General features: G+C 41.3%; 61 protein-coding genes and 4 pseudogenes (2 of these 65 running past the window's edge). 41 read left to right on the top strand and 24 right to left on the bottom strand.

The genetic code is table 11. The features are described 5' to 3' along the window. Positions 1–65, bottom strand: the start of a protein-coding gene (gene dnaA, locus V6D42_RS14865) for a chromosomal replication initiator protein DnaA (RefSeq protein WP_010332673.1). 1276 nt of this gene lie to the left of the window's left edge; the window shows 65 of its 1341 coding nt (coding positions 1–65); the start codon lies at positions 63–65; the stop codon falls past the left edge of the window. Between the two features lie 640 nt (positions 66–705). On the opposite strand from dnaA, the gene rpmH reads away from it, so the two are divergent. The 8 genes from rpmH to noc all read left to right on the top strand — a co-directional run bounded on the left by rpmH (position 706) and on the right by noc (position 8199). Then, on the top strand, positions 706–840 hold the full coding sequence (gene rpmH, locus V6D42_RS14860) for a 50S ribosomal protein L34 (RefSeq protein WP_003178075.1): 135 nt from the start codon (positions 706–708) through the stop codon (positions 838–840). A 147-nt stretch (positions 841–987) separates the two neighbouring features. Continuing rightward, complete coding sequence (gene rnpA / locus V6D42_RS14855; RefSeq protein WP_333513715.1) at positions 988–1341, top strand: ribonuclease P protein component; 354 nt, start codon at positions 988–990, stop codon at positions 1339–1341. A 141-nt stretch (positions 1342–1482) separates the two neighbouring features. Next, positions 1483–2268 carry a YidC family membrane integrase SpoIIIJ gene (spoIIIJ, locus tag V6D42_RS14850; protein ID WP_081638392.1) on the top strand — a complete coding sequence of 262 codons (786 nt, stop codon included), beginning with the start codon at positions 1483–1485 and terminating at the stop codon, positions 2266–2268. Continuing rightward, positions 2265–2891 (top strand): RNA-binding cell elongation regulator Jag/EloR, encoded by a 627-nt coding sequence (jag, locus tag V6D42_RS14845; protein ID WP_010332670.1) that lies wholly within the window; start codon positions 2265–2267, stop codon positions 2889–2891. The genes spoIIIJ and jag overlap by 4 nt, the downstream gene beginning before the upstream one ends. 315 nt (positions 2892–3206) lie before the next feature. Further along, a complete protein-coding gene (gene mnmE / locus V6D42_RS14840; RefSeq protein ID WP_026014643.1) occupies positions 3207–4586 on the top strand; it encodes a tRNA uridine-5-carboxymethylaminomethyl(34) synthesis GTPase MnmE in 1380 nt (459 codons plus the stop codon). A 20-nt stretch (positions 4587–4606) separates the two neighbouring features. After that, the gene (mnmG, locus tag V6D42_RS14835; protein WP_010332668.1) at positions 4607–6493 is read left to right on the top strand and encodes a tRNA uridine-5-carboxymethylaminomethyl(34) synthesis enzyme MnmG; all 1887 of its coding nucleotides are present in this window, start codon (positions 4607–4609) and stop codon (positions 6491–6493) included. Positions 6494–6506: 13 nt separating this feature from the next. Then, positions 6507–7226 carry a 16S rRNA (guanine(527)-N(7))-methyltransferase RsmG gene (gene rsmG / locus V6D42_RS14830; protein WP_010332667.1) on the top strand — a complete coding sequence of 240 codons (720 nt, stop codon included), beginning with the start codon at positions 6507–6509 and terminating at the stop codon, positions 7224–7226. Between the two features lie 121 nt (positions 7227–7347). Beyond that, a complete protein-coding gene (gene noc, locus V6D42_RS14825; RefSeq protein ID WP_003219249.1) occupies positions 7348–8199 on the top strand; it encodes a nucleoid occlusion protein in 852 nt (283 codons plus the stop codon). 43 nt (positions 8200–8242) lie between these two features. On the opposite strand, the gene V6D42_RS14820 is transcribed toward noc, so the two are convergent. Further along, positions 8243–8683: a PH domain-containing protein gene (locus tag V6D42_RS14820; protein WP_333513714.1), complete on the bottom strand. Its 441-nt coding sequence runs from the start codon at positions 8681–8683 to the stop codon at positions 8243–8245. A gap of 248 nt (positions 8684–8931) precedes the next feature. On the opposite strand from V6D42_RS14820, the gene soj reads away from it, so the two are divergent. Both soj and spo0J read left to right on the top strand, forming a co-directional pair. After that, complete coding sequence (soj, locus tag V6D42_RS14815) at positions 8932–9693, top strand: sporulation initiation inhibitor protein Soj (protein ID WP_010332665.1); 762 nt, start codon at positions 8932–8934, stop codon at positions 9691–9693. Continuing rightward, positions 9686–10534, top strand: a complete 849-nt coding sequence (spo0J, locus tag V6D42_RS14810; protein WP_333513713.1) for a stage 0 sporulation protein Spo0J — start codon at positions 9686–9688, stop codon at positions 10532–10534. The genes soj and spo0J overlap by 8 nt, the downstream gene beginning before the upstream one ends. 38 nt (positions 10535–10572) lie before the next feature. Here spo0J and yyaC read toward each other — a convergent pair whose 3' ends face one another. Beyond that, a complete protein-coding gene (gene yyaC / locus V6D42_RS14805) occupies positions 10573–11190 on the bottom strand; it encodes a spore protease YyaC (RefSeq protein WP_333513712.1) in 618 nt (205 codons plus the stop codon). A 560-nt stretch (positions 11191–11750) separates the two neighbouring features. Here yyaC and V6D42_RS14800 point away from each other — a divergent pair. The 11 genes from V6D42_RS14800 to V6D42_RS14750 all read left to right on the top strand — a co-directional run bounded on the left by V6D42_RS14800 (position 11751) and on the right by V6D42_RS14750 (position 20411). Then, on the top strand, positions 11751–12767 hold the full coding sequence (locus V6D42_RS14800) for a YkvI family membrane protein (protein ID WP_032731139.1): 1017 nt from the start codon (positions 11751–11753) through the stop codon (positions 12765–12767). A 93-nt stretch (positions 12768–12860) separates the two neighbouring features. Then, positions 12861–13067 (top strand): DUF951 domain-containing protein, encoded by a 207-nt coding sequence (locus V6D42_RS14795; RefSeq protein WP_010332661.1) that lies wholly within the window; start codon positions 12861–12863, stop codon positions 13065–13067. A 50-nt stretch (positions 13068–13117) separates the two neighbouring features. After that, positions 13118–15121, top strand: a complete 2004-nt coding sequence (locus V6D42_RS14790) for a molybdopterin-dependent oxidoreductase (RefSeq protein ID WP_333513711.1) — start codon at positions 13118–13120, stop codon at positions 15119–15121. Positions 15122–15247: 126 nt separating this feature from the next. Then, complete coding sequence (gene ychF, locus V6D42_RS14785) at positions 15248–16348, top strand: redox-regulated ATPase YchF (RefSeq protein ID WP_010332659.1); 1101 nt, start codon at positions 15248–15250, stop codon at positions 16346–16348. 110 nt (positions 16349–16458) lie between these two features. Next, positions 16459–16746, top strand: a complete 288-nt coding sequence (gene rpsF, locus V6D42_RS14780) for a 30S ribosomal protein S6 (RefSeq protein WP_010332658.1) — start codon at positions 16459–16461, stop codon at positions 16744–16746. Positions 16747–16786: 40 nt separating this feature from the next. Further along, positions 16787–17305, top strand: a complete 519-nt coding sequence (gene ssbA / locus V6D42_RS14775; RefSeq protein ID WP_003219228.1) for a single-stranded DNA-binding protein SsbA — start codon at positions 16787–16789, stop codon at positions 17303–17305. A gap of 42 nt (positions 17306–17347) precedes the next feature. Beyond that, positions 17348–17587 carry a 30S ribosomal protein S18 gene (rpsR, locus tag V6D42_RS14770; RefSeq protein WP_003219224.1) on the top strand — a complete coding sequence of 80 codons (240 nt, stop codon included), beginning with the start codon at positions 17348–17350 and terminating at the stop codon, positions 17585–17587. Between the two features lie 60 nt (positions 17588–17647). Beyond that, positions 17648–18406, top strand: a complete 759-nt coding sequence (gene xth, locus V6D42_RS14765; RefSeq protein ID WP_333513710.1) for an exodeoxyribonuclease III — start codon at positions 17648–17650, stop codon at positions 18404–18406. 58 nt (positions 18407–18464) lie between these two features. Beyond that, positions 18465–19406 (top strand): LacI family DNA-binding transcriptional regulator, encoded by a 942-nt coding sequence (locus V6D42_RS14760; protein WP_333513709.1) that lies wholly within the window; start codon positions 18465–18467, stop codon positions 19404–19406. Between the two features lie 51 nt (positions 19407–19457). Continuing rightward, positions 19458–19838, top strand: a complete 381-nt coding sequence (locus V6D42_RS14755) for a VOC family protein (protein ID WP_333513708.1) — start codon at positions 19458–19460, stop codon at positions 19836–19838. An 18-nt stretch (positions 19839–19856) separates the two neighbouring features. After that, positions 19857–20411, top strand: a complete 555-nt coding sequence (locus V6D42_RS14750; RefSeq protein ID WP_333513707.1) for a maltose acetyltransferase domain-containing protein — start codon at positions 19857–19859, stop codon at positions 20409–20411. 31 nt (positions 20412–20442) lie between these two features. On the opposite strand, the gene V6D42_RS14745 is transcribed toward V6D42_RS14750, so the two are convergent. After that, positions 20443–21795 (bottom strand): MFS transporter, encoded by a 1353-nt coding sequence (locus tag V6D42_RS14745; RefSeq protein WP_333513706.1) that lies wholly within the window; start codon positions 21793–21795, stop codon positions 20443–20445. 228 nt (positions 21796–22023) lie between these two features. On the opposite strand from V6D42_RS14745, the gene V6D42_RS14740 reads away from it, so the two are divergent. Further along, positions 22024–22923: a CPBP family intramembrane glutamic endopeptidase gene (locus V6D42_RS14740; protein WP_333513705.1), complete on the top strand. Its 900-nt coding sequence runs from the start codon at positions 22024–22026 to the stop codon at positions 22921–22923. On the opposite strand, the gene V6D42_RS14735 is transcribed toward V6D42_RS14740, so the two are convergent. Together V6D42_RS14735 and V6D42_RS14730 are read right to left on the bottom strand one after the other, a co-directional pair. After that, a complete protein-coding gene (locus tag V6D42_RS14735; RefSeq protein WP_333513704.1) occupies positions 22920–24989 on the bottom strand; it encodes a thioredoxin domain-containing protein in 2070 nt (689 codons plus the stop codon). The two genes, V6D42_RS14740 and V6D42_RS14735, sit on opposite strands and share 4 nt — an antisense overlap. A 127-nt stretch (positions 24990–25116) precedes the next feature. After that, positions 25117–25725: a transglutaminase-like domain-containing protein gene (locus V6D42_RS14730; protein WP_333513703.1), complete on the bottom strand. Its 609-nt coding sequence runs from the start codon at positions 25723–25725 to the stop codon at positions 25117–25119. 278 nt (positions 25726–26003) lie between these two features. Between V6D42_RS14730 and V6D42_RS14725 the strand changes: the two genes are divergently transcribed. Together V6D42_RS14725 and V6D42_RS14720 are read left to right on the top strand one after the other, a co-directional pair. Then, positions 26004–26204 carry a hypothetical protein gene (locus V6D42_RS14725; protein ID WP_326222447.1) on the top strand — a complete coding sequence of 67 codons (201 nt, stop codon included), beginning with the start codon at positions 26004–26006 and terminating at the stop codon, positions 26202–26204. Positions 26205–26371: 167 nt separating this feature from the next. Next, positions 26372–26926: an adenylate kinase gene (locus V6D42_RS14720; RefSeq protein WP_333513702.1), complete on the top strand. Its 555-nt coding sequence runs from the start codon at positions 26372–26374 to the stop codon at positions 26924–26926. Positions 26927–26991: 65 nt separating this feature from the next. Here V6D42_RS14720 and V6D42_RS14715 read toward each other — a convergent pair. The 5 genes and pseudogenes from V6D42_RS14715 to V6D42_RS14695 form a co-directional block, all read right to left on the bottom strand. Beyond that, positions 26992–27102: pseudogene (locus V6D42_RS14715) on the bottom strand (DUF255 domain-containing protein); the annotation flags it as partial. A 211-nt stretch (positions 27103–27313) separates the two neighbouring features. Further along, positions 27314–27880, bottom strand: coding sequence for a dihydrofolate reductase family protein (locus V6D42_RS14710; RefSeq protein ID WP_333513701.1), 567 nt, complete (start codon positions 27878–27880; stop codon positions 27314–27316). A gap of 159 nt (positions 27881–28039) precedes the next feature. Further along, positions 28040–28396 carry an MmcQ/YjbR family DNA-binding protein gene (locus V6D42_RS14705; protein ID WP_333513700.1) on the bottom strand — a complete coding sequence of 119 codons (357 nt, stop codon included), beginning with the start codon at positions 28394–28396 and terminating at the stop codon, positions 28040–28042. A gap of 117 nt (positions 28397–28513) precedes the next feature. After that, a pseudogene (locus tag V6D42_RS14700) lies at positions 28514–28621 on the bottom strand (DUF255 domain-containing protein); the annotation flags it as partial. 160 nt (positions 28622–28781) lie between these two features. Beyond that, positions 28782–28952 carry a hypothetical protein gene (locus V6D42_RS14695; protein WP_333513699.1) on the bottom strand — a complete coding sequence of 57 codons (171 nt, stop codon included), beginning with the start codon at positions 28950–28952 and terminating at the stop codon, positions 28782–28784. Positions 28953–29334: 382 nt separating this feature from the next. On the opposite strand from V6D42_RS14695, the gene V6D42_RS14690 reads away from it, so the two are divergent. The 6 genes from V6D42_RS14690 to V6D42_RS14665 all read left to right on the top strand — a co-directional run bounded on the left by V6D42_RS14690 (position 29335) and on the right by V6D42_RS14665 (position 36715). Then, on the top strand, positions 29335–30555 hold the full coding sequence (locus V6D42_RS14690) for a sensor histidine kinase (RefSeq protein ID WP_333513698.1): 1221 nt from the start codon (positions 29335–29337) through the stop codon (positions 30553–30555). Further along, entirely contained in the window at positions 30548–31189 is a 642-nt protein-coding gene (locus tag V6D42_RS14685) for a response regulator transcription factor (protein ID WP_333513697.1), read from the top strand. Before V6D42_RS14690 ends, V6D42_RS14685 begins: the two co-directional genes overlap by 8 nt. Before the next feature lie 115 nt (positions 31190–31304). After that, on the top strand, positions 31305–33479 hold the full coding sequence (locus V6D42_RS14680) for an MMPL family transporter (protein WP_333513696.1): 2175 nt from the start codon (positions 31305–31307) through the stop codon (positions 33477–33479). 574 nt (positions 33480–34053) lie between these two features. Continuing rightward, positions 34054–34629 carry a TetR/AcrR family transcriptional regulator gene (locus tag V6D42_RS14675; RefSeq protein WP_024123547.1) on the top strand — a complete coding sequence of 192 codons (576 nt, stop codon included), beginning with the start codon at positions 34054–34056 and terminating at the stop codon, positions 34627–34629. A gap of 58 nt (positions 34630–34687) precedes the next feature. Next, positions 34688–35437 (top strand): SDR family NAD(P)-dependent oxidoreductase, encoded by a 750-nt coding sequence (locus tag V6D42_RS14670; protein ID WP_333513695.1) that lies wholly within the window; start codon positions 34688–34690, stop codon positions 35435–35437. A gap of 264 nt (positions 35438–35701) precedes the next feature. After that, on the top strand, positions 35702–36715 hold the full coding sequence (locus V6D42_RS14665; RefSeq protein ID WP_333513694.1) for an NADP-dependent oxidoreductase: 1014 nt from the start codon (positions 35702–35704) through the stop codon (positions 36713–36715). Positions 36716–37189: 474 nt separating this feature from the next. Here the strand turns inward: V6D42_RS14665 and V6D42_RS14660 are convergent, their stop codons facing one another. Continuing rightward, entirely contained in the window at positions 37190–37600 is a 411-nt protein-coding gene (locus V6D42_RS14660) for a hypothetical protein (RefSeq protein WP_333513693.1), read from the bottom strand. A 102-nt stretch (positions 37601–37702) separates the two neighbouring features. Beyond that, positions 37703–38326, bottom strand: a complete 624-nt coding sequence (locus tag V6D42_RS14655) for a flavin reductase family protein (RefSeq protein ID WP_333513692.1) — start codon at positions 38324–38326, stop codon at positions 37703–37705. Between the two features lie 88 nt (positions 38327–38414). Between V6D42_RS14655 and V6D42_RS14650 the strand changes: the two genes are divergently transcribed. Continuing rightward, on the top strand, positions 38415–39095 hold the full coding sequence (locus V6D42_RS14650; RefSeq protein WP_333513691.1) for an ArsR/SmtB family transcription factor: 681 nt from the start codon (positions 38415–38417) through the stop codon (positions 39093–39095). Between the two features lie 147 nt (positions 39096–39242). Here the strand turns inward: V6D42_RS14650 and V6D42_RS14645 are convergent, their stop codons facing one another. Together V6D42_RS14645 and V6D42_RS14640 are read right to left on the bottom strand one after the other, a co-directional pair. Then, entirely contained in the window at positions 39243–39635 is a 393-nt protein-coding gene (locus V6D42_RS14645; RefSeq protein WP_333513690.1) for a VOC family protein, read from the bottom strand. An 82-nt stretch (positions 39636–39717) separates the two neighbouring features. Continuing rightward, complete coding sequence (locus tag V6D42_RS14640) at positions 39718–40296, bottom strand: LysE family translocator (protein ID WP_333513689.1); 579 nt, start codon at positions 40294–40296, stop codon at positions 39718–39720. A 120-nt stretch (positions 40297–40416) separates the two neighbouring features. On the opposite strand from V6D42_RS14640, the gene V6D42_RS14635 reads away from it, so the two are divergent. Further along, positions 40417–41304: a LysR family transcriptional regulator gene (locus V6D42_RS14635; protein WP_333513688.1), complete on the top strand. Its 888-nt coding sequence runs from the start codon at positions 40417–40419 to the stop codon at positions 41302–41304. 47 nt (positions 41305–41351) lie between these two features. Here the strand turns inward: V6D42_RS14635 and V6D42_RS14630 are convergent, their stop codons facing one another. The 3 genes from V6D42_RS14630 to V6D42_RS14620 form a co-directional block, all read right to left on the bottom strand. Then, positions 41352–41831 (bottom strand): DUF2798 domain-containing protein, encoded by a 480-nt coding sequence (locus V6D42_RS14630; RefSeq protein ID WP_333513687.1) that lies wholly within the window; start codon positions 41829–41831, stop codon positions 41352–41354. An 82-nt stretch (positions 41832–41913) separates the two neighbouring features. Beyond that, positions 41914–42357 (bottom strand): GNAT family N-acetyltransferase, encoded by a 444-nt coding sequence (locus V6D42_RS14625; protein WP_333513686.1) that lies wholly within the window; start codon positions 42355–42357, stop codon positions 41914–41916. Next, positions 42354–43250, bottom strand: coding sequence for a LysR family transcriptional regulator (locus tag V6D42_RS14620; protein ID WP_333513685.1), 897 nt, complete (start codon positions 43248–43250; stop codon positions 42354–42356). Before V6D42_RS14620 ends, V6D42_RS14625 begins: the two co-directional genes overlap by 4 nt. 188 nt (positions 43251–43438) lie before the next feature. Between V6D42_RS14620 and V6D42_RS14615 the strand changes: the two genes are divergently transcribed. After that, positions 43439–44638: an MFS transporter gene (locus V6D42_RS14615; RefSeq protein ID WP_333513684.1), complete on the top strand. Its 1200-nt coding sequence runs from the start codon at positions 43439–43441 to the stop codon at positions 44636–44638. 79 nt (positions 44639–44717) lie between these two features. Here V6D42_RS14615 and V6D42_RS14610 read toward each other — a convergent pair. Continuing rightward, positions 44718–44912: pseudogene (locus V6D42_RS14610) on the bottom strand (pentapeptide repeat-containing protein); the annotation flags it as partial. A 227-nt stretch (positions 44913–45139) separates the two neighbouring features. On the opposite strand from V6D42_RS14610, the gene V6D42_RS14605 reads away from it, so the two are divergent. Further along, positions 45140–45523 (top strand): YybH family protein, encoded by a 384-nt coding sequence (locus tag V6D42_RS14605; protein WP_333513683.1) that lies wholly within the window; start codon positions 45140–45142, stop codon positions 45521–45523. A 107-nt stretch (positions 45524–45630) separates the two neighbouring features. Then, positions 45631–46425, top strand: coding sequence for a hypothetical protein (locus V6D42_RS14600; RefSeq protein WP_333513682.1), 795 nt, complete (start codon positions 45631–45633; stop codon positions 46423–46425). 33 nt (positions 46426–46458) lie between these two features. Here V6D42_RS14600 and V6D42_RS14595 read toward each other — a convergent pair. Both V6D42_RS14595 and V6D42_RS14590 read right to left on the bottom strand, forming a co-directional pair. Further along, positions 46459–46686, bottom strand: a pseudogene (locus V6D42_RS14595) (MerR family transcriptional regulator); the annotation flags it as partial. 48 nt (positions 46687–46734) lie between these two features. After that, positions 46735–48045: an MFS transporter gene (locus V6D42_RS14590; RefSeq protein ID WP_333513737.1), complete on the bottom strand. Its 1311-nt coding sequence runs from the start codon at positions 48043–48045 to the stop codon at positions 46735–46737. 435 nt (positions 48046–48480) lie between these two features. Here V6D42_RS14590 and V6D42_RS14585 point away from each other — a divergent pair, with 435 nt between their 5' ends. Continuing rightward, positions 48481–48930: a DUF6376 family protein gene (locus V6D42_RS14585; protein ID WP_010332615.1), complete on the top strand. Its 450-nt coding sequence runs from the start codon at positions 48481–48483 to the stop codon at positions 48928–48930. A gap of 32 nt (positions 48931–48962) precedes the next feature. Here the strand turns inward: V6D42_RS14585 and V6D42_RS14580 are convergent, their stop codons facing one another. Beyond that, a complete protein-coding gene (locus V6D42_RS14580; protein WP_333513681.1) occupies positions 48963–49892 on the bottom strand; it encodes a manganese-dependent inorganic pyrophosphatase in 930 nt (309 codons plus the stop codon). A gap of 209 nt (positions 49893–50101) precedes the next feature. On the opposite strand from V6D42_RS14580, the gene V6D42_RS14575 reads away from it, so the two are divergent. Beyond that, the gene (locus tag V6D42_RS14575) at positions 50102–50479 is read left to right on the top strand and encodes a winged helix-turn-helix transcriptional regulator (protein WP_010332613.1); all 378 of its coding nucleotides are present in this window, start codon (positions 50102–50104) and stop codon (positions 50477–50479) included. Between the two features lie 29 nt (positions 50480–50508). Here the strand turns inward: V6D42_RS14575 and V6D42_RS14570 are convergent, their stop codons facing one another. After that, a complete protein-coding gene (locus tag V6D42_RS14570; RefSeq protein WP_333513680.1) occupies positions 50509–50994 on the bottom strand; it encodes a spore coat protein in 486 nt (161 codons plus the stop codon). 144 nt (positions 50995–51138) lie between these two features. Between V6D42_RS14570 and V6D42_RS14565 the strand changes: the two genes are divergently transcribed. The 4 genes from V6D42_RS14565 (at position 51139) to rplI (ending at position 54904) form a co-directional block, all read left to right on the top strand. Continuing rightward, positions 51139–51288 (top strand): hypothetical protein, encoded by a 150-nt coding sequence (locus V6D42_RS14565; protein WP_010332611.1) that lies wholly within the window; start codon positions 51139–51141, stop codon positions 51286–51288. Between the two features lie 224 nt (positions 51289–51512). Then, positions 51513–52442 carry a YybS family protein gene (locus V6D42_RS14560; protein WP_010332610.1) on the top strand — a complete coding sequence of 310 codons (930 nt, stop codon included), beginning with the start codon at positions 51513–51515 and terminating at the stop codon, positions 52440–52442. 36 nt (positions 52443–52478) lie between these two features. Next, positions 52479–54458: a cyclic-di-AMP phosphodiesterase GdpP gene (gene gdpP / locus V6D42_RS14555; protein WP_333513679.1), complete on the top strand. Its 1980-nt coding sequence runs from the start codon at positions 52479–52481 to the stop codon at positions 54456–54458. Next, the gene (rplI, locus tag V6D42_RS14550; RefSeq protein ID WP_010332608.1) at positions 54455–54904 is read left to right on the top strand and encodes a 50S ribosomal protein L9; all 450 of its coding nucleotides are present in this window, start codon (positions 54455–54457) and stop codon (positions 54902–54904) included. The genes gdpP and rplI overlap by 4 nt, the downstream gene beginning before the upstream one ends. 36 nt (positions 54905–54940) lie before the next feature. Here rplI and V6D42_RS14545 read toward each other — a convergent pair whose 3' ends face one another. Then, positions 54941–56511 carry the 3' portion of an ArnT family glycosyltransferase gene (locus V6D42_RS14545; protein ID WP_333513678.1) on the bottom strand. The gene runs 532 nt beyond the window's last position, so only the last 1571 of its 2103 coding nucleotides appear in the window; its start codon lies beyond the right edge, outside the window; the stop codon is at positions 54941–54943.

Genomic DNA, 56511 nt, shown 5'->3' with positions numbered 1-56511 from the left:
GGTTTGCTCAATTTTTTTTCGATTTGAGCAAGGGCTTGGTTCCACAGGTCTAATATATTTTCCATCTTCCGGCACGTCCCTCCTTTTCTAAAAAAATAACGTCTTGTAACGTCTTTTTCTGTTATAGAACACAAAAAAAGAGCAAATGGCGGTAACCATTCGTACACATTAAATGTTGAAAACATATAATATAGTAGATAAATAGCTTTTCGACAAATTTCACAAGTTGTGGACAACTTTCTACACATGCTGTGTGAAATCAATCCACATCTTATCCACAGTTTGTGGATAAAGAGTAAAAGCAAGATTAGTAATCAAGAGTTAAAACACAAATATAATACCAAATTAAACGAGAGCTTGCAATGGCTGTCACAATCTTATCCACAAAGCAGACAACCTGTTGAAAAAAATTTGTCCACAGGAGTTAGCAGTGTGAAAATGTTGTCGATAACCTTTGTGGATAGTAAAAAAAGGGGAAAAAGATATCCACATCACGAATTTTCAGCTCAGAATGTCATTTGAATTTGACTTTTTTTCGTTAAATTCAGGAATCTGAAAAAATAAGGTTTCGAAAGTCGAGAAGGTATGGTATCCTATTATGGTTGCAAGAAACAAAAGCACTAGTGAAGTTGACAATGAATAGGTAACGCAAATATAATAAGTAAGACTGTCTTTAACAGCTATTCCTCGAGGGAGGTGTCATAAATGAAAAGAACATTCCAACCGAATAACCGTAAACGCAGTAAAGTTCATGGCTTCAGAAGCCGTATGAGTTCAAAAAACGGTCGTCTAGTTTTAGCGCGCCGTCGCCGCAAAGGCAGAAAAGTATTATCAGCTTAGGCCACTGAATAATGTCAGTGGTCTTTTTTCACTTTAAGGGAAAAGATATATGTGATGTGTATGAGCGGGGGGATGTCCCTGTCTCTGCACATCTCATTTTCTAATAAAATTAAAAGTTTCTGCCAGCCAGTATCGGAGTGAGTCAATTTGAAGAAGCGAAATCGTTTAAAGAAAAATGAAGATTTTCAAAAAGTGTTTAAGCATGGGACATCAGTAGCGAATCGCCAGTTTGTCTTATATACGCTTGATCAGCCTGAAAACGATGAGCTGCGCGTTGGTCTTTCCGTCAGCAAAAAAATTGGCAATGCAGTAATGCGAAACCGGATAAAACGTTTAATCCGGCAAGCTTTTCTAGAAGAGAGAGACAGGCTGAAGGAAAAGGATTATATTATTATTGCCAGAAAACCAGCAAGTCAGCTGACATTTGAGGAAACGAAAAAAAGTATGCAGCATTTATTCAGGAAGGCCTCATTATATAAGAAAACTTCGTCAAAAAAGTAGGTGCCACTGCTTTCTTACAACTTTTAAAAGCGCTTCCTTTCTGGTTGAACAGAAAAAGACACCATTTAAAACTGAAAGATGCTAAAATACATACAAGTATGTTTTGTAATAAGAGAGTGTAAAGAATGATTATAGGAGGAAATGTTGTTGAAAAGGAGAATATGGTTGCTATTAAGTATGGTCGGCGTATTCATGCTTTTGGCTGGATGCTCGAGTGTCAAAGAGCCGATCACTGCAGATAGTCCGCATTTTTGGGACAAGTACGTAGTATTTCCATTGTCTGAGCTCATTACGTATGTTGCGAAATTGACGGGAGACAACTATGGACTTTCAATTATTATTGTTACAATTTTAATCCGTTTATTAATTTTGCCGCTGATGATCAAGCAGCTGAGAAGCTCGAAAGCGATGCAGGCTTTACAGCCGGAAATGCAAAAGCTTAAAGAAAAATACAGCTCAAAGGATCAAAAAACGCAGCAGAAACTTCAGCAGGAAACAATGGCTTTATTTCAAAAGCATGGCGTCAACCCATTGGCAGGATGTTTCCCGATTTTAATTCAAATGCCGATTTTAATCGGATTCTATCATGCGATCATGAGAACACAGGCGATTTCAGAGCACAGTTTCTTATGGTTTGACTTAGGGGAAAAAGATCCTTTCTATATTCTTCCGATTGTTGCCGGGGTTGCTACTTTCGTACAGCAAAAATTAATGATGGCGGGCAACGCGCAGCAAAATCCGCAAATGGCAATGATGCTTTGGATTATGCCGATTATGATCATTGTGTTTGCGATCAACTTCCCAGCGGCGCTTTCTCTTTATTGGGTAGTCGGTAACTTGTTTATGATTGCGCAAACTTTCCTCATTAAAGGGCCTGATATTAAAAAAGATCCTCAGCCGCAAAAAGCCGGAGGAAAGAAAAAGTGAGGAATGTGACTGCTGCAGGGCGAGATGTCGATGAAGCAGTACAGTCCGGATTACGTGAGCTGCAATTAACGAGAGATGAAGTTGACATTACCGTTATTGAGGAAGGAAACAAAGGGTTTCTCGGTATATTCGGCAAAAAGCCGGCAATCGTAAAGCTGGCTGAAAAATTTGATCCGATTCAGGAAACAAGGATTTATCTTAAAAGAATTGCCGAATCCATTGCCGGAAAGTCTGATGTGACTGTAAAAGAAAGCAAAAAGGCAGTATGTTTCCATATAACGGGTGAAAAAGCGGCATTGTTGATTGGGAAAAGAGGACAAACCTTAAATGCCCTTCAAACTTTGACCCAGCTTGTCCTTAATCGTTATTCAGATCAGTATAAAAATGTGACGGTAGATGCAGAAAACTACCGTTCAAAAAGGAAAGATACGCTGAGTCAGCTGGCTGTGAGACTGGCAGACCAGGTTTTGAAAACGAAAAAAGACGTTCATTTAGAACCGATGCCGTCCAGTGAAAGAAAAATCATTCATGATGCTCTTTCCAAATATGCAAATCAGCAGATCAATACGTATTCAATGGGTGAAGGCGACAATCGCCACCTCGTTATTTCCCAGAAAAGATAACATAAAACCGAAGCCCGGTAAAAATCGGAGCTTCGGTTTTTTTGTATAGAAAAATCTATTTTCCCTTGTAATATCAAGCTTTTTCCGTTTTAGTTTTTCTTTTTTAGGTGTATCCTGTTGATAAAAAGGAAGTTCAGGAAATAAAATTAATTGTTATTCACATGTGGATAAGTTAAAGTAATAAGGGATGAATTTCTAAGTCTGTGGATAACACATCTTCCACTTCGAACCAAACTATGTTATCTTTTAGTTTTGGCATAATAAAATATTTTTTTATATAGATGAATGAGAGTATAGAAAAGAGAGGTGAACAACATGGATACAATTGCGGCCATTTCTACACCGATGGGTGAGGGTGCGATTGCTATTGTACGGCTGAGCGGACCGGAAGCAATCCAGATTGCCGACAGGATTTATAAAGGGCCGAAAGGGAAAACGATCAGTTCGGTCGAATCACACACGATTCATTACGGCCATATCGTAGACAAACGTACCGATCGGGTCGTGGAGGAAGTAATGGTATCGGTGTTAAAAGCACCGAGAACTTTTACACGTGAAGATGTCATAGAAATAAACTGCCACGGGGGAATTGTGACAGTAAACCAAGTGCTCCAGCTCGCCTTAAGAGAGGGAGCGAGACTGGCGGAGCCTGGTGAATTTACGAAACGCGCATTTTTAAATGGCCGAATCGACCTTTCACAGGCGGAAGCGGTAATGGACTTAATTAGAGCGAAAACCGATCGGGCAATGAACGTCGCTTTGAATCAAATGGAAGGGCGTCTCTCTGCTTTGGTGCGCCGTTTGCGCGATGATATTTTAGAAACGCTGGCCCATGTTGAGGTAAATATAGATTATCCGGAGTATGATGATGTAGAAGAAATGACACATCAGCTTTTAGTTGAAAAGGCAAGCTCCGTTAAAAAAGAAATTGAGGCGCTGCTTAGAACATCTGAGCAAGGCAAAATTTTACGGGAAGGTCTTTCTACTGTCATTATCGGCCGTCCGAATGTCGGGAAGTCTTCTCTTCTGAACAGCCTGGTTCACGAGGCAAAAGCCATTGTTACCGATATTCCGGGTACGACACGGGATGTGATTGAGGAATACGTGAATGTGAGAGGTGTTCCGCTTCGTCTTGTTGATACTGCAGGTATTCGTGAAACAGAGGATATTGTTGAACGAATAGGTGTTGAACGCTCTCGTCAGGTTTTGAAGGAAGCAGACCTGATTTTACTCGTACTCAATTATAGTGAAGAGCTTTCTGAAGAAGACGTGAAGCTTTTTGAAGCCGTTAAGGGAATGGACGTCATCGTTATTATGAATAAGACTGACCTCGAGGCGAAAATTGACATAGAACGTGTACGTGAGCTGGCCAACGGACGTCCTGTTGTAACGACATCTCTTCTAAAAGAAGAAGGCGTTAATGATTTGGAGGAAGCGATTCAATCGCTGTTCTTTACAGGTGCTATTGAAAGCGGAGATTTAACGTATGTCAGCAACACACGCCATATATCAATTTTACAGGAAGCAAAACGCGCCATTGAAGACGCGCTTAGCGGCATCGAACAGGATGTCCCGATCGACATGGTGCAGATTGATCTAACAAGATGCTGGGAGCTTCTGGGCGAAATTATTGGAGACGCTGTCCACGAAAGCTTAATTGATCAGCTCTTTTCACAGTTCTGTTTAGGAAAATAATAAAAGGAGGAATTAAAATCATGGGGTATGAAGCAGGCCAATACGATGTGATTGTGATTGGCGCCGGGCATGCCGGTGTTGAGGCTGCCCTCGCATCAGCACGCCAAGGCGCCAAAACGCTTGTCTTGACCATCAACTTAGATATGGTTGCGTTTATGCCATGTAATCCGTCTGTCGGCGGCCCTGCAAAAGGGATTGTCGTCCGCGAAATTGACGCGCTTGGCGGAGAAATGGGCAGAAACATTGATAAAACGCATATTCAAATGAGAATGCTGAATACTGGAAAAGGTCCTGCGGTCCGTGCATTGCGTGCCCAAGCAGACAAATTCCAATATCAGCACGAAATGAAAAATACGCTTGAAAAAGAACCAAACTTAACGCTGCTGCAAGGAATTGTGGAGCGGCTGATCGTTGAAGACGGCGAGTGCCGCGGTGTCATTACACAAACCGGTGCGCATTACCGCGCGAAAGCTGTTGTCATGACGACTGGAACATATTTGAGAGGGCGTATCATTCTCGGTGATCTTTCTTACTCAAGCGGTCCGAACAACCAGCAGCCTTCTATTAAGCTTTCTGAGCATTTGGAAGAACTGGGCTTCGATCTTGTTCGTTTTAAAACAGGTACGCCGCCTCGCGTCAAAAGCGACACGATTGATTACAGCAAAACGGAAATTCAGCCTGGTGACGAAGTGCCTCGCGCTTTCTCATATGAAACGGTTGAATACATCACTGATCAGCTTCCTTGCTGGCTGACATATACGAGTCCTGAGACACATGAAATTATCGACAGCAACCTGCACCGTTCACCGATGTATTCCGGTATGATCAAAGGTACAGGTCCGAGATACTGCCCGTCAATTGAAGATAAAGTTGTTCGTTTTAATGATAAACCGCGTCATCAAATTTTCCTTGAGCCAGAAGGCAGAAATACGCAGGAAGTTTATGTTCAAGGTTTGTCTACTAGTCTTCCAGAGGACGTGCAGCAAAGAATGCTTGCAACGATTCCGGGTCTGGAAAACGTTCAAATGATGAGAGCCGGCTATGCGATTGAGTACGACGCGATTGTACCGACTCAGCTATGGCCGACGCTTGAAACGAAAAAAATTACAAATCTCTACACTGCCGGCCAAATTAATGGAACCTCCGGTTATGAAGAAGCCGCGGGACAAGGCATTATGGCGGGAATCAATGCAGGACGAAAAGCGCTTGGAAAAGAAGAAGTGATTCTAAGCCGTTCTGACGCCTACATTGGTGTTCTCATTGATGACCTTGTGACAAAAGGAACAAATGAGCCATACCGTCTTTTGACATCTCGTGCTGAATACAGATTGCTTCTTCGCCATGACAATGCAGATCTGCGTCTGACAGAAATCGGCCACCGTATCGGATTAATTTCTGATGAGCGATTTGCGGCTTTTGAAAAGAAGAAAGCGGCCATCGAAGCGGAGAAAAAACGTCTGCATTCTGTGATTATCAAGCCGTCTCCAGAAAATCAAGAATATATCCGTTCTCTTGGCGGAAGCGAATTGAAAGATGGAGTACGCGGCACAGACTTGATGAAACGTCCTGAAATGAACTATGAAACTGTGACAAAACTGGCGCCGCCAGAAGTACCGGTTCCGCAAGAAGTGGCAGAACAAGTAGAAATTCAAGTGAAATATGAAGGGTATATTGAAAAATCCCTTCAGCAAGTGGAAAAACTGAAGAAGATGGAAAACAAAAAAATCCCTGATCGAATTGATTATGACGCAATTAAGGGGATTGCAACTGAGGCTCGTCAAAAGCTGAAAAACGTACGGCCTTTGTCTGTTGCCCAAGCTTCCCGTATTTCCGGTGTGAACCCGGCAGACATTTCAATTCTATTGGTATATTTAGAGCAGGGCCGCATTGCGAAGATAGCCGAGTAGAAAGGATGACGGCATGAATATTGAAGAATTCACCTCTGGACTGGCGGAAAAAGGGATCTCCCTTTCTCCTCGTCAGCTGGAGCAATTTGAGCTGTATTACGATATGCTGGTTGAGTGGAATGAAAAAATCAATCTGACTTCGATTACAGAGAAAAAAGAAGTGTATCTGAAGCATTTTTATGATTCCATTACAGCTGCATTTTATGTCGACTTCAATCAGGTGAATACGATTTGTGATGTCGGAGCGGGAGCGGGTTTTCCGAGTCTGCCGATTAAAATATGTTTTCCGCACCTTCATGTCACAATCGTAGATTCATTAAACAAACGAATAACATTCTTAGAAAAGCTGTCTGAAGCTTTACAATTGGAGAATACGACATTTTGCCATGATAGAGCTGAAACATTCGGGCAACGGAAGGACATAAGGGAAAGCTATGATATCGTGACAGCGCGAGCGGTTGCGAGACTATCTGTTTTAAGCGAGCTTTGTCTGCCTCTGGTGAAGAAAAACGGTTTATTTGTTGCTTTAAAAGCCGCATCTGCTGAAGAAGAATTAAATGCGGGGAAAAAAGCAATCACAACGCTTGGAGGAGAACTGGAGAATACCTATTCCTTTAAGCTGCCTATTGAAGAAAGCGATCGTAACATTATGGTGATACGCAAGATTAAAAATACACCTAAGAAGTATCCAAGAAAACCGGGAACTCCTAATAAATCGCCAATTGAAGGGTAATTTAGACAGCCTGATATGACAATACCATCATATTTTCTTCAAAATTAATGACGGTACAGCAGGAAAAACCATGAGAAAATAGAATTATAAAAATGGCAGTTTTTAAAGGTGGTGTAGGTACATGAAGCATTCATTCTCTCGTTTCTTCGGGCTTGGTGAGAAGGAACAGGAACCGGAGATTGCTGAACATGAGACAAACAAAGAAGAGATTCTTGAAATACCGGTAAATGCTATCGTTCCCAACCGTTTTCAGCCACGCACCATTTTCTCAGATGAAAAAATCAAAGAGTTAGCAATGACCATTCATACACACGGCATTATTCAGCCGATTGTTGTCAGGCATACAGAAGAAGAAGGCCAATACGAACTCATTGCAGGTGAAAGACGCTGGAGAGCGGTGCAATCGCTCGAGTGGGAGAAGATTCCGGCCATTATTAAGGATTTTTCCGACACGGAAACCGCTTCTGTGGCGTTAATTGAAAATTTGCAGAGGGAGGAATTGTCTTCGATTGAGGAAGCGCATGCCTACGCAAGGCTCCTTGAGCTTCATGATTTAACACAGGAAGCACTGGCGCAGCGTTTAGGAAAAGGACAGTCAACGATTGCGAATAAGCTGCGGCTATTAAAGCTGCCTCAGCCGGTTCAAGACGCAATTATGGAGAAGAAAATCACTGAGCGTCATGCCAGAGCGCTGATTCCCCTGAAACAGCCTGAGCTCCAAGTCACACTGCTCACAGAGATAATTGAGAAAAGCTTAAATGTAAAGCAGACAGAAGACCGCGTGGTTAAAATGCTGGAGCAAGGCCAGAGAAAACCAAAGCCTAGACGCAAAGCGTTCAGCAGGGATACTAGAATTGCAATGAACACGATTCGCCAGTCACTGTCAATGGTTGAAGACAGCGGTGTAAAATTGAATACGGAAGAAGAAGAATTTGAAGAATATATTCAACTGACGATTCGCATACCAAAATAAAAGCTCTCCTGCTGTCCAGGAGAGCTTTTTCGCTAAAAGGAAATTAATTACTTTTAGTTGCGATTGTTATATTAGAATTCTTTTCTTTGAGCTGCTGGATAAATTCTTCTGTGTTTTTTGGAGAAATGACTGCATGTCCCCAGCCTCCCCGATAATAAATTGTAATCGCATGTCGTGAGCCAATAAGCCGAAAACCTGACCACAGCTTCTTTTGTTGAATCACTTTGTCGATTTTTTCATAAGGAATTTGATGTGTGATCAATCCGGCTTTAATGATCAAACGGTGCTCCTTCAATACATATTTCAGATCAATGAAACTCCAAATGATGAGCACATTTAAAAGAGTCAGAAGAACAAAAATGATCAAGCCGGATATCCTCATATTTCCCAGCACAAAAGGAACTATGGCATCTGCTTGTATCAGTAAAATGAGAAACACAATCATAAGAGTAACGGGTGCATCTCTTTTTGTTTTGTAAACCATATGATCACCGTCCTGTTTGTACTTTCTGTATTGTAACTTCTTCTTTTTTTCTATTTAAAATCCCTTTTTTAAGTCAAAAAAACATATAAGGATTAGAATTTATAAGAGAAAGCAATATATCGCTGATTGAATTTTCAAATATTCCCTTCTGATAAAAAACAAAATGATGAAAAAAGTGAAACGCTTTAATCTTTTTTTGATAAAATAGAAACATGACAGTACATGTTCATGTGAAAGTAGGTGACATCGTGGGAAAAATCATAGCAATTACGAACCAAAAAGGCGGAGTCGGAAAAACAACGACGTCTGTCAACCTTGGAGCATGCTTAGCTTACATAGGGAAAAGGGTTCTGCTGGTAGATATTGATCCGCAAGGGAATGCAACGAGCGGATTGGGGATTGAAAAAGCCGATGTAGATCAGTGTGTGTACGATATTTTAGTAGATGATGCAGATGTAATAGATATTATTAAAGCAACTTCAGTAGAGAATTTGGATGTGATTCCTGCGACGATACAGCTTGCAGGAGCTGAGATCGAGCTGGTTCCGACAATTTCAAGAGAAGTAAGACTTAAGAGAGCGCTTGAAGCAGTGAAGCAGAATTATGATTATATTATTATTGATTGTCCCCCGTCATTGGGATTGCTGACAATTAACGCGTTGACTGCTTCAGATTCAGTTGTCATACCTGTACAGTGCGAATACTATGCCTTAGAGGGACTGAGCCAATTATTAAATACAGTACGTCTAGTGCAAAAGCATTTGAATACTGATCTAATGATTGAAGGCGTATTGCTGACGATGCTTGATGCCCGGACAAATCTTGGCATTCAAGTGATTGAAGAGGTGAAAAAATACTTTAGAGATAAAGTATATCAGACTGTTATTCCGCGTAATGTCCGTTTGAGCGAGGCACCGAGTCACGGTAAACCCATCATTTTATACGATCCGCGATCAAGAGGAGCGGAAGTATATTTAGATTTAGCAAAGGAAGTGGCTGCGAATGGCTAAAGGCCTTGGAAAAGGGATTAATGCGTTGTTTAATCAGGTTGATTTGACTGAAGAGACAGTTGAGGAAATCAAAGTTACCGATTTACGCCCTAATCCTTATCAGCCAAGAAAACACTTTGACAACGAAGCGCTAGCCGAGCTAAAGGAATCTGTGCTGCAGCATGGCATTCTCCAGCCGCTTATCGTCAGAAAATCTTTAAAAGGCTATGATATCGTTGCGGGTGAACGGCGCTTTCGGGCGGCAAAGCTTGCAGGATTAGAAACTGTTCCAGCGATTGTTCGTGAATTATCAGAGGCATTAATGAGAGAAATTGCTTTACTGGAAAACCTTCAGCGTGAGGATTTATCACCGCTGGAAGAGGCTCAGGCTTATGACTCATTGCTTAAGCACTTAGATGTTACGCAAGAGCAGCTTGCAAAACGTCTAGGAAAAAGCAGGCCGCATATTGCCAACCATTTAAGATTGCTGACACTGCCTGAGAACATTCAGCAGCTGATCGCGGAAGGCACGCTCTCTATGGGGCATGGCCGCACACTTCTTGGTTTGAAAAATAAAAACAAGCTTGAACCGCTTGTGCAAAAAGTGATTGCAGAACAGCTTAACGTTCGTCAGCTTGAGCAGCTGATTCAGCAATTAAATGAGAATGTTCCACGTGAAACAAAGAAAAAAGAGCCTGTGAAGGATGCGATTATTAAAGAACGGGAATCGTATCTCCAAAATTATTTTGGTACAACAGTAAATATTAAGAGACAAAAGAAAAAAGGCAAGATCGAAATTGAGTTTTTCTCCAATGAGGATCTTGAACGGATCTTAGAGCTTTTATCAGAACGAGAGTCGTAATGAAAGAAAACCATCTCTATTGAAGATGGTTTTTTGTTTTATAATCGTCCTGTGAGTCTTTGCAGCGGACTAAGCCGTTCCTGCCTCCACTCTGTTCGATCTGTTAAACTCAGTCCTTCAGCAAGAACATGTGCCATACTCATGACCAAGTGAAGCCTTGTATTTTGTAAAACAAAGTACTCCATGAAACCGCTCACATTTACAATTCCGTTCACATGGAGATCTCCAACCTCAGGAAGATCCTTCTGTACACCGGCCCCAGGCTTTAAAGGACCCTCTCCGATTTGGAATGAACCTACGCTTTTCACACGCCCTAAGCATGCATCCACCGCTATAATAAATGGGTTTTTATGTAATTTATGAATGTCCATTAATTTGTCCTTCATGTTTACAGCATGCACGGGATCAGACAGGGTGCCGTAGACGTTGAATCTGGTGAGCTGCATCTGTTTGAGTTTCATTCCTACGAGCGGGCCTAATGAGTCACCAGTTGATCGGTCTGTTCCGATACAAACCACAACAATTGGTCTTCCGGCAGCTTTACGTAAGGATGAAGAAAGAATCGTTTGTATTTGTTTTGCTGCAGCTGTATCTGTATGTGAAACATATTGCTTTACTCGTTCCTGAGAAGAAAAAAGCCCGCCTTTTCGATTCATAGGTTTCACTTCCTTGTTAGATATCGGAATTGCTAGGGATGTGTTTTTTTGGTATGTAAGGTTGTTTACATTATATCCAGCAGTTAGGTTTTTTATGCTTTGTGTCTGTTTACGGATTTTTGAATACAGAGAGGAGTTGATAGAGGTTATTTACAAGTATTGTGTCGCAGCGCTTCAGATGACGCAAGATTTGGTTTGCTGTCTAATTTGTTTATGGTTCTAATAATGAAGCAATCATGTGAATACGGAATGCCTAATGAGGTTTACAATGATCGAAGGATTGAAATTGACTTCTAATACCGGAATTTTTGAATTTTTGGCATTGAGCCAATCGAACATTTATTTTAGGAAGTCAGGATAGCTTGTTGAAGAAAGTGGAGGATGGAATTCTGTGTTTTGACTGCCTGTTTAGGCGGTCTTTTTTTTATGTGTATTTTGTATGATATTTTTACTCCATTCATTATTTTTTGTTTTTCTATGAAAATAGGCATTTTTGTTATTAGCGTTTTATATAGTAACAATAACGGAAACAATCTGAACTCTGTACCTATGAGGTGATAATGTTGTGGAGAGCCGGAATGAGGTGGATGCTCCTTATATTGGGCAGTCTGATCGGCGCCGGATATGCAAGCGGTCAGGAGATATGGCAGTTTTTTGGCGCGGAAAGCGGACTGGCTATTGTGCTGTTTACAGTAATGTTCATTTTCTCGTCTTATATTGTGATGAAAATCAGTTTTAAGGTTCAATCCACTCACTTTCTGCCGGTTCTTGAACATTTAATGGGACCGTGGCTGGCGAAAATTTATGATATTCTCATTGTCTTTTATTTATTTTCTACAACCATGGTGATGATCGCAGGAGGCGGAGTGACGCTGCAGATGTACAAGCTCCCTTTTTGGTGGGGGATTGCGCTGCTTTGCATCGTGACGGTTTGTTTGTTTTTTTGGGATGTGAATGGGATTTTATCTGTGAATGCCATTTTAATTCCTATTTTAGTAGCGGGTCTGCTGTACGCGTTATTTTCATTTCAGAGCACTCATCACCATACGTGGACGATAGATTTGAGCCGGCAGTATAACTGGCCTGCCAGCATTACGTTTACTTCCTTAAATATTCTTTCGGTGGTCGCGATTTTATCGTCTGTCGGGAAAGAAATGAAAGGGCTGGGGGAAGCAAAAATCGCCAGTGTGGCCAGCGGTCTTATTTTTGGCGTAATCTCTTTTGTTTATAATGAAACGTTAGTGGAGCTGGCGGGCTCCCTTTCTCAATTTGAAATTCCACTGTTTGCTGTTCTGGAAGGCGCCCCTTATTTTCTTTTTTTATGTATGACTGCGGTGCTGTGCCTTGCGATATATACGACGACAGTGGCTGGTTTATTCGGATTGTCCAGCCGGCTCATGGCATTTCTTCACATGCCGAGATGGATGATTGTATTGATTCTGTTAGTGTTGATGGTGCCTTTTACTTCTTTCGGTTTTTCCGATTTAATCGCTTTTCTGTATCCCATTTATGGCATGCTGAATCTTTATCTATTAGTTTGTTTGCTGTTATATCCTATTTTAAGTAAATGGAAATAAGAGGATGTTCTTCTTTTTGGGTATGATGATTGCTCTAATGATCAGTTTTTTTGTACAATAGATTCAGCAGTTTATGAAGAGAGGTGAAGGGTCTTGGCGGATAAAGACTTTGGCCTGAAAGATATTGTAGAAATGAAGAAACCGCACCCATGCGGAGCAAACAGATGGAAAATCATACGTATGGGAATGGATATTCGGATTAAGTGTGAGGGTTGCTCTCACAGTGTGATGATTCCGAGAAAAGAATTTGAAAGAAAAGTAAAAAAAGTACTGGTCAAGCATGAGGAGCCTACTTCATAAAAAGGCTGACACTCATGCTTTTTCATATAGAAGGTAAGGAGAAGACGGCGATGAGCAAAGTGCATCAGTCAGCATGCCCTCTGAATTGCTGGGACAGCTGCGGTTTTGTGGTGACTGTTGATGACGGAAAGGTAACAAAAGTGGACGGAGATCCAACCCATCCGATTACAGAAGGAAAAATCTGCGGCCGCGGCAGAATGCTAGAGACGAAAACAAACTCGCCTGATCGGCTTCGCTATCCGATGAAGAAACAAAATGGTGAGTTTGTGCGGATTTCCTGGAAGCAGGCTCTTGATGAAATTGCCGATAAACTTCGGGACATTAAGGAGACGTCAGAAACAACAGCAGTTTTGCACAGCCATGATTACGCCAATAACGGTTTGTTAAAAGCGCTAGATCAGCGTTTTTTTAATGCGTATGGCGGTGTAACTGAGGTTGTTGGAAGCATTTGCTGGGGCTCCGGTATAGAGGCGCAAAGCTGGGATTTCGGTCGGTCGTATGGGCACGGGCCGCTTGATATTTACAATAGCAAACACGTCGTTGTGTGGGGCAGAAATGTATCAAGGACAAACATGCACCTTTATCACCATTTGCAGCAGGTAAAGAAAAAGGGCGCAACACTGACGGTGATTGATCCGATTTTTAATCCGACTGCAAAACTGGCCGACCGTTATATTTCTGTAAAGCCAGGAATGGATGGCTGGCTTGCCGCGGCTGTTTTGAAGGTTCTGATCGAGACGGGAAGAACGGATGAGGATTTTATTTCTCAGCATTCTGTCGGGTTTGATGATGTGAAAGAGCTTTTGAGTACCGTTTCTTTAGAAGAATTTACTGAGAAAACAGAGACAACGATGGAAGAGCTGGAGTTTCTTGCTGGTCTGTATGCCGATGGCCCTGTGTCTACTTTTATGGGGCTTGGTATGCAGCGGTACAAAAATGGCGGCGGGACGATTCGCTGGATTGATGCGCTTGTTGCGGCAAGCGGAAACGTTGGTATTAAAGGCGGCGGCGCAAATTTTGGCAATGTCCAGGTTGGTGAAAGCTTTGCAAAAACGAAGCTGACACTTCCGGAATTAAAAAAGAAATCACGCTCTTTTTCAATGATGACACAGGCTGAAGAGGTTTTAACCGCTGCTGATCCTGCGATCGAGATGATTATCGTGACATGCGGGAACCCGCTGACTCAGGTGCCAAACACAAATAAAGTAAGAAAAGCATTTGAAAAGGTTCCGGTGACCGTAGCGATTGATTCCATCATGACCGATACGGCAATGCTGTGCGACTATGTTTTGCCGACTGCCACTGTTTTTGAAGAAGAGGATATTTACTATTCTAGTATGTACCATCATTATGTTCAGTATGGGAAGAAGCTGGTGGAACCGCAGGGCGAAGCGAAGCCGGACAGATGGATATGGGCAGAGCTTGCAAAACGCCTTGGGTTTGGAGAGCTTTTTGAACACAGTACTGAAGCATTTTTGGAGATGGGGCTTTCTTCATTGGAGGCTGACGGTGTAACGCTTGAGCGCTTGAAAGAAAAAGGCCACCTCCCGCTTCCGGTCAAACAGGTGCCGTGGGATGACTTTACGTTTCTGACGCCAAGCGGTAAATTTGAGTTTACTTCGTCTTTAGGTGAAGAAAAAGGATTTAGCGGTGTGCTTCAATTAGATGTGCCTGAGGAGTCTGTTTACCATAACGAAGAACTTGCCGAAAAATACCCTTACACGCTTTTGTCCATTCATCCGCAGCGCTCTAATCATTCACAGCATATTCCGTTCATCGAGAAGCTTCAGCACATACAGGTTGATATTTCTTCAGACATAGCGGCTGAGCAGAATCTTCAGGATGGAGACGAGGTTGTCATTTTCAATGATCGGGGCCGTTTGAATGGAAAAGTGAAAGTGATGAAACAGGCTCATCCGAAGACGATAAATATAGATGAAGGCATGTGGGCGGCTTTTGGCGGCTCCGTCAATACGCTGACAAATGATACAAATTCTGATAATGGAATGGGAAGTACGCTTTTTGACTGTTTAGTGGGCTTGAAAAAAGCATAATGAGAGGGTTCAGCAGGCTGAAAATGCTTTTTTGTCAGCTTGTCTTTTCCAGTGAACCTCCTTATAATTGCTCTAGGTTCAAAATACGTTAATGCAATGACGGTTTTATATAGAGGAGATGAAAGAATGGCTTTAACAGCTGGAATTGTCGGTTTGCCGAACGTCGGGAAATCAACATTATTTAACGCAATTACACAGGCCGGTGCCGAATCAGCCAACTACCCGTTCTGTACAATTGATCCGAACGTGGGAATTGTAGAAGTACCGGACGATCGTCTGCAAAAGCTGACTGAGCTTGTCCAACCAAAGAAGACTGTGCCGACTGCTTTTGAATTCACTGATATTGCAGGAATCGTAAAAGGTGCGTCAAAAGGAGAAGGTCTCGGTAACAAATTCCTTTCTCATATTCGCCAAGTTGACGCGATCTGCCACGTTGTCCGTGCTTTTTCTGATGATAATATTACACACGTTTCCGGTAAAGTTGATCCGATTGATGATATCGAAACGATCAATCTTGAGCTGATTCTCGCTGATATGGAAACAGTTGAAAAGCGGATTACACGTGTCAGCAAGCTTGCAAAGCAAAAAGATAAAGAGGCTGTGTTTGAGTTTGACATTTTGTCTAAACTGAAAGAAGCGTTTGAGAATGAAAAGCCTGCTCGTTCTGTTGAGTTTACTGAAGAGCAGCAAAAGCTTGTAAAGCAGCTTCATTTGCTGACGTCAAAGCCTATTTTGTATGTTGCGAACGTAAGTGAAGATGAAGTGGCTGATCCGTCTGGCAATGAATATGTTGCGAAGATTCGTGAATACGCTGCCGGCGAAAACGCAGAAGTTATCGTCGTTTGTGCGAAGATTGAATCCGAAATCGCTGAGCTTGAAGGCGATGAAAAGCAAATGTTCCTTGAAGAGCTGGGTATTGAAGAGTCAGGTCTTGATCAGCTGATTAAAGCATCTTACTCCCTGCTTGGGCTGGCAACCTATTTCACAGCTGGTGAACAGGAAGTCAGAGCTTGGACATTCAAAAAAGGCATGAAGGCCCCTGAATGCGCTGGAATTATTCATAGTGACTTTGAGCGTGGCTTCATTCGCGCTGAAACGGTTGCTTATGAGGATCTTCTTGCGGGCGGCGGCATGGCAGGAGCGAAGGAAGCCGGAAAAGTCCGTCTTGAAGGAAAAGACTACGTGGTAAAAGACGGAGATGTAATTCATTTCCGATTTAATGTATAGGATGCAGTTGTAAAGGGACAAGAGCTTTGGTATAATATAAAATTGTGAGTAATAGAATTATTGCTCCTTGCCCATTACGGGCCGCTTAGTCCAAAAGGAGGTGCAAACAGATGAGAAAGTACGAAGTTATGTACATTATCCGCCCAAACATTGACGATGAGTCTAAAAAAGCAGTTATCGAGCGTTTCAGCAACGTTCTGACTTCTAACGGTGCGGAGATCACTGGAACAAAGGATTGGGGTAAACGTCGTCTTGCTTACGAAATCAACGATTTCCGCGACGGTTTCTACCAAATCGTAAACGTTCAAGCTGATGCTGCGGCAGTTCAAGAATTTGACCGTCTAGCTAAGATCAGTGACGATATCATTCGCCACATTGTTGTTAAAGAAGAAGAATAAGCAATTTTGAAATATATAATGGTAAAAGGTGGTCTTTCTTATGCTTAACCGAGTTGTATTAGTCGGAAGACTGACAAAAGACCCAGAGCTTCGTTATACGCCAAACGGTGCGGCTGTTGCCACGTTTACTCTTGCTGTGAATCGTACATTTACGAACCAGTCTGGAGAACGTGAGGCCGATTTCATTAATTGTGTCACTTGGAGAAGACAAGCCGAAAACGTTGCAAACTTCCTGAAAAAAGGAAGCCTTGCGGGCGTAGATGGCCGTTTACAAACAAGAAACTATGAAAATCAGCAAGGGCAGCGTGTCTTTGTGACCGAGGTCCAAGCTGAAAGTGTTCAATTTCTTGAGCCGAAAAACGGCGGCGGTTCTGGTTCAGGTGGATACAACGAAGGAAACAGCGGCGGAGGCCAGTACTTTGGCGGAGGCCAAAATGATAATCCATTCGGAGGAAATCAAAACAACCAGAGACGCAATCAGGGGAACAGCTTTAATGATGACCCATTTGCCAACGACGGCAAGCCGATTGACATCTCGGATGATGATCTTCCATTCTAATGAGAATATCGCTAAATTGACAAAGAAAGGAGGGAAATGACAATGGCAGGAGGACGCAGAGGCGGTCGTGCGAAGCGCCGTAAAGTGTGTTATTTCACTTCTAACGGCATTACGCACATCGACTACAAAGATGTAGATCTTCTTAAAAAGTTTGTTTCTGAGCGCGGTAAAATTTTACCACGTCGTGTAACTGGAACAAACGCTAAATACCAACGTAAATTGACTGCAGCGATCAAACGCGCACGTCAAATGGCTTTACTTCCATACGTAAGCGGTGAGTAAGCATATACGTAAAGAGCAAGGACCTTCGGGTTCTTGCTCTTTTTTATAGGGGGAGATTAAATGAAGCTCATTTCTTGGAATGTGAATGGCCTGCGGGCTGTCATGAGAAAAATGGATTTCCTCTCTTACTTGAAAGATGAGGATGCCGATATTGTATGTCTGCAGGAGACAAAGATTCAGGACGGCCAAGTGGATCTTGAGCCAGAAGGCTACCACGTATATTGGAACTATGCGGAGAAAAAAGGATATTCCGGCACGGCTGTTTTTTCAAAACAAAAGCCGCAGAACGTCATGTATGGAATCGGAATAGAAGAGCATGATCAAGAGGGCAGAGTGATTACGCTGGAATTTGAAAACGTATATGTGATGACCGTTTACACGCCTAATGCAAAAAGAGGGCTGGAACGCATCGATTACCGTTTACAATGGGAAGAGGCTTTATTAGCGTTTATTCTTGAATTGGACAAGACAAAACCTGTTATCCTCTGCGGTGATTTAAATGTGGCTCATCAGGAAATTGATTTGAAGAATCCAAAAGCAAACCGGAATAACGCGGGTTTTTCTGATCAAGAAAGAGGAGCATTCACTCGCTTCTTGGAAGCCGGCTTTATCGACTCATTCCGTTATTTATATCCTGATCTGGAAGGCGCTTATTCCTGGTGGTCGTATCGTGCGGGGGCCCGGGACAGAAATATCGGCTGGCGTCTGGATTACTTTGTTGTTTCTGAGCGGCTTAAGGGGCAGATTGAAGATGCCAAGATATCAGCACAAGTCTTAGGCTCCGACCATTGTCCTGTTGAACTTAGGATCAATATATGATGTGATAGCAGTAAGGATTGATCCTTACTGCTTTTTTATGATGAAAAAGGAGAAAGAGATGGCAAACATAAAAGAGATTGCGAGATTGGCGAATGTATCTGTTTCGACTGTGTCACGCGTGCTGAATCATCATCCGTACGTGTCTGAAGAAAAAAGGAAGCTGGTGCATCAAGTCATGGAGGAATTAGACTACACACCGAATCGAACTGCGATCGATCTCATTCGCGGCAAGACTCAAACGATCGGTGTAATCCTGCCTTACAGCGATCACCCTTGCTTTGATAAAATCGTAAACGGCATCACAAAGGCGGCATTTAGACATGAATATGCAACAACCCTCCTCCCTACCAACTATAACCCCGACATTGAAATCAAATATTTAGAGCTGTTAAGAATGAAAAAAATAGATGGCCTCATTATTACATCACGAGCCAATCACTGGGACAGTATAATAGCCTATCAAGAATATGGACCGATTATCGCTTGTGAAGACACTAGAGACATGGATATTCCTTGTGCTTACAATGACAGAAAAGCAGCCTACATAGAAAGCTTTCGATATCTAAAGAATCGCGGACATGAGAATATCGCTTTTACTTGCGTGAGAAGCGCCGACAAGAGCCCGAGTACGGCGGATAAAGCAGCGGCTTATCAGGCCGTCTATGGCAGCCTGGAGGACCGCCATATGCTGACCGGCTGCAATCATATGGACGATGGAGAGCAGGCGGGTGCGTATTTCTATACAAGCGGCCGGGCTCCAACGGCTATTTATGCAAACAGTGATGAAGTGGCAGCGGGAATTTATGTATTTGCCAAAAAGAAAGGCTGGAATGTTGAGATCATTGGAGAAGGACATTCCTCTATCAGCCGTGCCCTCTGTTTCCCATCGCTTGACCTGAATCTTGAGCAGCTCGGCACCGCAGCATTTTTGTTATTTTTGCAGGAACATCCCGTAAATATAAAAATTCAGCATCAATTCATGAAAAAAAGCTTGAACTGAAATGCATTTCATCCCTTATAACTTCATTGAAAGACAAAGGAGGAGGAAGATATGCATATTGAGCACACGGCCATCTGGGTCAGAGATTTAGAGCGAATGAGGGCTTTTTATGAAACGTATTTTAATGGCAAAGCCAATTCTCTTTATCATAATGAGAAGAAAGATTTTAAGTCGTATTTTATCACATTTGATTCCGGAGCAAGACTGGAAATCATGAAGAAAGGAGATGTGACTGATCAGCCGTCACAAACGATGACAGGCTGGGCGCATATCGCTTTTTCCACTGGAAGCAAAGAGAATGTTGATGAACTGACAGAAAGGTTAAAGCAGGACGGATTCGCTGTAGCAAGCGGTCCAAGGACGACAGGGGACGGCTACTATGAAAGTGTAATTGAAGATGAGGAAGGAAATCTAATAGAGATTACAATTTAACATCTTGGAGTGAATTGAATGCCGACAGAAAAAGAAAAAATGGCAGCCGGAGAATTATACAACTCGGAAGACCGTGAATTATCACTAGAGCGAAAACATGCGAGAAATCTGATTAAACAATATAACGAATCACCAGAAGACGAGTCCGTGCGAACGCAGCTTTTGAAGAATCTGCTTGGTTCGATCGGTGATCATGTCACCATTTTGCCGACATTCCGCTGTGATTACGGCTATCACATTCATATGGGGGATCGTACATTTGTTAATTTTGACTGTGTCATTCTTGATGTGTGTGAAGTTCGTATAGGATGTGATTGTTTGATTGCTCCGGGGGTGCATATCTACACGGCTGGTCACCCTCTCGACCCGCTTGTTAGGAAGTCGGGGAAGGAATTCGGTAAGCCTGTTACAATTGGAGACAATGTTTGGATTGGGGGGCGGGCAGTGATAAACCCGGGAGTGACAATCGGCGATAATGCGGTGATTGCTTCGGGTTCCGTAGTGACAAAGGATGTGCCTGCGAATACGGTTGTAGGGGGAAACCCTGCGAGAAAGCTTAAGGAATTGAATTGAAATCAGTGCGGTTAAACGCCGCACTGACTTTTTATATCTGCTTGGCATTCGTATTGGGGCCGAAGCAGATTAACAAAATGGAGCATGCGAGCCAGCAGCCGCCTATAAAGAAAAAGACGCTGACATAACCGAGCTGAACGGCGATAAAACCGACGAGCAATGATCCGAAGATGTTCGAAAACCGCCCGAGCCCATAGGCTAAACCACTGCCTGACGAGCGATACTCTGTTGGAAAAGGCTCAGATGTATAGGCATATAAGTTTGATGTGAAAACCCGTTCCGTAATATTGACGATGAAACCAAACACGATAATCATGATGGGAATGAAGGTCATGCCATATAAAAGACCTGCGATGGCAGTCAGAAACGCACTGGCGGCCAAGATCCATTTTCTCTGGAATTTTTCAGAAATCATTGAACCCAGCAACGCGCCGAGCGGAGCGCCGACCGAGTGCAATACGTTATACCATAATGTATTTTCCATTGTGACCCCGTTGCTTTTTAGCAAGCTAGGGACCCAAGAGGCAAAGCCGTAGAATCCAAAGGTTTCAAAAATCCATACCGCGGATAACACAATGGTTATTCTAAGGTTTCTCCCCTTTAATAATCCCGCGTAACCTGCATGTTGAACTTGTCCGCTTGCGGTTTGCGGCGCCGGAGAAGAAAGCGGGCCTTTTTCTTTTTCAACGCTTGCTTCAATCCTTTTCAGGATGGCATCGGCCTTTTCATATTCACCGCGATTTTCATGCCAGCGGGGTGATTCCTCCAGCCGCCGAATAAAGAAAAAATAAATAAGACCAACAGCGCCCCATACAAAGACAAGTCTCCATCCCCAAGAGCCGAGCGGAATGACAAAGGCTGATACGATATTGGTGATCGGAACGCCAATCAATCCGATCATGGCACAGAAAGAAATATATTTTCCGCGAACACTGGATGGGAAAAATTCTGCTAAATAGCTATTGGTGATGACCATGGCAGCTGCGACGCCAAACCCAGTGAGGAAACGAAACGCCATTAAGGATGGGATGTCCCAAGCCGCGGCGTTACATAACGATGCGATTGAAAAAACGAAGACAAATAGGTTCAAGGCTTTTTTTCGGCCGATTCGATCTGAAAGCCGTCCCCCAAGTGATGCTCCCAAAAACATGCCCAAAAACGAAGCAGCCGTTACATTGGCAATGGTTGAAAGCTGGATGCCCCAATGCTCGATCAGTGCCGGTGCTACATTGCTGAGGGTAAATAAATCCGCAAGATCAAAGAAGTAAACAATGCCGAGAGCGGTTAATACTTGGAAGTGGACACGTGAAATCGGGAGGCGGTCTAAACGGTTTGCCGCGTTTGAAAAAGGATGTGTATGTTTCTGTTTGACGCCCGTATTCATAAAAAACCCCCTTTTTTAATAGCGGGAGAAAGACTGAACATTCCCCTCTTGGCATTATTATAAGTATCTTGATTCATTGGGGACAGAGTTCAAATCACTAGATGGAAGAACTAAATTCACACTTTTCGCCTTAATTTTGCTTAAAAGATTTCCAAAACAGTAGATTAATAGACCAAATTATGCAAATATATAGTAATATTCTCATGGAAAGGAAGAGTCATCGAAGGAATGAATTCATTTATCCGTCCTCTAGAAGGAAACAATACATTGTGGAGATATTTTTTCTCCTTTTTGGTGATGGTTGGCTTATTCTTGTTTGGAAGCATTGTTTATGTCTTTATGATGTTATTGACTGCACTTTTAAGTCCAAATATCGCGTTTGATGTGGATACAGGTATGTTAACCGATTCTTTGGCTGATCTGTTTTTAACTCATATCGTTTATGTATTTGCGATCCCAGGGGTTTGGCTGGCGGTGCGCTTTATCCTGAAACGTCCGTTTCGGTCAGTCATTACACCGCATGCAAAAATCAGCTGGCGCAGCATTTTCTTTGGCTTTATCGCTTATTTCTTGCTGATGGCAGTGGTTCAAGGGATTGATTATGCGATTCATCCGGCGAAATACACTTTTCAGGATTTTGACGCCTCTCGTTTTCTGTGGCTGCTTGTGGCATCTCTGTTATTGGTGCCGCTCCAGACTTCTGCGGAAGAACTGTTTTTCAGGGGATTTTTATTGCAGGCTTTTGGAAAAGTAATAAAGAACCCTTTTGTATTGACGCTGATTGTCGGCAGTCTATTTGGGGCTGTACACTTTGGCAATCCTGAAATGAATAATAGCGCTTTTTGGGCAGGCATTGAGTATGTAACGATTGGGATTCTTTTAACGTATTATACGGTTAAAACAGGCAGCCTTGAAATTTCACTTGGTGTGCATGCCGCGAATAATATGTTTTTATGTCTTTTTATTACTGAAAAAAACAGTGTATATGGAGATATTCCTTCATTATTCGCCATCACACGGGGAAATCCGATGTGGGAGACTTTCTTTACGGTTGTCATTAATCTTTTATTTGCATTTATCGTTGTACAATACCATAAGAGATCAAAAAGAAAGCAGCAAGGTGTTTAATCCCTGCTGCTTTTTAATGTTTCTAAGGCTTCTTCGATGTCTGTTGTCGGCTGCTGGCAGGCGAAATTTTCACAAATATACACGGTTGTTTGATCGTCTATGATGCGATAGTCAGCCGCGAATGGCGCAATGCCTTTGCACTGGTCGGGATGTTCTGCCACCAGGATGGAATCGTTTGGAATAAAGGCCTTTTGAAGCGCACTTGTGATTTGTTTTCTGTCTGGATCGTCCGGGCGCCCAAAAATCACAATTTCCTTTTTAGGCGTCATCTGTTTTAACACACTTTGCATAAAGAAAGAGTGGCCGCTCGGGTATGCCTCGATTTCAGGCTTGAACACGGAAAACATCGTTTCGGCTTTTTCAATCAGCGACAAATCGCCTGTGACTTGCCCGAGGCGCAGGAGCTGAACGGCTGCCACGCTGTTTCCTGAAGGCACGGCGCCATCGTACACTTCTTTTTCTCTGACAATTAATGCTTCTGCATCGTGTCCGGTAAAGAAGAACCCCCCATGCTCCTCATCCCAAAACAAATCGATCATATCGTTTGACAGCTTCTTCGCTTTTTCTAAATATGATAGATCAAAAGAGGCTTCATAGAGATCGAGATAAGCCCATAGGAGAAAGGCATAATCGTCGATAAATCCTTTGTTTTTCACTTCGCCGTCGCGATACCGAACCATCACCCGGCCGTCGATGATTACATTGTTTTCAATAAAGGTGATAGCGTCTTCAGCCAAGCTGAGGTATTGGGGTTCCTGGAATACCTTTGCCGCTTTAGCGAGACCCGCAATCATCAGTGCGTTCCATGACGTCAGCACCTTATCATCAACATGCGGATATGTTCTTTCTTCACGCGTCTTTAACAGCTTCAGTCTTGCATCTTCAAGCTTGCGGCTGAGTTCTTCTTCGGTTAAGCCGCTATCCGCTTTGATTTGTTCACGCTTGGTGTGAATGAGATTGGGAATGTTTTTGCCCTCAAAGTTGCCTTTTTCTGTGATGTCATACACGCTGCAATAGAGCGTGCCGAGATCCTCTCCGAGCGTCTTCAAGATCTCTTCTTTTGACCACACGTAGTATTTTCCTTCTTCGCCTTCTGTATCCGCGTCTAAAGCGGAGAAAAAGCTTCCGTCTTCATGGGTCATTTCCCGTTGAATGAACGTAATGATCTGCTCACAAATGTCTTTGTACCGGCTGTTTTGCGTGACTTGATAAGCTTCAGTATAAGCTGTCAGCAGCAACGCATTGTCATACAGCATTTTTTCAAAGTGAGGGACGAGCCACTCATCATCGGTCGAATAGCGGGCAAACCCATAGCCAATATGGTCATAAATGCCTCCATTTGCCATGCTGTCCAGTGTTTTCGTGACGTTGTACAAAGCGTTTTCCTGCCCCGTCGTGTGATAATAACGAAGAAAATACATGAGCATATGAGGCATAGGAAATTTCGGCGCCTGCCCGAAGCCGCCGTAGATTGTATCGAAACCATTGGCAAGCTGCTGGAATGTCCGGTGGATCGCTGATTCGCTCAACCCCTCGCTTGTTTTAGCTGCTGTTTTTGTCTGTAAATGGTTAGCGGCGTTTTCTGCAATATCCTCGACATGCTCACGATCATTCGCAAACGTTTCAGAAAGATGCTCAAGCACATCAACAAAACCGGGACGATTGAATTTGCTCGTCTTTGGAAAATATGTACCCGCGTAAAACGGCTTCTGATCAGGCGTGATAAACACATTCAGCGGCCAGCCGCCTTGCCCGGTCATCAGCTGGCAGATTCTCATATAAACAGAATCGACATCAGGGCGCTCTTCCCGATCCACTTTAATCGCAACAAAACGTTCGTTAAGAAGGCGCGCAATTTCCTCGTCCTCAAAGCTTTCATGAGCCATAACGTGGCACCAATGACAAGTCGAATAACCGATGCTGACCAGAACCGGCTTGTTTTCGTGTTTCGCTTTTTCGAAGGCTTCTTCTCCCCACGGGAACCAGTCCACAGGGTTGTGGGCGTGTTGGAGTAAATATGGAGACTTCTCAGCGATTAATCTATTGGGTTTATTGTTAGTGGGCATGGGATCACCTTCTTTCATAAAACAAAAGATCATTTCGAATTTATTTTTCCATAATATAATGGATTTTATTCTTTTATGATTTTGTGAGAGGCTTCATTAAGTATATAAGAGGAATTCTTATAAACAATTATATCCTTTCGGGTAAATGATGTTTATACATCTCGATTGCATTTTTATGTTCTTTTAAAACTGCAATTGTTTTTGGATGTGGTCTTACATAAATCAAAGGATAGTCGATTTCATCAAATTCTTGTCGAATAGGGAAAGCTAATCTCTCTTTATCAAGTGAAAATTGAGCGTCAATACCTACTTTATTGCCGCGAGAATCTAATCGAATCCATTTATTAAGAGAATGAAAAAATACAGCATTTAATGCGTGAATACAATATCCTTTATCTGGCGTATTAAACAACATTAAACGCTGATAACAAAAGCCTGCTGGTATTCCTTGTGAGCGCAATAGGGCAGCTAATAGGTTCGACTTTGCATAGCAAATTCCCTCTTTAAAGGTTAATACTTCTGAAGCATTACAAGTAACTCGTTTTGATTGAACATCCCAAGTATGGGAAATTTCATCTCGAACAAATTCATAAGCTATTTTTACTTTTTCTATTTCTGTCTGCAAAGGATTGAAAAGTTCATTTGATTTTGCTCGAATAATAGGATTAGAATAATCAATCTCAGCTAGTTCACATAGATAATCATCCAATTTTTTGGATTTGCAAGTCAAATTCATTACGGTCACTCCCTCCCCTCTATATTTTAACGAATGATAATACTTAAGAAAGGTAACAACTAAGATTGTAATACGCATATTGGTAGAGTGTATAGAAAAGATGTATCAAAAATTATGATTAGTTTTCTGTCTAAAAAATATGTAGTGGCACCAAACGAAAGTCATAATTTACATATTTTCTTGAGGGACTTTATTATTTCGAAACCTTTTGTCAATTGATAACGTAGACTTCTAATAAAACATAAAGTTTTGTTATTGATTATGAAAGGAATGTTAAAATGGAATACATCTATAAGGAAAAGAAAAATGGAAATCGTATAATATCAATCAGAGATAAATGGGAGAATGCACTTATTGAGTTTGAGCAAAAAGGTAATCAAATTGATATAGTGATCAATTATCGTAACGAGAAAACAACTAAGTTTTCGTTGCCAATCGAGACTTTTGAGAGAGTGTATCATGATATTAAAAATAAGTAGGAGAGACAGATAATAATTCAATTTGAAAGATTAAATTGTTTGTAAAAATATAGATAGTATGGAGTCATTAAAGGATCAATACTGGCTATTTTAACAGACATGGCACCAAATACAGGTTATTTCAGAGATCGCTTTTTGAAATTATTTTCATTTAGGAGAGATGAAGTATGCTATATCTTATTGGTGGTTCTTCAAGGAGTGGGAAGACAACTACAGCAAAAAGAATGTTAGCAGAGTCAGGAATTCCTTATTTCTCATTAGACTATTTAATGATGGGGGCCGCGAATGGGGTACCAGAAATGGGAATTAACCCGACTAATGGTGATTTCAATAATGGACAACGGCTTTGGAAAATAATTAATCCTTTGATGACAGCTATGGTTGAGAACAAAGTAGATTACATAATAGAAGGTGTACAGTTAATACCTAGTTACATATCAAAGTTTGAGCAACGCTATTCAGGGAATGTTAAAACCTGTTTTATAGGAATAGCAGAAATAGATATAGAAAATAGTGTGGAAGAGATGAAATTTCACTCCAGTATGACCGAAAATGACGGACTGAGAAATCTAGATCACCTTCAGATCAAATCAGAATTAGAAAGGATAAAAACAGATAGTATTCGAATAAAAGAGGAATGCCAAAAATATAATCTTCAATACTTCGAAAGCTCCTTAAATTTTAATAAAACTATAGAAACAATAATCTCTTTTCTCATTTAACGATGAATGTAGCAAAGTAAGTTGGCTGCATGTGGAAACACTAGCAGGTTATGTGTAGCTATACGAACTTGACACCAATGGCAAGTCGCATAACCGATGCTGACCAGAACCGGCTTGTTTTCGCGTTTTGCTTTTTCGAAGGCTTCTTCTCCCCAAGGGTACCAGTCAACGGGGTTTTTTAATTATGTTAATGAAGGAAGACACCGTCCTTTTCAGTTTTCTTTTCTTTTATTACAGGAGAATGGATATTTTTAGCTCTGTTAAATTTGATGTTGATAATTCCATAGTATTAAGGGGAACCCATTATTTATGGACGGCCCTTTAGTTCAATAAGAAAAATTACTGTCGAGTGTTACCTAACAATATATACTTTGGACTGAAAGGTTTTTAGCCATTCCAATGATAAACGATTTGCACAACGCCAGAGGAAAATGTTCTTGTATTCAGCATTTTTAAATTTATCCTCTGTTTTAAATCAATAAACAACGGTTTTCCTTCTCCCAAAACAACAGGGTGAATAGATAATCTAAATTCATCAACAAGCCCCAAATTTATAAAAGTTGTAATGAGACTCGCTCCACCATATAGCCAGATGTCTTTACCAGGCTTTTTCTTTAATTTATTTACTTCTTCAAGAATATTATCATTTATAAATATTGCTTGATTATCAATCTCATGTTGTGTTCTGGAAAAAACATATTTCTTTTTACTATGAACCAATTTCCAAATTTCCTTTTCCGTATCAGGGTCTTCTTTTTTGGGGATATACTGTCCCCATAAATCGTAGCTTTTTCTACCATATAAAATAGTATCAATTTGATTTAAGAAATCAGTAAACCCCATATCAGGGTCCATAATACACCAATCAACTTCTCCATTTTTCCCTTCAATAAAACCATCTAGAGTAACTGCTAAATCTAAAATTATTCTTCTCTGGTTTAAGTTATTTGTCATAACTATTCATCCTTTTACATAAGAAGTTGGTAGAAATTCTTCTTCCATTCACACACCAGATGGATTAAGTTGCGTTTGTGGACAGAGTGAAGAACAATATCCTAAAATGAAAGTGCCCACTACTCTTTGCAGCTCGATTAGCAGGAACACTCTTTATCTTCACTTGGTTAAATGAAAGCTCTGTTCGATTAAGTTATAGATTTCGCTTTCTGGATCTGTCCGTTCTAAAACAATTGAAATCCAATGTTCCTTATCCATATGATATCCGGGTAAGATATTTTCCCCATTTCTTAAGCCATCACTTATGTCAGGGGGGCATTTTAAATTCAGAATATCTATTTCGCCATGTCCTTCCAAGCCTAATTTTTCTGGGAGAACATTCATGATAAGACCGTACCATTTTTTGTTTGATGTATGTCTCAAAGAAGCATAGTTTGGGTATTTCTTCCACGGGTAATCAGGCGATGTACCGTATGTTTCTTTGACGTGTTTAAAGATATCTTCTCTTGTTAACATACTTCAATTATCCCTCCATCTACTTACGGTTAATTTCTTCTCTCTAATGTCACTTTTGAAAAAATCACGGGATTTGTAGTCTACGATCCTTGGCTTGTCTATTTGGTTACTTTAATAGACATGGCACCAATGACAAGTCGAATAGCTGATGCTGACCAGAACCAGCTTGTTTTCACGTTTTGCTTTTTCAAATGCTTTCTTTCTTCACCAAGGGAACCAATCAATCATTATTTCATAAAGTGCGGACTGCAAAATTACTTGTTTGGTTATTCTAACGAAAATGGCACTCTTGAAGGTAAATGTGTTTGAGTTTGAAATGTTATTTTAACATTATGTTCAACCCTTTTCATCGTTTTCAATAACTCTGTAATCACAATCTATATCTTTATTTTTTGGAAAGAAGCTGCTTTGAACAAAAGTAAGGATAGCCAAAGATGATGAGTGGAGCTGCTAATGCAAGTAGTAACCAAGAACCTGATTGAGTGTCTTTGATGACTCCTATGAATATACAAGTACCGATGAGAAGGTACAATAAAACACCAAAAAACCAATACATACCTTGTTCCTCTTTTCCCTATAGGGTTTCTTTATTCTTTAATGGGTCATTTTGTAGAGCCCTTCTGCTTTACTTCTTTGAGGATTTTGGACCGTTTTTCAAATGTTTTTTCAGCTCTGATTCATATATTTTAACTTTTAAATTGAATATAGAAAACGTACATAAGGGCATATCCTTATGTACGTTGAGGCAATTCTACTTTTGTTCATCGTTCATACTAGATAAGTCCGCATCTTGTTGGGTTTTCCTTCTTGCCTTGCTGGGTGATAAATGAATTGCCTGACGGCTCTTATGATAAGATGACAAATATGACCGGATTGTCCCTATTTTTTATTGTGAATCCTTTGTGATTATACTGTCAAAGGAAAGGAAGTGATGCAATATGTTTCGAAGAAAACCTTTTGATAAAAACTACTTTTCACGAGATAGGCGGGCATTAAATATGCTTGCTCTCAGAGTACCAGGCTTAGCTTTTATTCTCATGATCTATATAGCCTCTATCGTGCTGCAGTTTGTTTCTGGGAGCTGGTCTATTTTATTGCTTCATGTGTTTACAATATTAATTGCTATTTTTACTCTGCTGCATTGGCACTCATATCGATGGGTTAAGAATAAGGTCATTCTATATTTTGTACTGCAAGGTTTGATTACTTATGCACTTGCTAATGTCTTGACGGGCTTCTTAATACTGGTCATCATTGGCCTTTATGCATTTTTGATTGGGCAGATTATAGGAATGGCAGATAGAAGAAGAGCGTTCCTCATTGTATATCTATTACTTCTGATATCAGCCAATGCGATATATCAGATTCACAAAGGCGAGTTTTTGCATTTTCTTGTTATCGCTGTACCTATCATGGTTGTCATTATCACTTATGCTGCAACATTTTTTGCGCAAGTTGATGAAAAAATAAAAGCGCAGCTGACTCTTGAAAGGCTGGAGCTTGCTCATCAACAAGTAGAACAGCTGACGTTGCAAAACGAAAGGCAGCGTATGGCTCGGGATTTACATGACACCCTTGCACAAGGATTGGTTAGTTTAAATATGCAGTTGGATGCTATTAATGTTCATATATCGAAAGGTAACACAGATAGGGCAAAAGAAATCATTCAACAATCTATGAATAGAGTGAAAAGCACATTAGCTGATGCACGTTCAGCTATTGACAATCTTCGCAGCAAATCAGAAGAAATCGGTTCTTTAAAAGAAAGAATTACCTTACAAATGGATCATTTTAAAGATGCAACAGGTCTGTCTTGTTTTTTAGACTACAGATTAACTCAATTGCCTGATGTTCGTACTGCTGAAAATTGTTATTACATCATAGGAGAATGTCTTACAAATGCAGCAAAACATGCTGAAGCAGAATCCATATGGGTATCAGTTTGGGATGAGAAAGGAAACATCCATTTAACCGTCAGAGACAATGGAAAAGGATTTGATGTTGAAAGAGGCAGGAAAAAGAGAGGTCATTATGGACTTCTTGGTATACAAGAACGCGTCAGAGCAATGAAAGGCCAATTCGATATAAAGAGTACAAAAACAATAGGCACACAAATCGAGATAATCTTGTCAAATCAGGGAGAGATTGAAGATGAATAAGGTTTTAATCGTTGATGATCATCTGGTTGTGAGAGAAGGTCTCAAGCTGTTAATTGAGACGAATGATAATTACACAATAATCGGAGAGGCGGAAAATGGAAAAAGGGCGGTCCATCTTACAGATGAATTAAAGCCAGATATCATTCTTATGGATTTATACATGCCAAAAATGAGTGGGTTAGAAGCGATTAAACAGATAAAAGAAAAACACAACATACCCATTATTATTTTGACTACTTATAATGAAGATCACTTGATGATTGAGGGAATTGAATTAGGGGCGAAAGGATATCTGTTGAAGGATACGAGCTCAGAAACCCTATTTCATACAATGGATGCAGCAGTAAGAGGAGAAGTGCTGCTGCAGCCTGATATTCTTAAACGTTTTCAAGAAATTCAATTTGAAAGAATGAAGAAACCAAGCAGCGATACTCAGTTAACGGAAAAGGAAATAGTTGTTCTAAAGGCGATTGCAAAAGGTCTCAAAAGCAAAGCGATAGCCTTTGATTTAGGAATCTCAGAGAGAACTGTGAAGTCAAGACTAACGTCCATTTATAATAAATTGGGAGCGGATTCTAGAACGGAAGCAGTTACAATTGCCATGCAGAGAGGTATTTTAACTTTAGATTTATAACACAGTTATTTAAAAGTTGCCCAAACGTACATGCCCGCATGTACGTTTTTTTCATTTCCTTATGAACTACAATTAGGGGGAATGTTATCAAGCAATGTGTTGAAAGGAGATTATGATGTCAAGAATGTTATATAAATTAGGCGGGTGGGTCGCTCGCCACCGCGTTAAAGTACTATGTGCGTGGATCGTTGTGTTGATTGCAACGATAGGGGCAGCCGGCATATTAAAACCTAGTTTTTCTGAGGATATGTCAATACCTGACACGCCTTCGGAAAAAGCAATGAAGGTGATCAATAAAGAATTTCCTCATGGTCCTGATAAAGGGAGCATACGGGTCATATTCGGTGCTAACGATGGGGAGAAACTTACTGCAAAATCAGCAAAAAAAGCAATAGAGAATACATTAAAGGAAATGAATAAAGACGATTCCATTGATTCGATTGCAAGCCCTTTTCATGCAGGAACGATCGCAAAAGATGGGACAGTGGCTTATGCTGATATCAAATACAAATCATCAGCAGATGATATAAAAGATTACTCTATAAAACATGTGAAAGATAGTTTGTCCATTGCTGATGATGAAGGATTACAAACGGAGTTAAGTGGAGATATACCAGGAGCCGAGATGGAGATAGGCGGTGTATCAGAGATAGTCGGTATTGTCTTGGCTTTTGTTGTTCTAGCTATTACATTTGGCTCATTATTAATAGCGGGCTTACCGATTTTAACAGCACTTATAGGTTTAGGTGTAAGCATTGGGCTGACTTTGATTGGAACACAAGTGTTTGATATTGCCTCCGTCAGTCTTTCATTAGCCGGAATGATTGGCCTTGCAGTTGGTATTGATTATGCTTTGTTTATTTTTTCGAAACACCGCCAGTTTTTAGGAGAAGGTATACAAAAAAATGAATCAATTGCGAGAGCTACGGGAACAGCTGGGAGTGCTGTCGTTTTTGCCGGACTTACAGTTATTGTCGCACTTTGCGGATTGACTGTCGTTAATATTCCTTTTATGTCTGCAATGGGGCTAACAGCAGGGCTCAGTGTGTTCATGGCTGTTTTAGCGTCAATTACATTAGTGCCTGCCGTCTTATCAATAGCAGGGAAACGCATGATTCCGAAAGCAAACAAGAAAAAAGAAATACAAAGCGCTGAAACAAATTTCTGGGGACGCTTTGTCACAAAGAACCCTATTCTTTTAAGTGTATTTAGTATTCTCATTTTGCTAGTCATTAGTATCCCATCTATGCATTTGGAGCTAGGTTTACCTGATGCAGGAATGAAAGCTAAGGATAATCCCGAGCGCCAAGCTTATGACTTGCTTGCCGAAGGGTTTGGAGAAGGATTTAATGGCAAATTAACGATAGTGGCGGATGCCACAAGTGGTACAGAAAATAAGACTGAAGCATTCGCAGATGCAGTAAAAGAAATTAAGGATTTAGACCATGTAGCAAGTGTTACTCCTGCAATGCCTAATGCAAAAGGCAATTTTGCTATTATTACGGTTGTTCCTACAACAGGTCCAAACGATAAAGCTACTAAGGATTTGGTACAAGATGTGCGCAGCTTAGCAGATCAAAACGGGGTAGATTTGCTCGTAACTGGATCCACGGCAGTGAATATAGATATTTCAGATCGCCTTAATGATGCAATACCAGTATTTGCTGTACTCATTGTTGGTTTTGCGTTTATATTGCTGACAATCGTATTCCGTTCGCTGCTAGTACCTCTTGTTGCTGTAGCAGGTTTCATATTAACAATGACAGCAACTCTTGGGATTTGTGTATTTGTGTTACAGGATGGAAACTTAATTGACTTGTTCAATATACCTGAAAAAGGGCCGATACTCGCGTTTTTGCCAATTTTAACGATTGGTATTCTTTTTGGCTTAGCGATGGATTATCAAGTATTCCTTGTAAGCAGAATGCGTGAAGAATATGTAAAAACAAAGAATCCAGTACAAGCGATTCAAGCTGGATTAAAACACAGTGGACCTGTTGTCACCGCAGCCGGACTAATCATGATATTCGTCTTTGCAGGGTTTATCTTTGCTGGTGAAGCTTCTATCAAAGCAAATGGCTTAGCTCTTTCCTTTGGTGTATTATTTGACGCATTTATTGTAAGAATGACACTCATTCCAAGTATTATGAAGTTGATGGGGAATGCAGCTTGGTATTTACCAAAGTGGTTAGACAAAATTATTCCGAATGTAGATATAGAGGGTCATCAACTAACAAAGGAGATACAGCCCGAGATAGAGAATGAACAAAAACACCGAATCAGTATGTAGCAATATAGGCTCGCTCTAATAACATGTAAGGATGTAACTCCTCTTTTTTTAAAGGGAATACAACTAATGGCAAAGTATTAAAGGTTAAATTTTATGGGCAATAAACAACAAAAGAAGAATATATAGAACGAGAGAAATAAAATTTATTTAAGAGTGGACTGAAAGGTCTACTCTTTTTTCATTCCGTCATCTGAATGAAGAAATGGTTATTCTAATAGACATGGCACCAAGTGCATGGAGGTTACATAACTGATTTGAGTAGAAATAAGAAGAAGTGATATTCGTTAAAATTCAGGTAATAGTACACCTAGCCCATTTTAAAGTTTTTGCCCTTGGTCTTAAAAAATATATAAAACACAGGATGAATTCTAAATTCTTTACCGATCGTTCTTAAATTTGATATACTTAAAACATGTTAGGTCTAACTGTTTTTCTTCTCAAATGAGAATGATCGTTCTTTAATTATTAAAGAATAGGGAGAGATGAATGATATAAAGTTATGGTGCCCTAGTGCATCAATGATTCTCAGTACTTTATCAGTGTTAATAGATGATACGTTATAAGGTGGGATTACATGGCTAGAAATAAAGAATTTGATGAAAAATTAGCATTAATAAAAGCGATGGAGCTTTTCTGGGAACAGGGTTATGAAAAAACATCCATGCAAGATTTGGTGGACCATATGGGGGTTCACCGCAGAAGTATCTATGATACTTTTGGTGACAAACATACTTTATTTATGAGAGCTTTAAGTCACTTTGTAGAAGTAATGGAAATGAGAATGAAGAATGAGGTGAAAGCTGATTTAACAGTTAAGCAGACTATAAGAAAAATATTTGAAATGGTTATTGATCCAGAAGAAAATCTGCCAAAAGGATGTTTAGCTGTTAATACAGCAGTTGAATTATCCTTGCTAGATGAAGAAGTAGCTAAGAAAATTAAAGAGATTTTTATAAATACGGAAGCCTTATTATTTGATCTGCTAAAACATGGTCAAGAAAAAGGAGAAATTCCTAAACACTATAACATCAAAGGGCTTTCTCAATTCATTCATAATTCACTCGTAGGGGTACGAGTATTAGCAAAAACGACAAATGATAAGGAAAAATTTGAAGCCATTATCGATTTGACTTTGTCAACGCTAGACTGAGATATATTTTGTGATATGGAGAATTAATAAAAAAATATGTTTTTGAGGAGAGAATCATATGAAGTACACAGTTATTACAGGAGCAAGCTCAGGCATAGGATATGAGACAGCATTAGCGTTTGCTGCTCGCGGCAAAAACTTAATTATTGTAGCTAGAAGATTAGATAAATTAGAAGAGCTTAAATCAACAATTCACAATATTAATCCTGATTTGGATGTTATTATTCGTACAAGTGACTTATCTGTCACAGATCAGGCATATACACTGTATGACAATTTAAAGGAATATCAAATTGAGACTTGGATTAATAATGCCGGGCTTGGTGAATCCTCTTCTGTCACAGATCAGAATTTAGATAAAGTGGAAACCATGTTGCGTGTCAACGTAGAATCCTTAACGATACTTTCAACACTATTTGCACGTGATTATTCTGATGTAGAAGGAACCCAGTTAATTAACGTATCATCAGCACTCGGGTATGCAATTGCTGTTGGCAGTATTACGTATTCTGCATCTAAATACTTTGTTAGTGCATTTACAGAAGGGCTTGCAAAAGAACTGGAACGCAAAGGTGCAAAAATGAAGGTGAAAGTTTTAGCACCAGCAATCACGGAAACAGAATTCATGAAAAATGCATCTGATACGAAAGAATTTGATTACAAAAAAAATATCCCGATGTACCACACAGTTGAGCAAGTGGCGAGTTTTATGATGGAGCTTTATGATCGTAATCAAGCAGTAGGTATTGTAGACGAAAACTATGAATTTAAATTAAGAGATCAAATCTATCCGATTCTAGAGATGTAATATTTAACCTATAACGATACTCTATATCACTGCCACCTGGAGGATTAGAAACATTTATTTACAGAAGCGGTTCTAAAAAATTTAATCATTTAAGAATGATCGTTCTAAAAATGACTAATGTTAATGACTAAATAGGAAATGTAGTGAACTCTTTATGGTTTAGGTGGCGGGTAAAAATAGGAATAAGATTCCCCTCCGCCTAAATGATTATACAAAAAGGTAAAAACCCAATATATGTAACATGATAGAGGATGCTGATAAAAAATGAAAACACTCATGAAAGCAGCTCAGATCACCAAGTATTCAAAAAATATTCATGCCAAAGTCAATGACATTCCAATTCCAGAAATCGGTGAAAATGAAGTCTTGGTAAAGGTCAAAGCTGCGGCGGTCAATCCACTGGAAATGTTAATTATTACAGGCAGCGTGAAACTGATTCAAGATTATGAATTCCCATTAACGCTTGGTAATGAATTGACAGGAGTTATCGAAAAAGTCGGAAAAAACGTGAAAGAATTTCACGTAGGAGATGCCATCTATACACGTCTCCCGCTCAAAAAAATTGGTGCTTTTGCGGAATATGCCGCAATTGACGCTGCTGCAATTGCACCCATGGCAAAAAATTTGTCTTACGTGGAAGCCGCTGCTGCACCACTGGCTGGACTCACAGCGTATCAAGGTCTGCATGAAGAACTTGAGGCACAGTCAGGTAAATCTGTTTTCATTCCAGGTGGATCAGGCAGCTTTGGCCAAATGGCTGTACCAATCGCAAAGGCAATGGGCCTAAATGTCATTGTAAGTGGCAGTTCAGAAGCGCGTGAACGCACTTTGGAAATGGGTGCAGACCAATATTTGGATTATACAATAGAAAACTATGTTGACTTGTTGTCGAATGTGGATTACGTAATGGATACACTTGGACCTAAAGAATTTGACAGTGAATTGAGTATTATCAAACCGGGCGGAAGATTGCTCTCTCTCCGTACAGGACCAAATAAACGTTTCGGAAAAGACCGAAATTTCTCATCGTGGAAACAAATTCTATTTTCCCTTGCTGGTGCAAAGTATGATCGCAAAGCCAAGAAACAAAACGTGGAATACCATTTTATTTTCGTTCGTTCTGACGGCGCACAACTTAAAGAGATTACCAAAATCATTGAAGAAAACAACATTGTCCCAGCAATTCATCCAACACGATTTACCATAGAAAACGTAAACGAAGCGCTAAAACTAGTCGCAAATGGACGACCAAAAGGGAAAGTGATTATTGAATTTTAAGGGGAATATGAAGAAAGCAGTCAAAAAGTTGAGATCATTTATGTGAAGGATTTTGAAACAAACCGCGAGTTCTGCTGATTAAGAAATGGAAAAGATAAAAAGCCAGGTCAGATCATAGAAAAGCTTCAGCAAGCCGGAGTCTGTATCAGTAATGATAAAACATGGAGAACTAGCCATTTCATTGTTTCTTATAAAAAATATTGGAGTGAAGTTGAGACAGGTGCTTACTCTAACAGACATATCACCAATGACACGTTATGACACGTAACCGCTACTGAGAAATTTAACATAACAAAAACAGCAGACTTCTTCAGGAATCTGCTGTTTTGATTACATTATCAAATTATTCGATAGAGTGATAGATAAGATCGAAATTACAACACTGAGAAAATTTAAAACTATCCCAGACAAACAACTATTAGTAAAAGACAAATCAAAACCTTAAATGTTTATATTACATCTAACGTTTCCTTACTATTCTTGAGATAAATAATTGAAATCCGTTTCTTTACATTCATGAAGTTTTTTGTAAATTTTTAAAGTGGACAATAACTCTTGAACATATTCACGAATAGCTAGCATATCAAATGGGAAATCGAAATCAAATTCCTCTGTAACAGTTAAAGTGTCCATTACATATGAACAATTATGGTTCATACCCAATAGATCATCATTAAAACTAAGCACATCTTGATATGATGAATCAGGTAGCTCAAAGTGAGAAATCAAATAAACATTAATATTGTTACCTTCTTCAGAATCTGGCAATCTTTCATCAACGTATAATAAAAAAGCACATCTCTCATCATTGTTTAATTCAACTTGAAAGAATTCAAAATCTCTTAATCTCAATAAACGTTTAAATCTCGTATTTACAGTTCTCATTTTCAATTTCTCCGTTTTTTATTTTAAGCTGTTACTAACGATTTCCATTGAAGCATAGAAGGGGTATAATACGCAATTTCCCATTAAAAGCTTTATTTTGAGTCATGTTTCCGAACGAAAGGTCTTTCCTATTTCTTTTCCTAAACCAAAGTAATGTCTGAAATTATAAATAAGCGGGCTCCATTTTGAAGGGTCAATGTGGTTGTCGTTTAATATAATCTTTTCCTCGGCATGGAAATGTAAAGCTTGTGTTTCAACAATCGCAAATGATGGTGCGTAATCTGGTATCCGTAAATGTTTCACTTCTGCTTCTATTTGGATAGGGCATTCTTTAATTCGTGTGGGTGCTACTGACAATGATGGTAAAGGTGTTAACCCTGCCGCTTCGTATTTCTCTTTTTTGTACGTAAACCCGAGCTGTTTCTTCAAAGGCGGGATATTCTTTTTTCCGCTAAAAGATGAAATTCTTTCAACGTTTTTCCATAAATCCGGGTTGGGCAAGTTAATGACACATTCTTTGTGACTACTTAAATTTTCAATCGCTTTTCCTCCTAAGCCTACTCCTAGAACAATATAGTTTCCAAGCGCCCATGAGGAAGACATCGGACTGATATTGGTGGTTCCATCTTCATTCAAAGTGGAAAGAAGGAATGTTGACGTGCCATAGTACATAATGTTTGGTTTGATTTCTTTAAAATGAAGAGTGTCTTGTTTTTCACTGTTCAACGATTATGCCTCCTAATCATTATTTATTCATATTGTAAAGGTTTAACATTTCAACTATCATCGAAATATGAATGTAAGGAGGAGAATGATGAATCCTAATATTGCAAAGGTTGCTTCGTTACTTTCTGACCCCACGCGTTCTTCTATTCTTTTGAGCCTTATGGATGGAAGAATACACCCTGCGGGAGAACTTGCATATTTCGCTAAAATCAAGCCTCAAACTGCCAGCTTCCACCTGCATAAATTACTTGAAGCACAGCTCATCAGTGTAGAGAAGCATGGAAGACATCGGTATTATAAATTGGCAAACGCCGATGCTGCAAAAGTGATAGAACAATTGCTTAGTATTTCGCCTGATTCAAAAGTGAAGTCTTTCAATGATTCAAAAGAAAAAAGTGATTTACACTTTGCCCGTACCTGTTATGATCATCTGGCTGGTTATATCGGCGTGCAAGTGACACAATCATTAGTCGAGCAGGGCTTCTTACGAAAAGCGGATTTACACTTTGAGGTGACTTCAGAAGGCTCTTTGTTTTTAAAGGATTTTGGAGTCGACGAAGAAAAACAAAGACATAAGAGGAGAGCTTTTGCGCTTTGCTGTTTAGATTGGAGCGAGAGGCAGCATCATTTAGCGGGAGCTTTGGGCCATGCATTATTAGACAGGATGCTAGAACAGCAATGGATTGTGCGTATGCCTAAAACTAGAGCTATTAAGGTTACACAAAGCGGAAAAGCTGCATTTGAGAAATACTTTAAGTTGAGTATCTAAGATTTGAATAGAAAATGTCACCGTTGAAGGGAAGAAAAGTACTTTACGAACTTATGGACATGAGCAACCCACTTATTTTTTTGCAGACAAATAAAAAGCAGGGTTTGAAACGGCTTTTCCCATGCAAATCAATTTTACATATGTCTACTAGATATGTTCCCTCTCTACATACTCTGATATTTCGACGAGGTTCTGATCGGGATCTCGAATATAAACAGAGATAATCGGGCCAAGTGCACCGGTTCTTTTTACAGGCCCTTCCTCTACATTGACATTCATTTTCGTAATATGTTCTACTACTTTATTGATAGGTTCATCAGCGATAAAACACAAATCCGCAGATCCCGGTAATGGGTGCTGTGCATTAGGTTCGTATTCATGACCGGCCTCATGCAAGTTTATTTTTTGATTGCCAAAACGCAATGCTTTTCTGCCTGAACCAAACGTTTCTTCCTGCATTCCCAAAACAGATGTGTAGAAGTGGATGGTCTCCTGAAGGCTTTTGACCGTTATTACCAAATGATCAAGTCGTTTTATCATTCACGATCCCTCCTGCAACGTATACATTTCAATAAATCTATTATTAATCCTGCATAGCTGCTTCCGTATGAGATGAGATCAACTAAAGAAAGATACTTACCGCAGAATAAATAAGCAGCAAACACATGATGACTCGAAATGCCTTATCGTGTTTTTCAAAAAGCTTTTTAAAAACAGAGCCGAATCCTGACCATAGCAGCAGGGCGAACCAGCCCAGAAAAATGGCCAATGAGAGATAAAAAATAATTGATGTCATTGAATGCTGAAAGGGCAGTATAAAAGCACTCATCAATGTTAAGAAGAACAAAACGCTTTTGATATTGATGATCTGCAAGATGAAACCGGATAAAAAAGAAGAGAGTGTATCTCCGGAATCCTTCTTTGAGCCTTTGGCGAAACCGATCTGCCACGCCAAGTAGAGCAGGTAGACCGCGCCAGCTATTTTGAAATAGGGCTCAACAAGAGGAATCCAATTGTATAAACCGATTGTAAATATACCGCTGAGAATCCCCAGTGCTGCAAAACCCGATAAGATGCCGCTATTGAAACGCCACGAACCGATAAAGCCAAACCTTCGCGCTTCGTTCATCATTAGGATGTTACTTGGGCCGGGCGTAATGGATGTCAAAATCACATACGAAAGAAAAGCTATGATACTCATTGAATCACCTTCATTTGCTAAGTCATATTGGACAGTTTTTATTGTATGATAGTGATATCTATAAATAAAATTGAAATATAAAAAAGCATTATCATTTTATTCGATAGAAGGAGAAATCGTATGGAGATCAGACATCTTGTCACGTTCCAGGCCATTGTAGAAATGGGAAGTTACACGGGTGCTGCTGCTAAGCTGGGTTATACGCAATCCACGATCACCACTCATATCCAAGCGCTTGAGCAGGAGATCGGTGGCGCTTTATTTTCGTATGAAAAAAGAAATCTAAAGCTGACTCATCTAGGCAGAGAGTTAATCCCTTTGGCAGAAGATTTACTTTCTGCCCACGACCAAATCAAGAATATGAAAAGTGTGCATGAAATCAAAGGAGTATTAAAGGTAGCCGCACCTGAGTCTTTAACCATTTCCAGACTAGGGCCGATCATAAGGGAATTTTCCCTGACATATCCTCATGTGAAGATTATATTAAGCAATGGGACATGCGGGGAAAACCAGGTAGATTTATTGAGCGGACGGGTCGATATCGCGTTAATGGTCTATCCGGAAATTAATATTGAAAAATGCATTCATCACACGTTAACCGAGGAGAAGATTGTCCTTGTGGGCAGTCATGACGGACCGGATCATTTTGATGACTATAAACAAGAAAATAGTAGCCATTTCTTTATCACAAATGAAGAGGGTTGCAGTTATCGGACCATGTTTGAAACATATCTAGTGAAGCATGACATGCGCAGCTTTCAAACAATGGAGCTGTGGAGTATCGAGGCGATTAAACAAACGGTCATGAGCGGACTTGGATTTTCTGTACTGCCTTATGTGACAGTGAAAGAAGAAGTGGAGGCGGGTAAGCTGAAAATCCTTCATCATGCTGAAAGCTTTGAGCCGCTTTACTCTCATATGCTAATCAAAAAGAAAAAATGGCAGCTGCCCGCCGCAGTGGCGTTTGCGAAGCTTGTTTTACATTCGATTCGTGAGGCGGAGTGCTGAAAATCAATGAGAAAAAGGAGTGAGTGTTACGCTCACTCCTTTTTTATTTAAACGGCAGCTGCGAGCTTTGGTTTTACAAATTTCATAAAAATCCCTCTGACTAATGGACCCATAATCAGCAATTGCAAGGGGTAAGCTAAAATAAAGTTTTTCAGAACGATCATAAGGTAAGCGCTGAATAGGCTGTTCTCGTTAAGTCCATTCGATAAAGCCGCCGTGATTAATCCGAAAACAGACATACAAAGTACCATACCAACCACCATACAAGTCGACATGGCAAGGACGACATATAATTTCTTAGACTTGTCGAACGGCATTTTGAATGTCATTTTTCTTGCGAGCGGTCCGACTAACAGTAAATCTAACAGTAACGCTACAATAAATCCTATGATCATCTCAAAAGCTGTAACCCATGAAAAATCATGTATGGCTCCGTTGATCACTGCATTGTAAATCGACATGACGCAGACCATCCCAAAGCACATCATCACGCCAAAGATAAGGCCTTCTTTTTTAGTTGCTGGCATACAATCAATCCTTCTCTCCATAATCGGTGATTAGTATACCAATGAATCACATATGCTCATAAGTGACGATTTTGTGAACAATTTATTGTCCGGAAACGTCTCCTTTTGTCATCAGCACATGCGGAATGCCATCCAATATAAATTCTTCTGATGCTGTCTGATAGCCGAGCTTTTCATAAAAGCCTGCTGCCTGTGTCTGACCGTAAAGTTTACATGTATAAATATTTTTTTCTTTCACAATACGCTCTAACTCATCGACAATCACTTTTCCCAATCCGAATTTGCGATAGGGCTTCAGAATACAGATTCTTTCCAGTTTGCCCGCGTGATCAACGATACGAACACGCGCTGTGCCAACCGGCTGATGTTCATGGTAAACCAGAATGTGCTGGCAATCCCCATGGAGTGCATCGAACTCATCGAACTCGTCGGAAACTGGACAGCCTTGTTCCTCAACAAATACTGTCTTTCTGATGGCAAACGCTGTATGTAAATCATGTTCTGTTGTTATTCTCTTCACCTTCATGATTGATCCTCCTTTTTATCAGAAAAATGGCTGATGACATACTGTATAAAGGTTTCTGCCACCGGGGATAAAAATCTGCCTTCTATCCAGGCGATTCCTATGACGCGCTGACATTCCGGCCAGCTGACTCGAATTTTTGTGATTTTGCTTTGGTCTAACCCTTTAAGATCGGGCAGAATGGATATGCCAAGACCGGCTGCCACAAAACCTGCTGCGGTGGCTGCTTCTTCCCCCTCAAACATAATGTTCGGTTGTATGTCCGCTTTCTCAAACAATTCATCAACCGTCATGCGCAGCGCATATCCTTTTTTCAATAAAATGAAACATTCATCCGCAACTTCAGTCAGTGAAATGCTTTTGCGATGAGATAACGGATGGTTGTTTGGCACAAATACAAACAGTTCTTCGCTCCATAATTGTATCCATCGGATCAGCTTTTCAGGCTTGATGGAGGCAAGGAGACAGAGATCCAGATCTCCGGATTTTAATCGTTCAAGCAGCCAATACGAATGGTTTTGCTTTAGCTGGAAGGTAATGTCGGGATATTTCTGCTGAAAGCTGCCAATTAAATCGGGAACCAGTGTTGTTCCTAATGTATGTAAAAAACCAAGAGACACTTCGCCTTGGTCAGGCTGCAACAGAGCCTGGATTTCTTCTTTCCCTTCGGTATATTCCTTCATCATGGCATGAACGCGGCTTAAAAATAGTTCTCCGTATTTGTTTAGTTTAATTGAACGTCCTTGCCTGTCGAATAGCGGGACGCCTACATGGTTTTCGAGTCTGGCGATTGAGCGTGAAAGCGCAGGCTGTGTGATCGACAGGCTATGTGCCGCCTTCGTGACGTGCTGCATCCGGGCCAGTGTTTGAAAATATTCAAGTTGTTCCCATTCCAATCGTCATCACCTCGCATATTACATATAAGCATGAAATGGATATTTATTATGCATTATACAACATATATCAACGATGCTAAGATAAATGTATAAACAGACTCGAGGATGTTTGAAATCGGAAGAAATAAAGGATGGATATCTATGGAGTGCAGTATTCAACAAAATGGTGAGGGGCAGATAAAGTCCCGATGACATACATTCAAAAAGGCACACCGGTTTTTCGTAAAATTACGTTTGCTTTCTTTGCCGCAGGTTTTAATACATTTGCCATTCTGTATTGTGTACAGCCGCTCATGGAGGAGTTCACGCGGGAATTTCATGTGACACCTACAACAGCGAGGCTCTCTTTATCTGTTACAACGATGCTCTTAGCTGTCAGCATGCTTGTTTTCGGTTCATTGTCAGAGGTATGGGGACGTAAGCCGATTATGGCTGTATCCATGCTGGCCGCATCCGTTCTCTGTCTGGCGTCGGCCTTCAGCCCGAATTTTCATACGCTGCTCGTATTGAGATCCATTCAAGGGATTGCGCTCGCTGGCCTCCCTTCGATTGCGATGGCTTATCTAGGAGAAGAAATTGAACCTGGAAGCCTAGGGTCGGCGATGGGGCTGTATATCAGCGGAAACGCGATTGGTGCCGTTTTTGGAAGGATTGTTTCAGGGCTTTTGAGTGAGTACTTTACTTGGCATATAGCAATGGGAACAATTGGTTTGATTAGTTTGATAGCGAGTATGATATTTTTTATGAATTTGCCTCAATCGACGCATTTTACGCCGAGAAAACTTGAGATCGGGCAGTTGGGAATGTCTTTAATCAGTCACTTGAAGGACCGGAAACTGTTAAGCTTGTTCCTCATTGGTTTTTTGCTTCTCGGAAGTAATGTTGCATTGTTCAACTACATTGCGTATGTGCTGTTAGCGCCGCCGTATTCCTTTAACAAAGCAATTGTCAGCTGGATATTTATTGTGATGATTGTCGGGATTTTCAGCTCGTCTTTTATTGGAAGAATGGTCGATCAATACGGTTATCATAAAATACTGATGATGAATATTTTTATCGTTACCGCAGGTGCATTATTAACGTTAAACGGCGTATTAGCTGTAAAAATTTTGGGGATTGCCCTTTTCACCTTCGGATTCTTTGGAGGGCATTCAGTCGCCAGCAGCTGGGTTGGACGGAGGGCCCTGCACAACAAAGCACAGGCCTCATCGCTGTATTTGTTCTTTTATTACGCAGGTTCAAGTATCTGCGGAACAGTCGGCGGCGTGTTTTGGTCTGGTTTTCATTGGCTGGGTGTCGTCGGTATGATCACGTTCATGCTGCTGTTTGCTTTCGTGCTGTCGGTATTTCTGGCAAGGAGTGAAAAGGTGTCGGGCAGCACGCTATGACTGATTTTAAATGTCCTGAGATGCAGGCAGTAAATTGAAATGATGGTAGCAGAAAAAGGACCTCTGGCGGGTCCTTTTTTTATTGGCTGTTATCCCAATGGGCCGGGATCTTTAAAGTCGGCGGAAGCTTTGTGCGGGGGTTGCCTTTTGCAGCGTTCACTTGTGCCTGCGTAAGAAAAATGTTTCCTGTCAGATCAGCGCCGATGAAATCTGTCATTCTCAAATCAGAATGTCTCAGGTCGGCAGCTATGAGCAGTGCTCCTATGAAGTTTGCAGGCCAAAACAATGTAGGCAAACCGCCTTATATCATGCTGTCTATTGTCATGTAATGTGAATTCCACAGACAATATCGTTCACCCCTTCACTCGGGAACTTTGTAAAATATAAGGTTTGTTCGTGCTATTCGATTATATAGGAAATGGGTATATTTTTCATTTTTTTCGGTATTAACCGCTCAAAAATGTATAATATATCCAACCGTGATGATGGGGAGGGAACCTTTTGGAACAGCAAATAAAAGAGATCATTGCTGCTTGTGATAAGGCAATCCGGAACGAAGATTTTGATACGCTGATGAATTACTATACAGAGGATGCCATTTTAGTTGTGAAGCCTGGCATGATCGCACGCGGTAAAGAAGAAATCAAAAAAGCGTTTATTGCGATCGCAAATTATTTCAATCATCATCTTGTTCCGACGCAAGGGGAAATGGTCATTTTGGAAGCAGGCGACACTGCTCTGGTCCTTTCTCAAACGCTGCTTGATTCGGATAAAAAGGATTCCGAGTATGCGATGGAAAGAAGGGCGACCTATGTGTTTAAGAAGAATATGCAAGGCGAGTGGCTTTGTGCAATTGATAATTCATATGGTACGGATTTAATGTAGTTTATAGTGCTTAGACATTCTGAAACAAGACGGGTTGCATGTGATCTGCTGTGTCCTTTTCCTGCATATAATGATTCATGAAGGTGAATAGGAAAGGGTGAATTCAATTGAATCCATACAACAGCAGAATGGCACCTTATTGGGTTTATCATGGCGGAGAATCAACGCTTTACCAGTATCCATATGGATATAGGCAGCCCGTTTTCTCGCGCGCTATTATTACTTCAGCGCGGGGTGATATGACGGGAGATGGAGTCGCTGATGAAGTCTTCCTTACTGGCAATCAAACGTCAGGCAGTCCGCTATGGAGAAATATCACTTTGGTGATACGTGACGGCAAAACACATCAGGAACGGCAAATCCAGCTTCATAACAATATCGGATACAACCCATCACTATTTCTGGCTGATGTGACAGGCAATAAAACGGAAGATGTGGCTGTTGTAATTGATACCGGGGGAAGCGGAGGCTCTATATATGCGTATGTGTTTGCCTATATGAACCGGCAGTTCAGGCAGATTTTCAATTCTGATTCGTTTAATGATGAATTCAAGTACAGTGTGAGTTATCAAAATCAATATAAAGCGAGCGTGATCAGTCAACGCCAGCATGACCAATATATACTGGATCTTACTTACAAAGGCAAAGACTATTTGGATGAAATTTATACGAATCAGGGTGTTTTAAAAGCGCCGATAGAAGGCTGGGTGAATCCTTTGTCCGGCTTGTATCCGGTTGATTTCAACAGAGACGGCGTATACGAACTGCTGGCGTATCAGCGGATCGCCGGAAGGTATAACGCCGACTCGTTGGGATATGTTCAAACCGTATTGAAGTGGAACGGCCGGAATTTTGATGTTGACCGGCAGAATGTATCGATTGTAGGCGGTGCCGCAACTTGAGCAGAGAGAATGCGTTAGTGGCAAAGACTCACGCTATAGGTGTTCTGCAACGACGGTCAGATAATAAGATAAACCGGTTTGCTGCTCTTCTAACATTTCTCGATGAAAATCATCCTGCATAAAAAATTGCGTTTGTTTTACGTAATCTTCTTTGCTTGCCGGATGTCCGTTTTGATTCAGAAACGTAATATGATTCATGACATGCTCTTGTACGGGGGGGTCATGATACGTCACACGGCTTCTTAATATATCAGGCTGGCGGCTCTTTTTTTATGATCAAAGAAAAGAGTGCTTGCACACAAGCACTCTTTACTCCAACTTAATTCTTTTCACATCCCCTAGCACAAACACGTAGAAAATCAGTCCGAGCAGCAATACAAAACCGGCAACCAGAAAGCTGAGCGTAAAGGAACCTGTCACATCAAACAAATATCCCGTGAGTGAAGCGGCAATTATGCCCCCGAATAGATTATTTGCCAGGTTTACCATGGAACTCAGCATGGAAACGGAGCCAATCGGGGCGAGTTCTGCGGAGATGGACCAGCCGACCGGAGCCGTTGCAGAAACGCCGGCGAGGCCGATTGAAATGCAGATAATCGCAACGGTGATATTATTCGTCAGAATGGAGCCTAGAAAGAAAAAGCCGAAGCTCATCCCCACAATAATTATGGTTCGATACACCTTGGTGTTGGAATAGCCTTTCTTAATAAGATAATCGACGAGCCAGCCGCCGACCACAATGCCGGAAATGGTAGAGATCAGCCACGGCACGGCGGTGAATAAGCCGGATGACATGAGATCCATTCCGTATGTATGCTTAAAGAAAGTCGGAAGCCATGTAAGCAGCAGGTTGAATGTATAGCCGTACCCCGTAAATCCGATCATTAAGCCCCATACTTTACGATTGGAAAACAGCGCTTTTAAAAGCGGAACTGTTTTATAGGGGATTTGTTCTGTTGTGATTGTATTGTGTTTCTGAATATAGTTTAATTCGCTTTTGGAAATGCGTTTGTGCCGTTCGGGCTGCTCATAGTACTGCCAGAAAAAGATGGTAAACAGCACATTGATGCATCCGATTGTTAAAAAGGCGACACGCCAGTCAAATGTTGTGACGAGAAAGGCGACCAGCGGTGCACCGATCACGTTTGAAAATTTGGCGGCTGAATCAAACAGTGAGTTCGCCAGACCCCGTTCGCTTGGAGGAAACCATAGAGCGGTTGCTTTGGAAGCGGCGGGGAATGCCGATGCGCTCGTCAGCCCAATGAGAAATCGGAACACATATAAGAGCAGTTTTCCTTGTAAAAAAGCGAGAATGATCGTTAAAAAACTCCAAACCGTCATTCCGATTCTAGTGACCCAGGCCACGCCAAACCTGTCCAATAAACTTCCGACGGGCAGCTGCATCAGTGTATACGAATAGGTGTAAATCGAAAACACAATGCCGAGTTCAGTTGCTGTGAGGTGAAACGAATCTTGTATCGCCGGGGCAGCTACAGAAATGGCCACTCGATCAAAATAATTAAGAATGATAATGCCGCTCAGTAACGAAGATATGTACCACCTGGTATGCCCGGGCCGTTTCACGCGCTCTTGACTCATGATGAAAACCTCCTCTGTTATAGCATGATCTCCGGATGTAAATACCATTCAAATTTTAAATACCACACCTATCTTTTATGTAAACGAACAGCAGGAATTTGACTGGAAAAGCCTATTGCTTTAGAATGAAAATAATAAAAATGAACACTCCAAAGGGGAGTAGCTTTCACAGTAAAGTCGTCATTACGGGACTAGGTGTCCTCGGCTTTGCTGGCAATTTGATTGTTAGCGAGACCTTTGCCAAATCTGATTTGGTGAAGGTCTTTTTGTTTCTGAACTTCACCAAATCGGTGGAGTTTTTTCATTTTTATCAAAAAAGGGAGAGGAGACTCACTATGTCTAAGCTGAAGAAATGGCTGAAACGTGAATTGGTGAAGAAGGGGCTGCCATTAGCGAAAGAGAAATTGATTCCGATCTTGAAAGAAAAAATGAAGAAGAAACGATAAGGGGGCAACAATGAAGAAAATGGTTCTGACGGTTTTGGCCGGTGTGGGTCTTTTGGGGGCAGGCGGATGCGGAATACTGGATCAGGTGAATGACGGGCTGGATTATACAAATGAAGCGTCAGCTTATGTGGAAAAGGTGAAGACGTTTGCAGAGGAAGCGCCTGCATTGGCTGAGGAAGCTGTAAATGACACTGAGGCGAAAGAAAAACTAGAGACACAGCTTGAGTCTATTCAAAAGGCAGCGGCTGATTTTAATGAATTAACACCGCCTGATGCCGCAGCGGAGCTTCACAGCACCCTACAGGAGCATAACGACACATTGCAAAAAAGTGCGGAAGATGTCTTGCAGCAGGTGGAAGAAGGAAAGGTATCGCTTGAGGAATTGGAGCAATCCGAATTGGTCCAAAATGCTAAGCAAATTACTGATGTGATGGGGCAAATTGAAAAGCTTGGCGAATAAGAAAAAGCATCCCGGGAGCGGGATGCTTTTTCTTATTCTGCAATCGCGTCTGTTAACACAGGAACGACTTGTTTTTTACGAGAAACAACGCCTTTAAGAAGGGCTGTTTTGTTTTCTAATGTGACGTTGAACGCTTTTTCCACTTTGTCCGCTTCGTTACCGATTGCAAGTGCAAGTGAATCGTTTTCTAAAATGTCTGTGATGACAAGAAGGAACAGATCAAGGTTCTTCTCAGCCACAACTTTAGAAATCACTGCTTCTAACTCAGCTTGGCGTTTTCTCACATCTTCGATATCCACTGTGTTGACTTGTGCGATTTCGACTTTTTTGCTGCCGAGTGTGAATTCTTTTGCATCAAGAGAAATCAGCTCTTCAACTGTTTTTTTGCTTAAGTCAGCGCCTGCTTTCAGCATATTTAAGCCGTATTCTTCAGCATCTACGCCAGCAATTTCCGCAAGTTCTTTTGCTGCCGCTACGTCTTGGTCGGTGCAAGTTGGAGATTTGAATAACAGAGAGTCAGAAATGATAGCAGACAGCATAAGGCCGGCAATTTCTTTCTCGATTGCTACGTTATTTTCTTTGTACATTTTGTTTAAGATTGTAGCTGTACAGCCGACAGGCTCAGCACGATAGTAAAGCGGCTCAGCTGTTTCGAAGTTTGCAATTCTGTGGTGGTCGATGACTTCAAGAACCTGAACGTCTTCAATATCCTTGATGCTTTGCTGGCGTTCGTTGTGGTCAACAAGGATAACGCCGTTCACTTCGTTTGCAGCTGTTTCTACAAGACGAGGGCTTTCTTGTTTGAAGTAATCAAGCGCGTATTGTGTTTCACCGTTGACTTGTCCAAGTCTGACAGGCTCAGCGTTGAAACCGAGTTTATTTTTTAAATCAGCGTAAGCAATAGCAGAGCAAATCGTATCTGTGTCTGGATTTTGGTGTCCGAAAATAAGTATTTTTTCCATGATAACTCCTTATCCTTTTTTAAGTAGTGTAAACATTCTTTTTATAGTTTAACACGTCTTGCTGCGGGTGTAATCATGCAAACCCTTAAAAATTGATGTGAATATAAAGCATTTTTTTTGAGTGAAAGAGGAAAGGTGTGTAAAATGCTGGGTAGGTCAGTTGCAAAATGATCTGTAGTATCAAAAAAGGTACTATTGGAGGGTCGAACATGAGCCGAAAAAATAATATTTATCCGAACAAAGAAGGCTGTCCGGTTGAATTTACACTAGATGTCATTGGCGGAAAGTGGAAAGGAATCCTTTTTTATCACATGATAGATGGCAAGAAACGGTTTAATGAGTTTCGCAAAATCTGCCCGAGTATTACCCAAAGAATGCTGACTCTGCAGCTTCGAGAGCTTGAAGCGGATGGCATTGTTCATCGCGAAGTTTATCACCAGGTGCCACCCAAGGTTGAATATTCTCTGACAGAATTCGGGCGAACGCTTGAGCCGATTGTATTGCAAATGAAAGAATGGGGCGACGCCAACCGAGAAGCACTGGAGGCACGTCGTTCGAACAGTTTATTAAAAGAACAGCAGAAGTAGCAGCAAAGGGAGAGCCTTTGCTGCTTCTTTTATTTCATTGAAATGGCTTTATTGGCGTTTCTGACGTCATTTTTTAACAGTTCAGAAAGGTTGTAAGATGGGTAGTATCCGTGCTGATACATGTATTGATAAACTTGCGCATGCAACTTAATGGCAGCGTTCAGCTGTTTGACAAGTACGGTTCTTAATTGAGGTGTTGCTGTTTCTGTAATTGCGATGGCATAGTTGCGGACAGATGTTTTGGCAAAGCCGAGCAGGTCACCGCTGAAAAATGGGTTATCCGCACGCTCTTCTTCTTCATCATCGCGAGGCATCGGCGCCTGAGGGAAGAATGGGAGAAGCTCTCTTAAATTTTGCTCAACGGCCTGAATGGAAACGCTATAAAGCTGTCTGAGCTGAGGGTCTCTAACTTCTCTAATCATTTTCTTCAGTTTAATGAGCCCGTTTGCCTGAAAAGCAACCAGCTCATGCATCTCTAATGTTTCATGCCAAGCCAACGTTCTGCGTTCATCCATGTAACAAATCTCCTTTATCAATCAGATTCTGTATCAGCATATGCCCAACGTTCAATGTTGTTCATGATGTTTTGAAGTTTTTAAAAAGGGAATCCACCTTATATAGGATACGGGTTGAGAACATCCAAAAAGAGGTGAAACACGATGTGGGACATGATAAAGAACTTTTTCTTGTTTAGCAGCGGCGTTCTGCAAGCAACAACCCTTTTACTTGTAATATTAATATTTGTATATGTCAGAAAAACGAAGAAGAAAAACAAAGAATCTTCTGGTTTTATGGATGATAAAGAATAAGAAGTGATGGGCATTCTTTTAAAGAATGTCTTTTCGTTTGCAATGTTTCACATGAAACATTGGCGTCATTTTACTTGCGATTTGGACTTATGTTAAAATATAAAAGTAATTTTAGAGATGATATGAAAACATTGGTGCAAAACATGTTGCGGCGATGAAAAAAAGAGCAGTCGTTTATGCTGCTCTTTTCTATTCGTATGTTCAGTATGATACGAGGTGACTAAGTGAAACAAACAAGAGCATTAATGGAAGGTGCTATTTTAATCAGTTTGTTTGCGATCATCACACTGTTGGTCGTTTATGTTCCATTGATTGGAACCATTCTGTTATTTGCACTGCCGCTGCCTATGATCCTTTATACGATCAGACACGGATTGAAATTAGGATTATGGATGGGCGCTGTCAGTCTTCCTGTTGTCTTTATTGTCGGGTCCTTTAACGGACTGATTGTAGCTTTTATGTCAGCTTGTGCGGGCATAGCCATGGGGCATTTTTTCAAAAAAAGAGAACCCGGTCATGCTATTATTTCGGGTGCCCTTATTTATATGCTTTGTATCGTGTTCTATTTTGTGATAAGCATTCAGTTTTTGGGTATCAATATCATTGATGAAGCAATGACACAATATCGGCAATCACTCGATATCGTTGAATCCGTTTTGAAACAATCGGGTAATGCTGAAGAGCTTGAGAAACAAATGAAACTGATGGAAGAACAATTGAGTACGGTTCAATATCTTTTTCCAACAGCTATCGTGATGGTAGGAGCCATTTTTTCTTTCCTCAGTTACCTTATCGCTAAGCCGCTCTTAAGGCGATTCTCCCCCGATATTCCTAGTCTAAAGCCTTTTAGAGAGTTGAAGTTTCCGCAAAGTGTTGTAGTACTGTATTTGTTGATTGTCATGCTTTCATTTCTGCCTTTAGAAAAAGGCCAAATGCTGTACTCTATCGCTTTAAATGGGGAGTTTATACTCGGGTTTCTTATTTTTATCCAAGGTTTATCATTTATCTTTTTCTATTGCCATAAGAAAAAATATCCAAAGGCAGTGGCCGTCATTGCAGTCATTCTTGGTCTGCTGCAACCGATTTTTATGGCAGCCATTCGCATTTTAGGCGTTATAGACATGGGCTTTAACATAAGGAATAAGGTGAAGTGAAAATGAGTTTTACTCACATGGTGGGGAGTGATAGAAATGCCAAGCTTTTATGAAAAACCGTTGTTTCGGTATCCCATCTATGCATTGATTGCTTTGTCAATCATTACAATCCTCATCAGCTTTTATTTTAACTGGATCATAGGAACCGTTGAAGTGTTGCTGCTGGCAGTTATACTGTTTTTTATAAAACGCGCGGATTCTCTTATTCGAAAAGAGATTGACGCTTATATTTCTACGTTATCCTACAGGTTGAAAAAAGTCGGGGAAGAGGCATTGATGGAAATGCCGATCGGCATCATGCTTTTTAATGATCAATACTATATAGAATGGGCAAATCCGTTTCTCTCTTCTTGCTTTAATGAAAGTACATTAGTGGGGAGATCACTTTATGATACTTGTGAATCCGTTGTGCCGCTCATCAAACAAGAGGTAGAATCGGAAACGGTTACATTGAATGACCGAAAATTTAAAGTTGTCATCAAACGGGATGAGCGTCTGCTTTATTTCTTCGATGTGACGGAACAGATACAGATTGAAAAGCAATATGAAAATGAAAGAACTGTGCTGGCCTATATTTTCCTTGATAACTACGATGATGTGACGCAAGGATTAGACGACCAGACGAGAAGCACGATGAACAGCCAAGTGACCTCTTTGCTCAACGCTTGGGCGCAGGAGTATGGAATATTCCTAAAAAGGACATCGTCAGAACGTTTCATCGCTGTACTTAATGAAAACATTTTAACCGAACTTGAAAATTCGAAGTTTTCGATTCTGGATGAGGTACGGGAAAAAACCTCATTTGACGGCGTTGCGCTGACCTTAAGCGTCGGTGTCGGAGCTTCGGTCTCATCGCTGAAAGAGCTTGGCGATTTGGCACAATCCAGTCTGGACTTAGCACTGGGCCGCGGCGGAGACCAGGTAGCCATAAAGCTGCCAAACGGAAAAGTGAAGTTTTACGGCGGTAAAACGAACCCGATGGAGAAGCGAACAAGGGTGCGCGCCCGCGTGATTTCTCATGCCTTAAAAGAAATTGTTTCTGAAAGCAACAATGTGATTATCATGGGACACAAATTTCCCGATATGGATTCTATCGGTGCGGCGATCGGGATATTAAAGGTGTCACAGGCAAATAACAAAGATGGATTTATTGTGATTGATCCGAATCAAATCGGTTCAAGTGTGCAGCGCTTAATTGAAGAAATTAAAAAATATGAAGAGCTGTGGTCAAGGTTCATCACGCCTGAAGAAGCAATGGAAATTGCCAATGACGACACGCTGCTTGTCATCGTGGATACACATAAGCCGTCGCTTGTTATAGAAGAACGGCTGGTAAACAAAATTGAGCATATTGTGGTCATCGACCATCACCGTAGAGGCGAAGAATTTATCAAAGACCCGCTGCTCGTCTATATGGAGCCGTACGCTTCATCAACAGCGGAATTGGTGACAGAGCTGCTTGAGTATCAGCCGAAGCGCTTAAAAATCAATATGATTGAAGCAACGGCCCTATTAGCTGGTATAATAGTGGATACAAAGAGCTTTTCACTCCGCACTGGCTCGCGGACCTTTGATGCGGCTTCATATTTAAGAGCAAAAGGCGCCGATACGGTGCTTGTGCAGAAGTTCCTCAAAGAAACCGTTGATTCCTATATTAAACGAGCGAAGCTAATCCAGCATACGGCCCTCTATAAAGAGAACATCGCGATTGCATCTCTGCCTGAGAATGAGGATGAATATTTCGATCAAGTGCTGATTGCGCAGGCTGCGGATTCTCTGCTGTCGATGAGCGAGGTTGAGGCTTCATTTGCGGTAGCAAGACGTGATGAACAAACTGTTTGTATCAGTGCAAGGTCTCTTGGCGATGTGAATGTTCAGATCATCATGGAGGCGCTGGAAGGCGGAGGACATTTAACAAATGCGGCGACTCAGTTATCCGGCATTTCAGTAACAGAAGCACTGGAGCGGCTGAAGGGCGCCATAGATGAGTATTTTGAGGGAGGCGTACAAAGATGAAGGTTATTTTCTTACAAGATGTAAAAGGAAAAGGAAAAAAAGGCGAAGTAAAAAACGTAGCAGATGGTTATGCGCATAACTTTCTGATAAAAAAAGGCCTCGCGGTTGAAGCGAACGCGTCAAACATCAGTGTACTAAACGGTCAAAAGCAGAAAGAGAAAAAAGAAGCCATTGCAGAGCTTGAACAGGCAAAGAGCTTAAAAGAGACATTAGAAAAACTGACTGTTGAGCTCAGCGCGAAATCAGGTGAAGGCGGCCGTTTATTCGGCTCTGTCACAAGCAAGCAAATTACTGAACAGCTTCAAAAAGACCATAACATTAAAGTGGATAAGCGGAAGCTGGAACTGCCGGATGGCATTCGTGCGTTAGGTTATACAAACGTTCCTGTGAAATTGCATCCTGAGGTCCAGGCTGTGTTAAAGGTACATGTGAAAGAAGAAGCTTAATAGAAAAGAGGCTTGGATTGATCCAAGCCTCTTTTTTTATTCTACGAGATAAAGGGATTGCTGGCTTTCTCCGCCAGGTCCACCTTTCATGCTTTGCTGGCTGCTTGTGCTGCTCGAGGAACTGCTGTACTTGTCAGAAGATATTTCTTGGCCGTTTTTCTTGATCCAAGAAACGAGTTCAGTATTGCCTGAGTCCTTTTCTGTCAGCAGGAAGTATTTCACTTTGCCCTCTTTGACTAGTTTTTTCAGATCAGAGACAGTCAGGATCGGATCTGTGCCGTTGAAGCCGCCGAGTGCCATGACAGATTCATCTGTATTGATGATATATGGCGTAGCCGTTACGGTTGTCAAAGTAGCAAATAGATACTCTTCTCCGGTATTATGCTTTCTCAGATAGGACAAGAGTCCGGTATCAACCTCTGAGGAGAACATGTTTCCGCCGTTTGCTGAGCTTTTGAGCTGCGGACCTGATTCAGGAAGCACGCTGTTGCCTCCGTATAGAAGCGGCGTTGCTGACCAGTAGATTGGTGTAAGCAACAGAACGCACAAGCTGACGATGGTCAGCTGCTTGCTGAAAGGTTGACTGCGTTTAAGCATCAGAAACGCAAGGGTGCTGCCGAGTCCCAAGAGTCCCAGGACGTACATCCATACATTGCCGATTGGGCTTGTATAAGCACTCAGCATATAGACCTGGAATGCGGCTGTGATCAGAACGGCTGCCGGCAGCAGGTAGCTGGCCCAATCTTTATTGTTTTTGTATAGGCGATACATTGTATACCATCCGATACCGGAAAGGGCGGCGATCGGCGGTGCCAGCATAATCAAGTAATACTGGTGGAAGAATCCTGCGATGCTGAAGAAACCTGCCACAGGCACGAGCCATGCTGTCCAGAATATCGTTTCTTTCATTTCCGCCGCCTGACCGCGCCGATCACGGCACCAGCTGACAATTACACCAAGTAATCCGATCAATGCGAATGGAAGCATCCAGCTGATTTGGCCGGAAAGAGCCGATTGGAAGAGACGAAGCGGTCCTGCATCACCTGTGCCGAACATGTTCATGCTTTTTCCTCCGCCACCGCCGGGTCCTCCATTTCCGCCTTTAGGTCCTCCATTCCCTTGGCCGCCTGTTGGAGGTGTACCTCCGTCTCCATTAAATCCAGAAGGCGGCTGAGGAGCCTGTGCATTGCCCCCGAAGGAACCGTTGCTGTTTTGATTTCCAGCTGCCTTGCTGTTTCTGTTCTGAGATGAAGAGGTTCCGTCAGATGATTCATTGTGATTTGGCATTTGCATCGTGCCATTACTCTGCATGCTACCGCCGCCTGCGGCATTCATATCACCGCGTACAAGGCCGGTGGTTTGCCCAAGCAGCCGCTCTGTTCCGTTATATCCGAAGGCTAGTTCTAACACAGAGTTTGTCTGGCTGCTTCCGATATAAGGCCGGCTGGAGGAGGATGTTGAATCCACAATAATCGCCCATGAGAGCGATATACCGGTTAGGAGGATAAGAGACAGAAGCAGCGATCCTATTTTTTTCTTAAGCGAAACCCGAGAAGCAATCAGGCAGAATAACACAAATGCAGGCAATACCATAAAGGCTTGCATCA

Origin of the sequence: Bacillus sp. 0909A (assembly GCF_036765115.1) — a bacterium.
Classification (GTDB): Bacteria; Bacillota; Bacilli; order Bacillales; family Bacillaceae; genus Bacillus; species Bacillus mojavensis.
This window is presented reverse-complemented; position numbering and strand designations above follow the sequence as displayed.

What these genes read in the sequence shown, in the direction of transcription:
- V6D42_RS14670 (WP_333513695.1), top strand. Translation starts at nt 34,688, where the DNA reads ATGAAGTACACAGTTATTACAGGAGCAAGCTCAGGCATAGGATATGAG.
- V6D42_RS14675 (WP_024123547.1), top strand. Translation starts at nt 34,054, where the DNA reads ATGGCTAGAAATAAAGAATTTGATGAAAAATTAGCATTAATAAAAGCG.
- V6D42_RS14745 (WP_333513706.1), bottom strand. Translation starts at nt 21,795, where the DNA reads ATGAATACGGGCGTCAAACAGAAACATACACATCCTTTTTCAAACGCG.
- V6D42_RS14800 (WP_032731139.1), top strand. Translation starts at nt 11,751, where the DNA reads ATGTTGTGGAGAGCCGGAATGAGGTGGATGCTCCTTATATTGGGCAGT.
- V6D42_RS14710 (WP_333513701.1), bottom strand. Translation starts at nt 27,880, where the DNA reads ATGACAAATAACTTAAACCAGAGAAGAATAATTTTAGATTTAGCAGTT.
- rsmG (WP_010332667.1), top strand. Translation starts at nt 6,507, where the DNA reads ATGAATATTGAAGAATTCACCTCTGGACTGGCGGAAAAAGGGATCTCC.
- V6D42_RS14660 (WP_333513693.1), bottom strand. Translation starts at nt 37,600, where the DNA reads ATGAGAACTGTAAATACGAGATTTAAACGTTTATTGAGATTAAGAGAT.
- V6D42_RS14730 (WP_333513703.1), bottom strand. Translation starts at nt 25,725, where the DNA reads ATGAATTTGACTTGCAAATCCAAAAAATTGGATGATTATCTATGTGAA.
- V6D42_RS14650 (WP_333513691.1), top strand. Translation starts at nt 38,415, where the DNA reads ATGAATCCTAATATTGCAAAGGTTGCTTCGTTACTTTCTGACCCCACG.
- V6D42_RS14665 (WP_333513694.1), top strand. Translation starts at nt 35,702, where the DNA reads ATGAAAACACTCATGAAAGCAGCTCAGATCACCAAGTATTCAAAAAAT.
- V6D42_RS14740 (WP_333513705.1), top strand. Translation starts at nt 22,024, where the DNA reads ATGAATTCATTTATCCGTCCTCTAGAAGGAAACAATACATTGTGGAGA.
- spoIIIJ (WP_081638392.1), top strand. Translation starts at nt 1,483, where the DNA reads ATGTTGTTGAAAAGGAGAATATGGTTGCTATTAAGTATGGTCGGCGTA.
- V6D42_RS14575 (WP_010332613.1), top strand. Translation starts at nt 50,102, where the DNA reads ATGAGCCGAAAAAATAATATTTATCCGAACAAAGAAGGCTGTCCGGTT.
- V6D42_RS14690 (WP_333513698.1), top strand. Translation starts at nt 29,335, where the DNA reads ATGTTTCGAAGAAAACCTTTTGATAAAAACTACTTTTCACGAGATAGG.
- noc (WP_003219249.1), top strand. Translation starts at nt 7,348, where the DNA reads ATGAAGCATTCATTCTCTCGTTTCTTCGGGCTTGGTGAGAAGGAACAG.
- ychF (WP_010332659.1), top strand. Translation starts at nt 15,248, where the DNA reads ATGGCTTTAACAGCTGGAATTGTCGGTTTGCCGAACGTCGGGAAATCA.
- spo0J (WP_333513713.1), top strand. Translation starts at nt 9,686, where the DNA reads ATGGCTAAAGGCCTTGGAAAAGGGATTAATGCGTTGTTTAATCAGGTT.
- V6D42_RS14695 (WP_333513699.1), bottom strand. Translation starts at nt 28,952, where the DNA reads ATGTATTGGTTTTTTGGTGTTTTATTGTACCTTCTCATCGGTACTTGT.
- V6D42_RS14615 (WP_333513684.1), top strand. Translation starts at nt 43,439, where the DNA reads ATGACATACATTCAAAAAGGCACACCGGTTTTTCGTAAAATTACGTTT.
- V6D42_RS14645 (WP_333513690.1), bottom strand. Translation starts at nt 39,635, where the DNA reads ATGATAAAACGACTTGATCATTTGGTAATAACGGTCAAAAGCCTTCAG.
- V6D42_RS14755 (WP_333513708.1), top strand. Translation starts at nt 19,458, where the DNA reads ATGCATATTGAGCACACGGCCATCTGGGTCAGAGATTTAGAGCGAATG.
- V6D42_RS14630 (WP_333513687.1), bottom strand. Translation starts at nt 41,831, where the DNA reads ATGCCAGCAACTAAAAAAGAAGGCCTTATCTTTGGCGTGATGATGTGC.
- gdpP (WP_333513679.1), top strand. Translation starts at nt 52,479, where the DNA reads ATGCCAAGCTTTTATGAAAAACCGTTGTTTCGGTATCCCATCTATGCA.
- rpsR (WP_003219224.1), top strand. Translation starts at nt 17,348, where the DNA reads ATGGCAGGAGGACGCAGAGGCGGTCGTGCGAAGCGCCGTAAAGTGTGT.
- V6D42_RS14820 (WP_333513714.1), bottom strand. Translation starts at nt 8,683, where the DNA reads ATGGTTTACAAAACAAAAAGAGATGCACCCGTTACTCTTATGATTGTG.
- V6D42_RS14750 (WP_333513707.1), top strand. Translation starts at nt 19,857, where the DNA reads ATGCCGACAGAAAAAGAAAAAATGGCAGCCGGAGAATTATACAACTCG.
- rplI (WP_010332608.1), top strand. Translation starts at nt 54,455, where the DNA reads ATGAAGGTTATTTTCTTACAAGATGTAAAAGGAAAAGGAAAAAAAGGC.
- V6D42_RS14720 (WP_333513702.1), top strand. Translation starts at nt 26,372, where the DNA reads ATGCTATATCTTATTGGTGGTTCTTCAAGGAGTGGGAAGACAACTACA.
- V6D42_RS14760 (WP_333513709.1), top strand. Translation starts at nt 18,465, where the DNA reads ATGGCAAACATAAAAGAGATTGCGAGATTGGCGAATGTATCTGTTTCG.
- rpsF (WP_010332658.1), top strand. Translation starts at nt 16,459, where the DNA reads ATGAGAAAGTACGAAGTTATGTACATTATCCGCCCAAACATTGACGAT.
- ssbA (WP_003219228.1), top strand. Translation starts at nt 16,787, where the DNA reads ATGCTTAACCGAGTTGTATTAGTCGGAAGACTGACAAAAGACCCAGAG.
- V6D42_RS14570 (WP_333513680.1), bottom strand. Translation starts at nt 50,994, where the DNA reads ATGGATGAACGCAGAACGTTGGCTTGGCATGAAACATTAGAGATGCAT.
- V6D42_RS14705 (WP_333513700.1), bottom strand. Translation starts at nt 28,396, where the DNA reads ATGTTAACAAGAGAAGATATCTTTAAACACGTCAAAGAAACATACGGT.
- mnmG (WP_010332668.1), top strand. Translation starts at nt 4,607, where the DNA reads ATGGGGTATGAAGCAGGCCAATACGATGTGATTGTGATTGGCGCCGGG.
- rpmH (WP_003178075.1), top strand. Translation starts at nt 706, where the DNA reads ATGAAAAGAACATTCCAACCGAATAACCGTAAACGCAGTAAAGTTCAT.
- V6D42_RS14565 (WP_010332611.1), top strand. Translation starts at nt 51,139, where the DNA reads ATGTGGGACATGATAAAGAACTTTTTCTTGTTTAGCAGCGGCGTTCTG.
- V6D42_RS14790 (WP_333513711.1), top strand. Translation starts at nt 13,118, where the DNA reads ATGAGCAAAGTGCATCAGTCAGCATGCCCTCTGAATTGCTGGGACAGC.
- V6D42_RS14735 (WP_333513704.1), bottom strand. Translation starts at nt 24,989, where the DNA reads ATGCCCACTAACAATAAACCCAATAGATTAATCGCTGAGAAGTCTCCA.
- V6D42_RS14680 (WP_333513696.1), top strand. Translation starts at nt 31,305, where the DNA reads ATGTCAAGAATGTTATATAAATTAGGCGGGTGGGTCGCTCGCCACCGC.
- V6D42_RS14625 (WP_333513686.1), bottom strand. Translation starts at nt 42,357, where the DNA reads ATGAAGGTGAAGAGAATAACAACAGAACATGATTTACATACAGCGTTT.
- V6D42_RS14580 (WP_333513681.1), bottom strand. Translation starts at nt 49,892, where the DNA reads ATGGAAAAAATACTTATTTTCGGACACCAAAATCCAGACACAGATACG.
- mnmE (WP_026014643.1), top strand. Translation starts at nt 3,207, where the DNA reads ATGGATACAATTGCGGCCATTTCTACACCGATGGGTGAGGGTGCGATT.
- V6D42_RS14585 (WP_010332615.1), top strand. Translation starts at nt 48,481, where the DNA reads ATGAAGAAAATGGTTCTGACGGTTTTGGCCGGTGTGGGTCTTTTGGGG.
- V6D42_RS14640 (WP_333513689.1), bottom strand. Translation starts at nt 40,296, where the DNA reads ATGAGTATCATAGCTTTTCTTTCGTATGTGATTTTGACATCCATTACG.
- V6D42_RS14635 (WP_333513688.1), top strand. Translation starts at nt 40,417, where the DNA reads ATGGAGATCAGACATCTTGTCACGTTCCAGGCCATTGTAGAAATGGGA.
- V6D42_RS14725 (WP_326222447.1), top strand. Translation starts at nt 26,004, where the DNA reads ATGGAATACATCTATAAGGAAAAGAAAAATGGAAATCGTATAATATCA.
- V6D42_RS14685 (WP_333513697.1), top strand. Translation starts at nt 30,548, where the DNA reads ATGAATAAGGTTTTAATCGTTGATGATCATCTGGTTGTGAGAGAAGGT.
- xth (WP_333513710.1), top strand. Translation starts at nt 17,648, where the DNA reads ATGAAGCTCATTTCTTGGAATGTGAATGGCCTGCGGGCTGTCATGAGA.
- yyaC (WP_333513712.1), bottom strand. Translation starts at nt 11,190, where the DNA reads ATGAATCGAAAAGGCGGGCTTTTTTCTTCTCAGGAACGAGTAAAGCAA.